Genomic DNA, 57,671 nt, shown 5'->3' with positions numbered 1-57,671 from the left:
AGCTCCTGGCTGGTCTGCACGCTGCTCCACGGGCACTCACGGCGGATCCGGTCCATCACCTGGACCAGGTCGAGCAGCCGGGCGCCCGGCAGGTCGTAGGAACCGGGCAGCAGCTCCAGGTCGGGCATGCTCACCCGGCCCGAGCCGCCGAGCCGTGCCAGCTCGTCGGTGACGGCCGCGTCGCCCTCGCCGCCGGTGAGGTAGACCACGGTGCGGCCGCCCGCGGTGAGGTCGACCAGGTCACGGCCGGTGGGCGCGGCGTGCTCCACTGCGACGCCGGCCTCGTGCAGGTAGGGCAGCTGCGGGTGCCCGGGGTCGGGGCAGACGACCCGGTCGGCACCGCGCAGCAGCTCCCACGCGGGCCAGGACAGCAGGCCGGGGGCGACGCGGTGGGTGGTGGTCAGCAGTACCAGGCGGCCCGGGCGGGCGGAGTCATCCAAGTGGTCCACCCGACGAAACTACCTCGCCCGGGTGGCGCCTAGGCACCGGCCTTGGTGGCGCTCACCTCGGTCAGCCACGGGTCCTTGTTGGTGTCGAGGGTGAGCTTCTGCGCGTTCCACTTGCCGTAGCGCGGGTTCACGTCGATGTCGAGACGGTCGGCGGTGCGGCGCAGGACCGTGAGCAGGGCGGCCTGGCCGTCCGGGGTCTGCACGTCCGCGCCGTAGTGGGCGGCGACCTTCTGCATGAGCAGGTCGGTGCGGATGCTCTCGTCGATGTCGGCGGGGATCATCGCGTACGTCTGGAGGACCTGCGCCTCGAGCTGCTGCTTGCCGCCGGACTGCATCTCGGCGGCGCGGCGGGCCTGCTGCACCTCGCGCGGGGTGACGGAGACACCGGCGTCCTTGGCGGCGCGCTCGATGACCCGGGCCTGGACGAGGCTGTGCACGGTGTTGCGCTGGAGGTCGCTGCTGGCCTCGATGAGCTGGTCGGCCTGCGGCGACTTCTCCTGGGCGGCGCGCACCGCCGCGACCCTCGCCTGCACCGTGGTCACGGTGATCTGCCGACCGCCGACGACGGCCGCGGCACCGGCGTGCGGTGTTCCGCAGGAGGTCAGGAGTGGCGCGGCGAAGAGCACGGCGGCGGTGGCGAGGGCGGAGAGCGCAGTCCTGCGGCGGAGCATTTTGCCTCCCGGCAAGGGATCGGGCGACGGTGCACGATCTGGCAGATGCAGTGATCGAGGATATTGAGCGGGGACCCGCAATATCCAGCACTCTGCACAAACGATGCCGGGGCCGGTCAGGTGTCGCAGGCGACTCCGTCGCCGTCCCGGTCCAGATCGCGCGAGTAGCCGGGGTCGCCCTTGTGGAGCGGGGCGGCGCCCGCCTTCCGGGCGGCGGCGCAGTTCGGGTACGAGGTGGCGCCGGAGCCGGGCTTGTCGTCGCCGCCCTTGCCGCCGCCCTTGCCGTCGCCCTGGTCGTCCTTGCCGGAGGGCGCCGCGCCGGGCACGTCCGGCCTGCCGGAGCCGGGCAGCCGCTCGTCCGGGCAGGTGCGCAGGACCTCGGTCATGGCGTCCTTCTCGGCCGCGGTGACCCACAGGCCGTACTTCTTCTTCACCGCCACCTGGCGGGCGACGTAAGGGCAGCGGAACGCCTTGTTGGGCGGCAGCCAGGTCGCGGCGTCACCGTCGCCCTTGCCGCGGTTGGCGGGGCCGTCGACGGCGAGGAGGTTGAGCGGGTCGTTGGCGACCTGTATCCGCTTGTCGCGGTCCCAGTACTTGGCGCCCTTCTGCCACGCGTCGCTGAGCGCCACGACATGGTCGATGTCGATGGTGCTGCGGCCGCGGGTGAAGCTGATCCCCTTGCCGGTGTACGGGTCGTCGAGCTTGCCGGAGGTGACGATGCAGTCGCCGCCGTCGTCGGACCGGAAGGACTCGCCGGTCAGGTCGCGCTGCAGTATGTCGTCGCGCGTGTCGCAGCCGTTGTGGTCGGTGTCCACCCAGGAACTGCCGAACTGGTCGCGTGCGTAACCGGTCTTGGGCGCGCGGCCCTTGACCGTGAGGTCGCCGACCGCCTTGAGCGCCGAGCCCGCCGGCGCCGCCGCGTCGCTGCCCTGTCCTCCGAGGCCCTCGCCCGTGCAGCCCGCGACGCCGAGGAGCACCGCGAGCAGCGCCGCTGCCGTTCCTGTCCGTGAACCCGCCCTGGTAGTGACCACCTTGGCACTGTAGGGGGTGGGGGCGGCGACCGGCAGGGGGCCTTCCGGTCGCGCGCGTGCGCCGGGCCGCCGCCCCCGCCCGTCAGCCGGTGACGGCGACCGGGGCGTCCCAGTCGTCGCGGTCCACGGTGAGGGTCCAACCGCCGCGGGTCTCCTTGCTGTTGACCATGTACTGGTGGCCGCGGCGGTGCCCGGTCCACAGGGCTGTGGAGAACGGCCAGTCGGCGGTGGTCGTCTTGTTCTGGTCCCACAGCGCGTACCAGAGCGCGTCGGGCAGGTCGGTACGGTCCTTGGCCTGGGCGACGGCGGCGGCGCTGCTGCTCTTGAAGCCGTAGAAGCCGGCCCAGTAGTTCTTGGCGTGGACGGCCTTGTCCCAGGCACGGATGTACGTGAGGACCGCGGTGGTGCACGCGGTGTTGGTGGTGTCGTACGACTCCATGTCCAGGTACAGCGTGCTGCCGGCCTTCATCCCGAGCGCCGACGCCTTGGCCACCGCGTCCGCGCCGTCCGTGGCGCCGAGCGAGGCGGCCGTACCGGCGGTCAGCTTCTCCGGGTTGCGGCTCGTCTGGCACGGCGGCTGCGCGCCGACGTAGAGCGGGATCAGTTTCCAGCCGGACGCGCTCACGGTCTTCACCCACGACGCGGTCAGGTTCGGCTGGGCGCAACCGCGGTTCTTGCCGCCCACGTAGACGGCGGCCGCGCCGTAGAAGTTCGTGGCCTTCCACGCCTTCATCGCCGACGCCGACGGCGCGGTGCAGGTGTCGAACGCCCGGCCGGTGTACACCTTCGGCGCGGGACGGGACACGGTGGTCGCCATCGAGGCCTCGGCCGCGATCCCGGCACCCGCCAGCACGGCGACCCCCGCGACCGCCCAGGCGATGTAGCGACGCTTCTTCGACATCCGGTGACCGGACATCCCCACCCCATTCATTGACGTGCGCGGCACCACATGTGCCGCCGAAGCCGTTGAGAGCCCCCGCGGGCCGCGCGCTGCGACCGCCGTGACGCGGGTGCGCGGGCCTCCGCGTGCGGGGCGCCTGGCACCCTATCCGCCCGCTCATCCAAGATCGGGCAAGTGTGCGCCACGTCCGTCACAAGAATCCCCCAAGCGACGGCGCCGGGCGGCCCGCTCGCTCCCATGCGACGAACGTGTTGGTGCGGGCGTGCACGAACTCCTTGACGGGGTCGCCGAAGTAGCTCCACGGGACGCTGCCGACGCAGCCGCCGATCGCCGTGAACTGCTCGACCGCCTCCGCGTGGCGCTTCGTCCGGAACAGCGCGTCGGCCAAGAGGTGCCGGGCGGTCGGCAGCCGGTGGTGACCCGCGGGGACCTGGGCCACCGCGTCGAGGGTGGCGTCCACGGCGGCGGCCACGAACGGCTCGCGGTAGACCGCGGACTCCGGTTCCTGGTGGTCGTGCTCGAAGATCGCGTACAGCCGCAGGGCGGGCAGCAGACTGCCCCGGGGCGCCGAGGCGGCCGCCCGCTCCGCGAAGCCGAACATCAGCTCCTTCGAACCGCGCCACTTCGCGCACCAGTACTGCAGGGCGGCGACGTGGGCGCCGAAGTGGTGCGGATCGCGCAGGACGATCTGCGTCCACAGCAACCGGAAGTCCTCGTGCGACCAGCCCTGGCCATAGGCGATGGCGATCTGGGCGACCCACGGAGTCGGGTCCTCCGGCGCCGCCAGCCGCGCCGCCTCGCGGCAGGCCGTCAGTGCCTCCGCCAGGAACCGGTGGAAGCCCTGGAACTGCTCGCTGGTCGTGTACGCGGCCCGCTTCGCCCCGCGCGCCCTGCCGGCCAGGGCGACCAGGCGGTCGGCGTGCACGAGCGCGGCGTCCGGGTCGCCCGGGCGCTCGGCGCGCCAGGCGCGCAGCCACGCGTCGTCCTCCGCGGCCGCCTCCACGATGTGCCCCAGCCGGTACCAGCGCAGGTCCCAGTCGCGCCCCGCGTCCGCAAGGTACGCGGCGGCCCGGCGCCAGTCCCCCGCCCGTGCGGCCGCCACCACGGCGTCCGCCTCCGGATCGGGCCCGGCCCGCCCCGTGTCCAGCTTCGACGCGGGCACCAGCCCGTACTTCGCCGGATCGATGGTCAAAGGCGCCTTGGCCTTCGCCTCCGCCCGCTTGGCACGTGCCTTCATCGCGTTGCGGGGAACGGTGACGGCGGCGTAGACGAGTGCGCCGGCACCGGCCGTCGCCACAAAGGGATTCATGAGTACTCCGTGAACACTTCGAAGGGGGCGGGGGCCTCGATCATGGCGTCCGGCGTCCCGGATCCCGGCCGCGGCCGGCGTCGCGGGACGGCCGTCAGCTGCCGAGCTTGTCGATGTCGACGACGTCCTTGGCGGCGGGCGCCTTGATGTCGACCGGCTTGTCGAAGTCGGTGAAGTGCAGGGTGCCGGGCTCCTTGCCGCCCTTGGTCACGACCTTGAGCATGTAGGGCTTGCCCTGGGTGGCGATGTAGGCGGTGATCGTCTCGGCACCGTCCTTGCCGGTGATCGGCAGGGCGGGGGTGCCGTCGACGGTGGCGGGCTCGCCCTTGGTGCCGCCGTCGTCGCCGCTCTCCTCCTTGTCGAGTTGGGCGAGGAACTCCTTCAGGTCGCACGCCTGCAGGAACTCCTTGGAGTCGGGACCGGAGGCGTTCGTCTTCATCCACCGCTTGCCGATGACGTCCTGGGCGGCCTTGCCGTCGGCCCCCTGGGACGACCAGAAGCCGTCGTCGCCCTTCATGTAGAGGGAGGGGCCGGACTTCACCATGCGGACGTTGCCGCCCTCCATGGTGAGGTTGCCCTGGCAGTCGCCGGTGTCGCTCATGGTCATGTGGTACTTCATCGGCTCTCCGTCGGTGATGCCGTCGAGGTCGACGGTCATCGTGGAGGCCGACTTCATGGCGGCCAGGGACTTGGTCCCGATCGCGGAGGCGGGCTGGTCGGCCAGGGCGGTCGACGCGGGCTCGGCCTTGCCGGTGCCGAGGGGGCCGCAGGCGGCGAGGGTGAGGGCGGCGGCGGAGCAGCCGACCGCGGTGAGGGCAGCGCGGAGCGTGGTCATGTGGGTCTCCCCTGAGTGAGTCGCGCGGGCGTGCTCGGCCCGTCTTCTTCCGGTCGCCGCGGCCGCCGGTGGTGAAGGAGGCGGCCTTGGCCGTGAGGGACGGAGCGCCCCTGCCCGCTCCGGACAGCGGAGTGCGCGGTGACGGAGCTCCGTGAACCGATGGGTCAATCACAGCATGTCCTGTGAACCGAGTCAACACGAATTCTCGGTTCACATGGATTCACGATGTGAAGGGGCGCAACGCGCGTTCACCGGTATGCTCGGGCCACAGCAGAGGCCCATGTGGGAGGGGAGCGAGCCAGGTGCCGGAGAACGCAGCAGAAGTGACCGCCGCCGGTATCGCGCGGCTGGCCGGTGTGGGACGCGCGGCCGTGAGCAACTGGCGCCGCCGGCACGCCGACTTCCCCAAGCCGGTGGGCGGCACCGACACCAGCCCGGCCTTCGCCCTCGCCGAGGTCGAACAGTGGCTGCGCGGCCAGGGCAAACTGGCCGAGGTCCCGCTGCGTGAACGCGTCTGGCAACGCGCCGAGGCCCACCCCGCGGGCACCGCGACCGCCCTGCGGCAGGCCGGTGCCGTCCTGCTGCTCGTCCGTGAACACCCCGGCGAACGGGGGCACGCGGACGCGGACGCGCTCACCCGCGCGGCGGGTGAACTGCTGGAGCGCCGCTTCGGCGGCCGCTTCCCGCTCGGCACCCCCGTGGACCCGGTCCTGCTGCGCGGCGCCGCCGACCTCGCCGGCGAACTGGGCCCGCGCCAGGCCTACGAGTTCCTGCTCGGCCGCCACCTGGACGCCAACCCGCGGCAGTACACGCTGACCCCGGCCGCCCCCGCCGAGCTGATGGCGGCGCTCGCCGGGCCCGCCCGCAGCGTGCTGGACCCGGCCTGCGGCACCGGCACCCTGCTGCGCGCCGTGGAGGCACCCCACGCGCTGCACGGGCAGGAGGCCGATCCCGACCTCGCCGCCCTCGCCGCGCTCCGGCTGGCCCTGCACGCCGACACCGCCGCCGAGGTACGGGTGGCCGCCGGGGACAGCCTCCGCGAGGACGCCTTCCCGGACCTGGCCGCCGACGCCGTGCTGTGCCACCCACCCTTCAACGAGCGCAACTGGGGCCACGAGGACCTGGCCTACGACCCCCGCTGGGAGTACGGCTTCCCGGCCCGCACCGAGTCCGAACTCGCCTGGGTGCAGCACTGCCTGGCCCGGGTCCGCGACGGCGGCACCGTGGTGGTGCTGATGCCGCCGGCCGCCGCGTCCCGCCGCTCCGGCCGCCGGGTCCGCGCCGACCTGCTGCGGCGCGGCACCCTGCGCGCCGTGATCGCGCTGCCGGCCGGCGCCGCGCCCCCGTACGGCATCCCGCTGCATCTGTGGGTGCTGCGCAGGCCGGAGGGCGGCGCTCCGCCGTCGCCGCACCTGCTGCTGGTCGACGCCGCGCAGGCACAGGGCGGCGCCGGGGCGGGCGGCGAGAAGCTGCCCTGGCAGTCGGTGCGCGCCACCGTGCTGGACGCGTGGACCGCCTTCGACCGGCACGGCGCGGCCGGCCCGGACGCCGACCGGCCCGGTGTCAGCCGCGTCCTGCCCGTCATCGACCTGCTCGACGACGACGTGGACCTGGCCCCCGCGCGTCATCTCCCGCCCCCGGCGGCCGGCGGCGGCCCCTCCGAACTCACCGACGTGCGGGACCGGCTGGCCGACACCCTGCGCCGCACCTGCGAACTCGCCCCCGGGCCCGCCCGGTCCGCCCCGCCCGCCCGGTGGCCGCTGACCACCGTCGGCGAACTGGCCCGGGCCGGCGCCCTGGTGCTGCGTGCGGGCGGCCAGGGCAGCGCCCGCCCCGGCGGGGGCCCGGCCGTGCTCACCGAGCACGACGTCCTGGCCGGCACCGGGCCCACCGGCGCCCTGCCCGAGGGCCCGCAGGAGGACGAGCCGGTGCTCGTCGAGGAGGGCGACGTGGTCGTCCCGGTGCTGGGCCGCGGCGCGGCCGCGCGGGTCGTCGACGCCGCCACCGCGGGGGCCGCGCTCGGCCGCAACCTGCACCTGCTGCGTCCCGATCCCGCCTCGCTGGACCCGTGGTTCCTCGCCGGCTTCCTGCGCGGTACCGCCAACAACCGCCAGGCCAGCAGTTACGCGTCCACCGCCACCCGGCTCGACGTGCGCCGGCTGCAGATCCCCCGGCTGCCGCCGGCCGACCAACGGCGCTACGGGGAGCGGTTCCGGACGCTCGCCGTCTTCGAGGAGACGCTGCGCCTGGCCGGGCAGTTGGGCGAGCAACTGGTGCAGGGTCTGTACGACGGCTTGACGGACGGCACCGTGCGGCCCGAATAGTTACGGGATCGGGTGAACGCCTGTCGGCCCCTGCCGATACGCTCGCGATGCCACCCGCAGCTGTCCCGTACGCATGTCCAGGAGTCCAGGAGCAGTGATGAACGGCCCCGGCCCGGTCCCGCCGCCCCCGTCCGCGCAGTCCGGGGGCTCCGCAGTGGCGCTGCGTGCCATCTTCCTCGTGCTGACGGCGCTCAGCTGCGGTTTCCTGTCCTGCCTGCCGTTGCTGCACCTCGCGGTGCAGCGCCGCAGGGCGCTGGACTGGGTGCTGTTCTGGGCGGGTACGGCGGTGACCATCGCGGCGTTCGCCACCATCGGCACGCTGCCGGAGTCGAGCCGCTGGACGGACGCGGCGCTGATCACCGTCATATGCATGGTCCCGCTGGTCGGCGTCCACTACCTCGTGGCCGACATGGCCCTGCACCGCAAGCAGGCGCCGACCGGGTACCCGCCGTACGCGGCGACGGTCCCCTACCCCCCGCAGCAGTCCCAGCAGCCGGGGCCCGCCTACAACCCCTACGGCGCCGTCCCGACGCCCCCGCCGGCCCTCCCCCGGCCCGCGTCCCCGTCGCAACCGCCGGCCGCCCCGCCGCACCCCCCGCGCCTCAACCAGGTGCGCGCCGAGCTGGACGAACTCAGTGACCTGCTGCGCAAGCAGGAGGAGCAGTAGTGAACGGACGGATCGTCGCCGGCCGTTACGAGCTGGCCACGGTCCTCGGCCAGGGCGGCATGGGCCAGGTGTGGACCGCGTACGACCGCCGGCTGGACCGGCGGGTGGCGGTGAAGCTGCTCCGCCCCGACAAGGTCGCGGGCGCGGCGGACGCCGAGGAGCTGCGCCGCCGGTTCCTGCGCGAATGCAGGGTCACCGCCCAGGTCGACCACCCCGGTCTGGTCACCGTCCACGACGCCGGCAGCGACACCGACGAGCTCTACTTCGTCATGCAGTACGTGGAGGGCGCCGACCTCGCCGACCACCTCGCCGAGCACGACCCGTACCCCTGGCCGTGGGCGGTCGCGGTCGCCGCGCAGTTGTGCGCGGTGCTCTCCGCCGTGCACGCGGTGCCGATCGTCCACCGCGACCTCAAGCCGCGCAATGTGATGGTGCGCCCGGACGGCTCGGTCGTCGTCCTGGACCTGGGCGTGGCCTCCGTGCTGGACACCGACACGACGCGCCTCACCCACACCGGCACGCCCATCGGCACCCCCGCCTACATGGCCCCGGAACAGGCCATGAGCGGCGCGGTGGGACCGCGGACGGACCTGTACGCGCTCGGGGTGCTGCTGCACGAACTCCTCAGCGGCACCGTGCCCTTCGCCGGATCCACCGCTCTCGGCGTGCTCCACCGCCATCTGTACGAGCAGCCGGTCCCGCTGCGCCAGGTGCGCCCGGAGGTACCCGAGCCGCTGGAGGCGCTGGTGCTGCGGCTGCTGGCCAAGGACCCCCAGCACCGGCCGGCGGACGCGCAGGAGACCTACCGTCAGCTGGCACCGCTGCTGCCGGTGCCCGGCACCGTCCACCACGCCCCCGGCCCGATGGACCCCACCCGCCCCTTCCTGCGCCCGCACGCCCCCTGGCCGGACCGGCCGGCCGCACCGCCGCAGCCGTCCGCGGTGCCGCCCGCGCCCACCGCGGCACCGGCCGCGGGGGCGCGCGGCATCGCCGAGGCGGTGGACGAGGTCAAACGGCTGCTGGACGCGGGCCGCATCACCCAGGCCGTCGACATCCTGGGCGGTGTGCTGCCCGCCGCGGCCGAGAAGCACGGCGAGCACTCCCCCGTCGTGCGCATGCTGCGCAAGCAGTACGCGGCCACGCTGATGGAGGACGGCCAGTACCGTCGCGCGCTGCCGGAGCTGCGCCGCCTGGCGGACGAACTCGCCGCGGAATCGGGGCCCTCGGGGCGGCAGTCGCTGCAGTACCGCTACGAGGCCGCGCAGTGCCTGGAACAGCTCGGCGAGGCCGCGGCGGCCCTGGCCGAGTACCGCGCGCTGCTGCCGTCCTTCGAGCAGTACCGCGCGACCGACCCGGAACTGCCGCTGGAGGTGCGGCGGCGCATCGGCCACCTGCTGCTGTCGGCGGGCGACCGGATCGGGGCGCACGACGTGCTGTCACGGCTGCTGTACGACTCCGACCGCGTGCACGGCCCGCACCACCCGCTCTCGGTGGAACTGCGGCGGACCCTGGCGTGGCTCGGTCAGATGGGCCGCTAGTCCGGGGACTGGGCCCGGGCCCGGGAAGCCGTCACGAAGGACCCTTGCCGGGACCCTGGGCTTCCCCGCCCGCAGCGGGCGGGGAAGCCCGGGGGATCACCGACGTGCGCCGCTTCGCGCCGCGCGGTTCGCGAGCTTGATGCGCAGTGCCTCACGCCGGGCCATGCGGTAGACGGCGCGGCCCTCGGGACCGAGCAGTCCGGCCACCCGGGCGATCTCGCTCCACGCCCACGACCGGGTGCCGCCGACGCAGGCGAGGGCGGCCAGCAGACTCAGCGCCGCGGCCTTCTCGCCCCGGCGGGCGCGGATCTCCGCCATGCCGATCACGACGTCCGCCGGCTGGCGGCGACGGAGGATCTCCGCGCCGACCCGCAGCGCGTCCTCGTCGCGGCCGGCCTTGAAGTGCTCCACGAAGTCCTCGGTCAGGAAGCGGACCTGCTGCACGAGCGCCGCGGCGAACGGGCTCTCCTCCTCCGTACCGTCCTCGGAGTCCCCGGCTTCCTCGGCGACGGTGCCCACGCCCGCCGTGCCCACGGTCGATCCGCCCATCTGCAGACCGAGCGCGGTCGTCATGCGGGTGGTGAAGGCCGGGATGTCGAAGAGTTCCTCGACCTCCTGGTACCCCGCCTCGGACACCTCGTCCGACAGCACCTCGCGCAGGGCCTCGAGTGCCGCCTCGGGCGTGTACTCGGCGAACGAGCGGTAGCCGGGGACGCCCTGCAGGACCTCCCTGGACCCGACCCGGTCGAAGGTGGCCACGCGGAGCCTGTGCTGCACGGCCTCCACGACCGACAGCGGCATCGGGTCGTCGACGCTCGACAGGAAGAAGACGTCGGACGCGGCCAGTTCCTCGCGGACGCGGTCCCGGGAGAGGGCTCCCATCCACTCCACGCGATCCGACAGCAGCGACTTCTCGCCCACCCGCGGGGTCTTCCAGCCGATCCAGGAGAAGCGCCACGGCAGTCCGAGGCTGTGCGCCTTCTCCGCCACGCGCGAGAACAGGTCGACGCCCTTGCGGTCCTGGACCGTTCCGACCATGACGATGCGGGGGCTGGCGCTCGGCGTGCGGCTGGCGATCTTGCGGTGGCTGTCCCGGGGCACCGTGTTGTACACGACGATCGGGTCCACGACGCCCAGCTGCCGGAACATGTCGGCCTGGGCCTTGGACACGCACAGGACCTTGAGCTTGGGCAGGATGTTCAGCATTTCCTGGTGGCGCTCCGGGACGCGGTTGGCCTCCCAGTTGAAGACGTATTCCGTCTCGTGCGCGTAGAGCGCGACATTGCGGCCGGAGTCGATCAGGGCCTGCACGGTCGCGTTGCCGATCGGGGAACGCCAGAAGAGGGCGAGGCTGTTCACCATGATGACCTCGGCTCCGCCCAGGGCGGCGGCCAGGTCGTCGGGGCGCGTGAAGGCGGCGATGTCGAAGTAGCGCACATCGACCGGGCTCTCGGCCAGGAGCGACTGGGTGTACGTGAGGACCGGCACCGCGACGCCGGTGACGTACGAGAAGCCCGCACCCAGCACGGCCAGCGACTTCGGGCGGTCGGCCCGCTTCTGGACGGCGAGGAACGCCCGCTCGGCGAGCGTCAGTTGCGCCGCTCCGCCGGACTCGCCGCGCGACGCCTCCTCGGCACCGGATGCCACGGTGGACACGGGCGCGGGGAGCTCCGCGTTCTCCACCACGCGCAGGATCTGCTCGGCGACGTCCTCACTGAAGGTGAGGTAGTGCTCGATGGGCTCCCCGTGCGTGTTCGCCAGGAACTTCCCGGTGCTCTTGAGCCGGCTGACGACGTCGGTGAGCTCACCGGCGGAGCCCACGCTGCGCAGGAGCGGGTGGTGAATGGTCGGGAAGACGATGTTGAGCGGGAGCGGGTTCACCAGGACAAGGGGCACTCCCGCCCGGAGCGTCTGCAGGTAGGTGGTGGAGAAGTAGGTGACCGCCAGGTCGTAGGACTGCAGCGCCGCCGCGTCCAGGAGGGCTTCCGCGCTCTGCACCGTGACGTCGGGCAGCGTCTCGAGCCACTTGAGGTGCTGCGGCAGCGAGGAGGGGTGCGGCTTGACGTCGACGTCGCCGTAGGCCGTCAGGGCCTCGCAGATCTCCTTCAGGTGCAGGCGGTGCTCCCGCACGGAGAGCTTGCGCTGGTCGCCCAGCGGCTGGTCGAGCACGATGAAGCGGAGACGGGAATCGTCCGACGTCGGAGGCCGGTGGATGCCGGAACGCGCGGCCTGCAGCAGGGCGGCGTCGTCGCTGTGCCCCAGCGCGCCGGTGATGTGGACCTGCGTCGAGACCTGGGACGAGCGGAAGTTGATGTGGTTGTACGTCGCCGGACCCCACACGCAGATGGCGGCCGGGGCGGACGAGCCGTAGTACCAGTTCTGGTCGCGCTGACCGGCCCGCTGCTCCTTGTAGTGGAAGTCCAGGTGTCCGTCCTGGACCAGGACCACGGGGAGCCGGGGGTTGAGCGCCTGGGTGACCCGCTTGCCGCGCTGCGACTGGTCGTTGAAGAGAACGACCCGGTCGACTCCCTTTTCCTCCACGAAAGCGACGACCCGGAGGCTCAATTCCTCGTAGAACGCGCCGTCGTCGAGGGCCTCGCCCTCGTTGAAGAGATTCCGGGCGGGTATGCCGCCGAGACGGACCGCGGCCTCGTCCCGGATCCAGCGGGCTACGTTCCCCTCAAGATCAGCGGTGATCACGGAGAAGGTGTGTTCTCCGGCTCCCTCCGCTTGCATGATCTTGCCGGCCAGGTCGACCCCGTTCCGGTTCTCGACAAATATCGCTATATGCATTTTATTCCCTTGGCGCGACAGAACCGGGTTGCGGGCCCGGCCATCACGCGCCCCTCCGGCCGACAGGCGGACAAATCGAACAGCCAAGTGCCTCGACGCACCGACTGAATAATGAAGGATCCCATAGCGACGCGTCGAGTGGATGGCACCAGAGTTCACCCGTTCCTGGCGCCGACTTCCCCTGGCGTTCACTTGCGCACGGCGAACCCCGCGAGGAGAAGGCCGCAATCCGCGAACCCCTCGTTAACCTTGCGGCAACCCTTTCGCCATGATTCACGAAGCGGCAGGCGACTATACTGACAGGTCTTGCCACCCGCCCCGAGGCAGCCGGCCGGTCGACCGTGCACACCAGCGGTATGCGCGGGCACGCGCGGGCTTAAAGGAAACCTTCGAGATGACCCAGATATTCTTCGCGGCGACGCAGTACGCCGCCGCGACCATAACCGCCGCCGTGAAGGCCGGTCTTTTCGGTCCCCGGGAGGGGCGGCGGCGGGTGCTGGTGATCAGCAACACCTCGGCGATTCCCGAACTGACCACCCCGCTGGACCGAATGCCCGGGTTCGAGAAACTGCGGCCCGAGTTCGACGCGGTGCACTCGTGGAACGAGATGATCGCCCCGCACCACCCGGCCGGCTGGTCCCCTCTCCCCGAGGAGATCCCCGTGTGGCAGCGGGCGTTGCGGCTGGCCTGGGACCTGGGCGACGGGCCGGTGGAGATCGCCTGCGAGTCCATCCAGGCCAACCCGTCCCGGGCGATCGCGGACATCTTCGCCGACAGCCCGATCCATGTGTACGCCGACGGCCTGATGAGCTACGGCCCCACGCGCAACCGGATGCCCGCCGACCTGCACGGCCGCTTCCAGCGCCTCCTCCACCTCGACCTCGTCCCCGGACTGCGGCCCATGCTGCTGTCCGAGTACGGCGTGGACCCGGTCGTCATCCCCGGCGACACCTTCCAGGAGGTCCTCGAGGACATCGGCGGGCACGGGGTGTCCCTGCTGGAGGAGCTCCTCCCGGCGGACGACCGGCCGACGGCGGTGCTGCTCGGCCAGTACCTCTCCGCCCTGGAGCTGATCACGGTGGCGGAGGAGGACGAGCTGCACGTGCGGATGCTGCGCGGCGCCGTGGCCGCCGGCCACCGGTACCTGCTGTTCAAGCCGCACCCCAGCGCGCCCGCCCAGTTCACGCAGTCCCTCGAGCAGGCGGCGGCGGAACTCGGGGTGAGGCTCACGATCCTCGACACCCCCCTGCTGGCCGAGACCGTCTACCAGCATGTCCGTCCGGAACTGGTCGTCGGCTGCTTCTCCACCGCGCTCATGACCGCCTCCGCCTTCTACGGCATCCCGGTCGCCCGGGTGGGCACCGGGGAACTGCTCGAGCGCCTGGCCCCCTACGAGAACAGCAACCGGGTGCCGCTGACGGTCATCGACGCCGTCCTGCCGGACCTGGAGGGGGACGCGGCCGCCGTCGGCACGCCGCTCGATCCGGACCCGGAGCAGGTCGCGAACGACCTGGCTCCCCTGGTGAGGGCCGTGGGCTACTGCATGCAGCCGAAGGCGTACGCCGCCCTCAAGGAAGAAGCGGCGGCCTGGCTCACCGCCCATCTCGCCGAGCACCCGCAGTACTTCAGCCAGAAGCGGCTGACGCGGCTCGACCTGCCCGGTGGGAACCCCTCCCGGGCGGCGACGCTGCGCCGCAACCCCACGGTCCGGCGCCTGGTGCGCGGCCTCCGGACAGCCCGGCGCTGATCGGCCGGGCCGCCGGCCGGCCGGCCGGGCCGGTCAGCCCAGCCAGCGGGACAGGTGCATCCGCGTCCACAGCATGCTGACGGCGAAGGAGAGCACGGCCGTTCCCCCCACCAGGAGGGTCATCAGGCCCAGGGCGCCGAGCCAGCCGGCGTCCGGCGTGACCAGGTGACGCGCCAGGATCTTCAGGAAGATCAGGTGCACCAGATAGGCGCCGAAGGCCGCGGTGCCGAGCTTGGAGAGCAGCGGCCGGAAGCGCTTGGGGACGGTGAGCCGGTTGAACGCCATGAGCAGCGTCCCGGCCAGGATCGGCATCATGAAGCCGTCGTACGGCGCCGGGTTGCGCACGAAGTGCTCGTACAGGACCACGGCGGCCCACGCGCACAGGCTCGCCCCCAGCCACAGCATGCGCCGGCCGCGCCCCGTGGTGGCGGAGGCGGGCAGTGCGAGCAGGAAGGCGCCGACGGCCGCGTAGGCGATCTGGTAGGGCAGGGGCACCCACGTGAACTCGGGAATGTCGATGTTCAGCACGCCCGCCGCGTCGTCCAGGAAGGCCGGCGTCAGGGCGAGGGTGAGGAACACGACCGCCAGACCCCAGGGCCGCTTCCCGTCCTTGACCAGGGACGTCATGGACAGCACGAGGATCACCGGGACGTAGGCGTACAGGTACCACAGGTGCAGGGTGGGGGCGACCGAGCCGAACAGCGACTCGTACGCCAGCCGCTTCGTCGAGTGGGGGTTGGTGTCCTGCACCCAGCCCCACAGCAGGTAGACGGCCGTCCACACGCCCATGGGCACCAGAATGCGGATCAGCCGGGTCCGCACCTGCGCCTCGCTGCGCGGCGGCGCCCCGGACAGCACCACCCACCCGGCCATGGCGAAGAACAACGGCACGGCGCAGCGGCTGAGCGCGTGGCCCACGAGCGCGACCCAGTAGACGGGAGCGCCTCCCGACGGATGGCGGCCGACGACGTTCAGGAACTGGCCCGCCGCATGGCAGACGATGACGCCGATCGAGCACAGGACGCGCAACAGATCGATGTCGTACCGGTGCTCACGTACCGGCTTGGCCGGGGGCGCCGCGGCGGAGGCGGTCTCTGTCGCGGTGAGGGGCCCGGTCGCGGTGGCGGGGGCGGTGATGGTCGGCTGCACGGAGATCGTGCTCACTCCCTGTCGGGCTTACCGGGTCCGGACGACGTCCGGCCCGGGCTCCGGATCACGTGTGTTCGGGGGCACGGCTCTCTCCCCGCGCGGGAGGGCGTCCCGGTTCCCGTGTACCCCGAATCGCCGACCGGACCGCCGATCGTTGGGGGGCAGGGCATGCCGCGTACACCGGCCGGGCCACTGCCCGGCGCTAGGTACCATAACCATCCTTCGTGGGGCAGGGAATGCCTGTGTGGCGGATGTGAGACAGGACACGCGCCCGGCGCGGAACCCGGACGGGGAGAACCCCGTCCGCCGCCCTCAGCTGCCGATCACCGCGGTCAGCAACTCCGCCGTCCACTCCAGCAGTTCGCGCCCGACGACCGGCTTGCCGCCGATCCGCGCCGTGCTCGGGCGCGGGACGAGGATCTGCTTGGTGCCGGCCTTGACGACCGTGCGCGGGTAGAGCCGGTTCAGCCGCAGTTCCTGGGACTCGCGCAGTTCGACCGGCGAGAAGCGGACGTTGGCGCCCTGCAGGGTGATGTCGGAGACGCCGACCTTGCGGGCCAGCAGTCGCAGCCCGGCCACCAGCAGCAGGTTCTCCACCGGCTCGGGGAGCTTGCCGTACCGGTCGGTGAGCTCCTCGCGGACGGCCTTGATGTCGTCCTCGGAGTTGACGGAGGCGATCGAGCGGTACGCCTGCAGGCGCAGCCGCTCGCCGGGCGCGTAGTCGTGCGGGACGTGCGCGTCGACCGGCAGCTCGATCTTGACCTCCAGCGGGGCCTCCTCGGCCTCGCCGCTGCCCTCCTCCAGCGCGGCCCGGTAGTCGGCCACGGCCTCGCCGACCATGCGGATGTACAGGTCGAAGCCGACACCGGCGATGTGGCCGGACTGCTCGCCGCCGAGCAGGTTGCCCGCGCCGCGGATCTCCAGGTCCTTCATGGCGACGTACATGCCGGCGCCCATCTCGGTGTGCTGCGCGATCGTGGCCAGCCGCTCGTGCGCGGTCTCGGTGAGCGGCTTCTCCGGCGGGTACAGGAAGTACGCGTAACCGCGCTCGCGGCTGCGGCCGACCCGGCCGCGCAGCTGATGCAGCTGGGACAGGCCGAAGGTGTCGCCGCGCTCCACGATCAGGGTGTTGGCGTTCGAGATGTCGATGCCGGACTCCACGATCGTCGTGGAGACCAGGACGTCGAACTTCTTCTCCCAGAAGTCGACGACGACCTGCTCCAGCTGCGACTCGCCCATCTGCCCGTGCGCGGTGGCGACCCGCGCCTCGGGGACCAGGTCGCGCAGCCGCGCCGCGGCCTTGTCGATGCTCTCCACCCGGTTGTGGATGTAGAAGGCCTGCCCCTCGCGCAGCAGCTCGCGCCGGATCGCGGCGGCGATCTGCCGGTCCTCGTACGGCCCGACGAAGGTCAGCACCGGGTGCCGCTCCTCCGGCGGGGTGGTGATCGTCGACATCTCGCGGATGCCGGTGACCGCCATCTCCAGGGTGCGCGGGATGGGGGTGGCGGACATGGTCAGCACGTCGACGTTGGCCCGCAGCTTCTTCAGCTGCTCCTTGTGCTCGACGCCGAACCGCTGCTCCTCGTCCACGATCACCAGGCCGAGGTCCTTGAACTTCGTCTCGGAGGAGAACAGGCGGTGGGTGCCGATGACCACGTCCACCGAGCCCTCGCGCAGCCCCTCCAGCACCGCCTTGGCCTCGCTGTCGCTCTGGAACCGGGACAGCGCCTTCACCACGACGGGGAACTGCGAGTAGCGCTCGGAGAAGGTCCCGAAGTGCTGCTGCACCAGCAGCGTGGTGGGCACCAGGACGGCGACCTGCTTGCCGTCCTGCACCGCCTTGAAGGCCGCCCGCACCGCGATCTCGGTCTTGCCGTAGCCGACGTCGCCGCAGATCAGCCGGTCCATCGGGACCGACTTCTCCATGTCCTCCTTGACCTCGGCGATCGTCGTGAGCTGGTCGGGGGTCTCCGCGTACGGGAACGCGTCCTCCAGCTCCCGCTGCCAGGGGGTGTCCGGCGCGAAGGTGTGGCCGGGGGCCGCCATGCGGGCCGAGTAGAGCCGGATCAGGTCCGCGGCGATCTCCTTGACCGCCTTCTTGGCGCGCGCCTTGGTCTTGGTCCAGTCCGCGCCGCCCAGCCGGTGCAGGGAGGGCGCCTCGCCACCGACGTACTTGGTGATCTGCTCCAGCTGGTCGGTCGGGACGAACAGCCGGTCGCCGGGCTGGCCCTTCTTGGCGGGCGCGTACTCCACGACCAGGTACTCACGGGTGGCGCCCTGGACCGTGCGCTGCACCATCTCCACGTAGCGGCCGACGCCGTGCTGCTCGTGCACGATGAAGTCGCCCGCCTGGAGCGTCAACGGGTCGATCGTCTTGCGGCGCCGGGACGGCATGCGGCCCATGTCCTTGGTGGACGAGCGCTGGCCCGACAGATCGGTCTCGGTGAGGACGGCGATCCTCAGCGCCGGGTCCACGAAGCCGCTCTCGATCGAGCCGCACGCCACGTGGACCACGGCGGGCTCCACCGGCCCGGACAGCTCCGTGTCGAGCCGGGCGGCGATGCCCTCGTTGCCGAGCACCTCCACGATGCGGGCCGCCGGGCCATGGCCCTCGGTCACGTAGACCGTGCGCCAGCCCTCGGCGAGCCAGCCCTTGGTGTCGGCCAGCGCGCGGGCGGTGTCCCCGCGGTAGACCTCGGGGGCGTGCATGCCGAGCTTCAGGGTGTCGGCCTCGCCGTCCGCGGCGTCCTCGTCGGCCCCGAACGGGCTGACCGACCACCACGGCGTGCCGAGCTCCCGGGCCCGGTCGCGGACGTCGGCGATGCCCCACAGCGAGGCCGCGCCCAGGTCGATCGGCGCCTCCCCGCCGCTCGCGGACGCGGCCCACGAGGCCTCCAGGAACTCCCGGCTGGTGGCCACCAGGTCCGCGGCGCGGGCGCGCACCCGCTCGGGGTCGCAGACCACCGCCATCGCCCCGCCGGGCAGCACGTCCAGCAGCAGTTCCATGTCGTCCACCAGGACGGGCGCCAGGGACTCCATGCCCTCCACGGCGATGCCCTGGGCGATCTTGTCCAGCAGCTCGCGCAGCTGCGGGTGCTCCTCCGCCAGCGCGGCCGCCCTGGCCCGCACCTGCTCGGTGAGCAGCAGCTCCCGGCACGGCGGCGCCCACAGGCCGTGCTCGGCGACCTCCAGCGAGCGCTGGTCCGCCACCTTGAAGTAGCGGATCTCCTCGACGTCGTCGCCCCAGAACTCGATCCGGAGCGGGTGCTCCTCGGTCGGCGGGAAGACGTCCAGGATGCCGCCGCGCACCGCGAACTCGCCGCGCTTCTCCACCAGCTCCACGCGGGCGTACGCGGCGGCCGCGAGGCCGTCCACGATCGCGTTCAGATCGGCGGTCTGGCCGGTGCGCAGCGCCACCGGGACGAGGTCGCCCAAGCCCTTGACCTGCGGCTGCAGCACCGAACGGATCGGGGCGACCACCACCCGTACGGGGCCGGCGGTCGGGTCGTCCGCGCTGGGGTGCGCCAGACGGCGCAGCACGGCCAGGCGGCGGCCGACGGTGTCCGAGCGCGGGGACAGCCGCTCGTGCGGCAGCGTCTCCCACGCCGGGTACTCCACGACGGAGTCGGCCGGCAGCAGCGACCGCAGGGCCGCCGTCAGGTCCTCGGCCTCGCGGCCGGTGGCGGTCACCGCCAGCACGGTGCGGCCCGTGCGGGTCGCGAGCGCGGCCAGCGCCAGCGGGCGGGCCGCCGGCGGCCCCACGAGGTCGACGTGCGGGCGGTTGCCGTCGGTGGCGGCACGTACGGCCTCCGCGAGCGCGGGGTCGCTCACGACGACGTCCAGCAGACCGTTCAGGCTCATGAGGCTTTCCGTCCCAAGGCAGGCAGGCAACGCGAACAGCCCGACACGTGGAACGAGCCGGGGTGTCCCAAGCGTACGACGCTCCGCTGACACCCGGTGCCGCGTCTTGTGTGCGTTGATTTTTTTCCCCGCCCGCCCTCCCGGGTGCCCTGTGAAGTCAGTGACCCCGGCGCGCGTGGTGGGTGGGCCGGGTTCGGGGCCTCCGGGCCGGCCATTCTGGACAGCACATTTAGGTGCCTCCGGTGCTCTCCACTGATCACCCCGGGTCATGCACCCAAATATGCTCCACAGTCCAGAACGCCCACCCTCCGACCCCGCCCCCTCCGTTTCGTCATGCGCCTGATCCCCGGAGAGGGGTAGAGACGGCACCGTGCACGGGCCACCCGTCGGCGCAGCGCCGTCCAAGTGCCCAGCCGTCACCGCCAACAACCCCCCACCGGGGATCAGGCGCTTGGAACTACGGAGGGGGCGGGGGAGTTGGGGGCACCCCCGGCCGGAGGCTGGGGGAGGGTGGATGTTCTGGACGGTGCGGCATATTTGTGCGCACTGTCCGGGTCGGGATGGGATGAGCAGGTGCTGGAAAGGCGCGTAAATATGCCAGTCCAGGACGTGCAGCCCCGGAGGCCCCGACCCCGGCACCCAACGAAACGGGCGCCGGGGCGCATGACTTCACGGGGCACTCGGGCGGGTGGGCGGGGAAAAACCCGCCCGCTCGCTACTCCGTAGCGATCGCGTTGAGGACGTTCATGCGGCCCGCGCGGAACGCCGGGACGAGGGCCGCGACGAGGCCGACGAAGGCGGAGCCGATGAAGACGGTGATGATCGTCGGCCAGGGGATCTCGAGGATGCCGAGGCCCTGGAGGGCGAGCAGCTTCTGCGCCGTGGCGCCCCAGCCCATGCCCAGGCCGAGGCCGAGGATCGCGCCGAAGAGGGCGATGACGATGGACTCCAGGCGGATCATGCGGCGCAGCTGGCGGCGGGACATACCGATCGCCCGCATGAGGCCGATCTCCCGGGTGCGTTCGACGACGGAGAGGGCGAGCGTGTTCACGACGCCCAGGATCGCGACGATGATCGCCAGCGCGAGCAGGCCGTAGATCAGGTTGAGCAGCTGGCCGATCTGGTCCTTGAGCAGTTGCTTGTAGTCGGCCTGGTTGCGGACCTGGACCTGCGGGAAGTCGTGCAGGGCCTTCTTGAGTCCGGCGTACGCGGCGTCCTGCTGCCCGTCCTTGGCCGCGGCGAACATGATGTCGTTGATCGGCATCCGGTCGGCGGGGACGTAGTGGGCCGCGGTCGTGATGTTGGTGTACATCGCGCCGCCGTCGAAGGCGGTGTCCTTGGACGTGATCGCGGTGACCTTGAGCTTCGCGGTGTCGCCCGCCGAGAAGCGGACGGTGAGGGTGTCGCCGAGGGTGACGTGGTGCTTGTCGGCGAAGCTCTCGCCGACCGACATCGCGTCGGCCCCGTAGGCGGCGGAGAGTTCGCCGGCGACGGTCTTGACCTGGAGGTCCTGGGCGTAGGTGGGGTCGGCGGCGGAGATGCTGGTCTCGGAGACCGCGCCGTCGGGGGTGGTGATCCGGGCGTCGAGGGACTTGTAGTCGGTGACGTGGGCGAGGTCGGGCGCGGCCTTGATGGCCTTCTCGATCTGCGGGGTGATGGGCTGGCCGCTGTCGGAGGCGATGATGAAGTCCGCGCCGACCGACTTGTCGAGCTGGTCGCTGGCCGAGGCCACCATGGAGGAGCCGACCACGGACAGGCCCGCGACGAGGGCGAGGCCGATCATGAGGGCGGCGGCGGTGGCACCGGTGCGGCGCGGGTTGCGGAGCGCGTTGCGTTCGGCGAGGCGGCCGACCGGGCCGAAGATCCGCAGGACGCCCGCGCTGATGACCCGGACGACGAAGCCGGCGAGCAGCGGGCCGACGACCACGAAGCCGACCAGCGTCAGCAGCACGCCGAGGCCCAGGAAGGCCGAGCCGTCGGCGGCCTTGGTGGCCCGTGCGGCGACCAGGAGGGCGGCGGCACCCCCCAGGGTGAGGACCACACCGATCACGGCGCGCACCCGGCCGGCCCGGCCGTCGGCCGGGATGCCGGCGTCACGGAGGGCGGCCATCGGGGAGACCTTGCCGGCCCGGCGGGCGGGCAGGTAGGCGGCGAGGACGGTCACCACGACGCCGAGGACCAGACCGGCGACGGGAGTGGTGGCCTTGACGGTCAGCGAGGAGGTGTCGAGGTTCATGCCCAGGTTGCCCATGAGCTTCATCAGCAGCACGGCGAGCCCGACGCCGCCGCCGATGCCGAGGACGGAGCCGACGACGCCGAGGAGCAGCGCCTCGATGAGCACGGAGCGGTTGACCTGGCGGCGGCTGGCGCCGATGGCCCGCATGAGGCCGATCTCGCGGGTGCGCTGGGCGACCAGCATCGAGAAGGTGTTGACGATCAGGAAGACGCCGACGAGCACGGCGATCCCGGCGAAGCCGAGCATCGCGTACTTGATGACGTCGAGGAAGCCGCCGATGTCCTTCTTGTTCTCGGCGGTCCACTCGGCCTGGGTCTGGATCTTGTAGCCGCCGGCGGCGCCGAGTTCCGCGGCGACGTTCTTCTTCAGCTGGTCGTCGCTGACGCCGGGCGCGGCGGTCAGGCCGATGCTGCTGAAGACGTCCTTGGCGCCGAGGAGCTTGGCCTGGGTGGTGGCGGTGTCGAAGTAGAAGACGGCCGCACCGGGGTTGGTGACCTTGAAGGTGACGATGCCGGTGATCCGGGCGCGGAACTCGCCGGGGATGGCGATGACGCGGATCTCGTCGCCGATCTTCAGGTGGTGCTTGTCCGCGGTGTCGGCGTCGACCATGACCTCGGTGGGGCCGCGCGGGGCGTGGCCGGAGGTGAGGTCGACCGAACGCTCCTCGGTGGAGTCCCAGTTGGTGCCGATGGTGGGGGCGCCGGAGGTGGGGCTGAGGCTGTCGTTGTTCTTGTCGGTGACGGTCAGGGTCTGGCTGTTGGCCTCGCCCGTCGCGTCCTTGACGCCGTTGACGCCCTTGAGCTGCCGGACCACGGAGGCCGGGACGGTGGAGGCCTTCGTCGTCATCTGCATGTCGTCGTTGCCGGGCGCGCCCTTGGGCGTGACGGTGACGTCGGACGCGGTGGCCGCGAAGAGCTTGTCGAAGGTGGAGGTCATCGTGTCGGTGAAGACGAGCGTGCCGCAGACGAAGCCCACCGACAGCAGGACGGCGATGGCGGAGAGCGCCATGCGGCCCTTGTGCGAGACAAAGTTGCGCAGGGAGGTCTTGACGACGGTCACGAGGTCCTCCCGCGGGCGTCGAAGTCCTTCATGCGCTCGAGGACGGAGTCGGCGGTCGGGTTCCGCATCTCGTCGACGATCCGGCCGTCGGCGAGGTACAGGACGCGGTCGGCGTAGGAGGCGGCGACCGGGTCGTGGGTCACCATGACGATGGTCTGGCCGAGTTCGTCGACCGAGCGGCGCAGGAAGCCGAGGATCTCGGCGCCGGCGCGGGAGTCGAGGTTTCCGGTGGGCTCGTCGCCGAAGATGATCTCGGGGCGGGCGGCGAGCGCGCGGGCCACGGCGACACGCTGCTGCTGGCCGCCGGAGAGCTGCCCGGGCCGGTGCTTGAGGCGGTCGGCCAGGCCCACGGTCTCCACGACGCGCCGCAGCCACTGCGGGTCGGCCTTGCGGCCGGCGATGTCCATGGGCAGCGTGATGTTCTCGACGGCGTTCAGGGTCGGCAGCAGGTTGAACGCCTGGAAGATGAAGCCGATCTTGTCCCGGCGCAGTTGGGTGAGCTTCTTGTCCTTGAGCTTGGTGATCTCGATGTCGCCGACGAGGATCTGACCCTCGGTGACGGTGTCGAGACCGGCGAGGCAGTGCATCAGGGTCGACTTGCCGGAGCCGGACGGCCCCATGATCGCGGTGAAGCGACCGCGCTCGATGTCGACGTCCACCGCGTCGAGGGCCACGACCCGGGTCTCGCCGGAACCGTACGCCTTGGTCACACCGCGGGCACTGGCGGCAACGGCCGTACGTTCTCCGCTGCCCCCGGACTTGGGAATCGATACTGCCGTTGTCACTGGTATCTCCTGCTTCGTCGTGAATGTCGTGGCTCGTGCGGACGTGCACCATCGCCTCTACAGACTGGCTGCGGGACGGGGGCCTGGACGATGGTGCGGGTCTCCGTATCGACCCGGGGGTTAGCCCCACCAGAAGGCTAGGGAGCCGGGGAGGGGTGGTTCGTCCTCCGCCGGTACGAACCGGGGGTAGGAGAAAACTCGGTGCGCCCCCTAGGGGGACTGCGACTTTCGGGTGACCCGGCTCGGGGTCGATGCTGCACCCTCCCCCCGCGGGAGGCTCAAGCGCGGGTGTCCGGCCTGCGAGAACCCCCTGTGCGGCGGCGGTACGGGCATGAAAAAGTGTGTCGTACACAGATTCAGGGGGTTTTCCCGTGCAGGGCACCGACCAGACCACGACAGCGGCGGCCGCGGCCGCCCCGCCGATCCGCCGCGGCCCGGTGGTGGCCGCGCTGATGCTGGCGATGGCGCTGGCGGCGATGGACTCCACGATCATCTCCACCGCCGTCCCGCAGATCGTCGGCGACCTCGGCGGCTTCTCGGTCTTCTCCTGGCTGTTCTCCGGCTACCTGCTCGCGGTCACGGTGACCCTGCCGGTGTACGGCAAGCTCGCCGACACCTTCGGCCGCAAGCCGGTGCTGCTCGTCGGGATCGCGATCTTCCTGCTGGGGTCCCTGCTGTGCGCGGGTGCCTGGAACATGGCCGGCCTGATCGCCTTCCGCATCGTGCAGGGGCTCGGCGGCGGCGCCATCCAGGGCACGGTGCAGACGGTGGCCGCCGATCTGTACGGGCTGAAGGAGCGCGGCCGCATCCAGGCGGCGATCTCCACGGTGTGGGCGGTCTCCGCCGTCGTCGGCCCGCTGTGCGGCGGGGTGCTGTCGGGTTACGCCAGCTGGCGCTGGATCTTCCTGATCAACCTGCCCATCGGGGCGATCGCGCTCCTCCTCATCTCCCGCCACCTGCGCGAGTCGGTCGCCCGCCGCACCCGGCACCGCGTCGACTGGCCCGGCGCGCTCGGCCTGTTCCTCTCCGGCGGGCTGCTGATCAGCGGCCTCGTCCAGGGCGGCCCGCTGCGGCCGTGGCTGCTCGGCGGCAGCGTCGTCCTCGGTGTCACGACCTTCTGGATCGAGCGCCGCGCGGCCGAGCCGATCATCCCCGGCTGGGTGTGGCGGCGGCGCGCGATCGTCTCGGTCAACCTCGCGCTCGGCATGCTCGGCGTGCTGATGGTGGCGCCGACGGTCTTCCTGCCGACGTACGCGCAGACCGTGCTCGGTCTCGGGCCGATACAGGCGGGTTTCGTGCTGTCGGTGATGACGATCAGCTGGCCGCTCTCGGCCGCCCTGAGCAACCGCGTCTACCTGCGCATCGGGTTCCGCAACACCGCCGCGCTCGGCATGGCCGCGGCCGTCGTCGTGCTCGTCGCGCTGGTGATGCTCCCGTACGCCGGCCCCGCCTGGCAGCCCACGCTCGTCATGCTGCTGCTGGGCGCCGCGCTCGGCCTCTTCCAGCTGCCGCTCATCGTCGGCGTGCAGTCCACGGTGCCCTGGCGCGAGCGGGCCACCGCGACCTCGTCCATCCTCTTCTGCCGCCAGGTGGGGCAGAGCGTCGGGGCCGCGGTCTTCGGCGCCGTCGCCAACGCGACCCTCGCCTCGCGCCTGCACGGCTCCGGCACGGACCTCGACGCGGTCACCGGTGCCGCGCACCTGAGCGAGCCGGTCCGCCGGGCGGTCGCCGCCGCGGTCAACCACGTCTACGCGGGTGCGGCGCTGGCCGCCGCCCTGGCGCTGCTCGCCGTGCTCCTGGTGGCCCCGCGCCGCTTCCCGGTCCTGGAGGAGGACCCGCAGCCGCGGTGACCCGGCCGGCGCGTTCCGGGACTACGGTTCCCGGTGCCCGCCGTCCCCGGTGTCCCCGCCGTCCCCGGCGGCCGGGGAGTCGTCGGTGTCCGTGGCGCCGTGGGCGTGCTCGGCCGTGGCCGGGGGCGGCACTTCGGCGGTGGCGGGGCCGTCGTCCGGGGCGGGGACCTCGCCGCCGGTGAGGGCGGCCAGACTGCTGCGGACATGGGCGAGGTGTTCGCGGATCTCGTCGCGGCGGACCTCGTGCTGGCGCAGTTCGCGCTCGGCGGCCAGCCGGATGCGCTCCTCGCGGACGCGGGCCTGGGCGAGCAGTTCTGCCGCGGCCGCCTCGGCGTCCTGGTCCCGGCGGCGCGCGGCCTCCTCGGTGGCCGCCAGGGCGCGGCGGGCCTCCTCCACCATGTTCTCCGCGTAGTGGGTGAGTTCGGCCAAGCGCGCGTCGAGGCCGGCCTCGCGCTCGGCGAGTTCGTGCTCCTGGGCGTCGCGGCGCTCGCGCCGCTCCTTCTCCTGTGCGGCGAAGGCGCGTTCGGTGTCCTGGCGCAGCGCGTCGAGGCGCCGCGTGGCGTCGTCGCGCAGGTGGGCGGCCTCGCGACGGGCCACGCCGACGAGTTCGGACGCGGTGGAGCGGGCCTCGTCGAGGGTGCCCGAGGCCTGGACGTCGGCACCGGTGCGGCGGGCGTGCGCGGCGGCACGGGACTCGTCCAGCAGGGTGCGCCGGGCGGCCTCGGCGGCGTCGTGCGCGGACCGGGCCTCCTCCTCGGCGCGGTCGCGCACCGCGGCGGCCTCTTCCTCCACCAGGCGCAGCAGTTCCTGTGCGCCGCCGCCGAGCGACTCGAAGGTGGGCGGGGCGAGGCCGGCGACGACGTCCCGCAGGGCGGCGCACTCGGCGTCCATCTCGTTGGCGAGGACGGTGAGCCGCGCGGCACGCTCCCAGGCGGCGTCGCGGTCCTCGGACAGCTCCTCGAGGAAGCGGTCCACCTGGTCGGTGCGGTATCCGCGGCCGCGGACCATCGCGAAGCCGTAGGGGTATGCCGTACTCATACCCCCATACTCATGGGTTTGCCCTATTTGCACATCATGCGACACTCCGGCCGCGTACGACCGGAGTGGCGCGGCGGCTACAGCATCCCGTCCCACATCTGTTCGATCAGCACGGACCACCAGTGCTCGGGCGACGCGACGGCCGCCGGGTCGAGCGCGGCGATCTGCGCCTGGAAGTCCGCCGTCCAGCGGCCCGCCTGGTCCGGCGTCAGCCCCAGCCGCCAGCGCCACATCTTGCCCAGCAGCGCCAGGCAGCGGACGAACTCCGGCAGGCTGGAGTTGACGAACTGCGGCACCGCCGTCCCGCCGCCCGGCCCCGCCTCCAGCGGGACCGCGACGATGTGCGCCGTGCCGTACTGCACGCACAGCTGGCGGCCGAAGTCGTTGCCCATGACCAGGTACGAACCGGCGTCCGGCGCGGGCTGCACGCCGCGCTCGGCGGCCAGCTCGGCCAGGGTCGGCACCGGGCGGCCCGGCTGGGCCTGCGCCCAGAAGAACGGGCCGAAGTCCACCGGCAGCCCGGACCACGTCAGCGTCTGCGCCACGATGTCCGGCACGCCCTGACGGGCGACCGCGCGCTGGTCGAAGCGGAAGACGCCCTGCGGCCCGAAGGACTGGGCGAGCTCGTGCCCGATCGCGTCCAGCGGGATCGCGGGGACCCGCTGGATCTGGTGCGGCTCGGGCATCGGCACGCGGTGCGGACGGGCGGGCGCCGGGGCGCTCGCCACCTGGTGCAGCTCGCCGAGGTGCGTCAGCAGGTGCTCCACGCCCGCGCGGCGGCCGGCCCGGTCCTTGCCGTACGGGGCGGTGCTGCTGATCCGTACCTGGGGCCAGGTCTCCCGGATCATCCGGGCGCAGTAACCGCCGGGCAGGTCGCACGACTCCAGCTCGGTGTGCAGCTCCAGCACCGCCTGCGGCGGCACGCCGAGGGCGCGCAGCTCGTGCAGGATCTGCCACTCCGGGTGCGGGGTGCCCGGCGCGGAGCGGCGGATGAGCTGCTGCTCGGACCCGTCCTGCGCGCGGTACCGGAGTACGGCCATGTAGCCCGGGCCGATCGTGGGCACACCGGCGGGCGGCTGCGGCTGGGCGGGGGGCTGCGGGTAGCCGTACCCGGCCTGCGGCTGGGCCACGGGCGCCGGTGCGGGCGGGGGTGGCGGCGGGGGGCCGTCGGGGCGGGACAGCATCGTCGCGGCGTGGTGCACGTCCGGCGCCTGGGGCCCCGGCGGCGGGGGCGGCGGCTGGTTCGCGGGCAGCGCCTGCACCAGCTGGGTCGGCACATAGCCCGCGCCCGGGGTCCCGGGCACGCCGGGGCCGGGCGGAGGCGGGGGCGGCGGAGGCGGTCCGGCCTTGGAGGTCTCGGCACCGGCCAGGTCAGCCGCGCCCGGGCGCTGCGCCCCGGCACCCGGCACTCCGGGCGGGGGCGGCGGCGCGGGGGCGTCGGGACGCGACAGCATCGTCGCGGCACGGTGCACGCCGGGGGCCGCGGGCGCCGTGGGCGGAGGAGGGGGCGGCGGTCCGGCCGCGGCGCCCGGGTAGCCGTAACCGCCGGGCGGCAGCGGGGTGCCGGTCTCCGGCACGCCGGGCAGCCGCTCGGTGCTCGCCTCGGCACTGTTCCTGGGCGGGGGCGTGTGCGCGTCGTCGGAGTCGGTGATCGGCGGCGCGTAGACCGTCGCGGGCGGGGGCACGGCACGGCCCGCGTCGCCGTTGTTGGTGTCCCGCCACGCCGAGGGCGGCGGCGTCGGCGACCGGTCGTACGGCAGTGGCATCACCGGCGTCGGCGTCGGGACGAACGGGGGCGGCGGCCCGTCGAAGGGCGAGGGCGCGGGGGGCGGGGCCGGGGTGGGTGTCCCCGAGTCGGTGGCCGCCACCGTCAGGGCGTCGGACGGCGCCACGGCGTCGGCCTCCGGCCGGCGGTCCGGGATGCCGAGCCGGTCGGCCGCGTCCTGCAGCCACTGGGGCGGGCTGAGCAGGAAGGAGGTCGCCTCCAGGTCGAGCCGCTTCGGCGGCGCCGGAACGGCGTCGGCGACCGCGTCGGCGGCACCCCCGTACGCCTCCTCCCAGTGGCGGATGATCTCGCCGACCGGCAGCGCCGGCCACAGCGTGGCCTCCCCGCTGTCCTTGGCGATGACGACGCGGGTCTCGCCCTCGTCGCCGGTGGGCCCCCCGTCGCGGGGCTCGGACCACACCACGAAGCCCTGGCCGAACTCCCGCACCTGCACCTCGCGGACGAGGTACGCCGGGACGCCGGCGTTGATCCACCGCTCGGCGCGCTCCTGCGCCTCCGCGAACGTGACCATCTGCAGCCTCACCCCTCCACCGGGACGGCGCGGGCGAAGCCGCCGTCCACCATCAGGTTCGCGACCGTGTCCAGCTCCGGCGGGTCGCCGGCGAGCGCGGCGAGGAAGGCGTCGAAGTCCTCGCCGCAGGGCAGCAGCAGCGCGGCCACCCGCTCCTCGGTGGAGGCGAAGGCACCGTCGGCGTCCCGCACGTCGTCGTAGGCGCACAGCCACATCGAACCGGGGTCCGCGCCGCGTGCCTTGACCGCGAGCACCCCGCCCTGGACGTAGGAGATCGCGAGGTAGTCCTTGGTGAGGTGGTCGCGCAGGCACTTGTTGACGTAGACGAGGTCGTTGACCGCCGACTCGTCGCGCACCGTGAAGAAGGGCTGGTCGACCAGGAGTCCCAGCAGGGGCAGCAGGGCGACACCGCGCGGGGCGCAGCCGCCGGCGGCCTTGAGGAAGCTGCGGTAGGCACCGGGGAGCCGGTAGCCGAGCTCCTCCTCGACGTCGCGCACCTGCTGCTCGGTGACGGCCGCGGCACCGTGCCGGCCCGTGCCCACCGCGAAGTGCGCGGGCCGGGTGTCCTGCAGCGGTCGGGTACCGCGCTTGTCGTGGTCCGCGGAGGCGGTCGTGGCGAGGCCGCCGTGGTGCCGCAGCAGCGACTTGACCTCGGCGGGGATCAGTTCCAGGCGGCGCGAGCCGGCGACGTGGTGCCACGTCCAGCCGTGCGGGGTGGCGACCGGCGGCAGGCTGCCCCACAGTTCGTGTCCGGCGGCGTGCTGGGCGGCGTTGGCGGACACGTAGTCGGTGAGCCGCAGTTCGTCGATGCCGAAGCCGTCCGGCGGTTCGGCGATCTCGGCGGCGGCACGGGCGTAGGGCGTGAAGTCCGGGAAACCGTGGTCGTCCACGCGGACGCCCTGCGGGTGGCGGGCGCGGCGCACCGGGTCGGGGAAGTGCACGATCTGACCGGCGTAGGCCGCGTTCGGTGGCGCGGCCCGGTGCCCGAGCCGACCTGTCGTCATTGCGGATGCCCCCATGCTGGATCTGGTGTTGGGCACAGCCTAGGGGGTGGGGCGACAGGTGCTTCGGCTGGTTCCGGTCACTGCTTCGCGGCAACACGGCGGAGTTTGACGTCCTGTGTGCGCACGACCGCGGCGGGCGGTCCGCCGGTGCCGCCGGACAGCCGGACGGTGACATAGGTGGCGGTGCTGCCGCCGGTGCGGACGACGGTGACGGTGGCGGCGCCGTCCGAGGGCGCGGCGGTGTCGGCCAGGACGTACGCGACCGCGTCGTCCCCCGCCGCGGGCGCCTCGGCGGGACGGACGGCGAAGACGGTGGCGCGGCCGTCGCCGTCGGTCGCCTCGAACGTGCGGCAGTTCCGCAGCGCCGCGGCGAGACCGTCCATGATCTTCTCCGCGTCGCCCGGCACGTGCGCGGACAGCAGCAGCATGTCGAGTTCGCCGCTGCCCCCGGCCGCCTCCTTCGACGTGAACGTCGTGGAGGCGTACGCGGTGCGCCGATGGGCGGGCCGGGCGCTGACGGGGTCGGACAGCGGGCGGCAGTCGGCGCGGCCCGCGGTGAGCGCCTGCTCCGGACGCATCGCACCGGTGCCCCCGGAACCGGTCACCACATAACCGGGCACATCGGCGCTCGTGACGAGGGCGGCCCTCAACTGGGCGATACTCAGCGGTTCTTGATCGTCCGAAGCCCCAGGAGCCCCCGAATCGACGGCCTTTCCGCCCTTCGCGTCCGGCCCGGCGCTACTATCCGTACAACCAGTGGCCAACACCAGGACGACGAGAGCGGTGGCACATCGGACTGCGATACCCATCTCCCCACAGTGCCGTGACATCCGGCACAAAGTAAACCTCTCACCTCACAACCGACTTCCGTAACGCGCGATCAATTGGCAGTCTTGCGCAGATAAGGGGGACGTCCTCCTCGGAGGACGGATCGGAGGGCCGTAGGAACATGCTGACGAGAGGTGCCGCGGACCCGCGGCTGACCTGGGGAAGTGAGGAAGCGCCACCGCCGCCCGTGCTGCGCCACCGCCGCGACGGCATCCTGCCGGCGGTCGCCGCCGCGCTGTCGGTCAAGGACGAGGTGCTCACCTGCACCGGGAGCAAGGGCGAACAGCCGCCCGAACTGCACCCCCTGGTCCAGGACGCACTCGACACCCTGCCCGTCGCACAGCGTGAGCGCTTCACCGGACGGTGCCCGGAGCCCGTACTGCTGTCCCGCTGGCTCACCGAGGCCGACGCGGGGCGCAGCAAGCGCGCCGCGCGCAAGCCGCTCACCCCCGCCGAGGCCCGCAAGGCGCTCAAGGGAGCGAAGTTGACGGCCCGTCACATACGTGAGGACGGCGACCCCGAGCACGGCAGCTACGCGCCGCCGTGCCGCTCCTGCCTGCCGCTGCTCGCGCACTTCGGCGTGCGGCCCTTCGACCCGGGGGCCGAGACCGAGTGAGCGCGAGCGACGCCCTCAACGCCCGGACCACCTCGACGCGCTTCCCCGTCGGCGTCGACGCCGCGCTGCGCTCCGCGGGCTGGCAGCCCGGCCAGTGGGACATCCGCCAGGCCGAGGTCTGGGCCGACACCCTGCGCGCCTACGTCTCCCCCGGCGGCCACCGGCACAGCGTCTTCCCTGCCGCCGTCGAGGCCTGGGCCGAGTTCGGCGGCCTGACCGTCCCCGCGGTCTCCGCCCCCGGCCGCCCCCAGGTCGCGCCGAGCGGCGTCCTCATCGACCCCCTCCAGGGCCTGCACCTCGCCCGCACCTGGGGCGATCTCGGCTCCGCGCTCGACACGGAGGTGGCGCCGCTCGGGGTGGAGTCCTCCGGACAGGGGCATCTCGGCGTCGATGCGCTCGGGCGGGTCTACTGCGTGGACCACACCGGGGACTATTACGTGGGCCCGACGATTGACGCTGCGCTGTGCACCCTGACGGCGGGCGTGCGCCCCCACCGCCTCACGACGTGACCCTCCGCGGGCGGTTCCCCGTTCTTTTCCCCTCCCGCCCTCCCGGGTGCCCTGTGAAGTCAGTGACCCCGGCGCGCGTGGTGGGTGGGCCGGGTTCGGGGCCTCCGGGCCGGCCATTCTGGACAGCACATTTAGGTGCCTCGGGCACCCTGGATCGGTCACTCCGGGTCGTGCACCCAAATATGCTCCACAGTCCAGAACGCCCACCCCTACGACCCCGCCCCCTCCGTCTCGTATCGCGCCTGATCCCCGGAGAGGGGTAGAGACGGCACCGTGCTCGGGCCATTCGTTGGCGCGGCGCTGTCCAGGTGCCCAGCCGTCACCGCCAACAACACCCCTCCGGGGATCAGGCGCTTGGAACTACGGAGGGGGCGGGGTCGTAGGGGTGGATGTTCTGGACGGTGCGGCATATTTGTGCGCACCATCCGGGCGGGGATGGGATGAGCAGGTGCTGGAAAGGCGCGTAAATATGCCAGTCCAGGACGTGCAGCCCCGGAGGCCCCGAACCCGGCCCACCCACCACGCGCGCCGGGGTCACTGACTTCACAGGGCACCCGGGAGGGCGGGCGGGGGAAAAACCTGGCCTCACGGCTACGCGGGCAGAAGGGCGGAGACGCGGAAGCCGCCTTCCGTGGTGGTGCCGGCGGCGAAGCCGCCTCCGAGCGCGGTGACACGTTCGCGCATGCCGATGAGCCCGTTCCCCCCACTGGGCAGCGCGATGGCCGGCGCCCCGTCGGAGGGCCCGTTCTGGACGAGGACGGCTATCTCCGCCTCGCGGTACGCCAGCCGGATGCGCGCACGGGCGCCCGGGGCGTGCTTGTGGACGTTGGTGAGGGCTTCCTGCACGACGCGGTAGACCGTGGTCTCCACGCGCGCCGCCAGGGACCGCTCCGTGCCCTCGACCGTGAAGTCGACGTGCATGCCCGCCGCCCGCGACTCCTCGACGAGCTCGAGCAACTCCGCGAGGCAGGGTCCGGAGTCGTCGGGGACGTCCGCGGGCGCGGGCGCCGGGGCGGGTTCCGCTACCGGCGCGGTCACCGCCGGCACCGCCGGCCCGGGGGTGCGCAGGACGCCGAGCATCTCGCGCAGTTCGTTGAGGGCCTGGCGTCCCATGTCGCCCAGCAGCTGCGCGCTCGCGGAGGCCTTCTCGGGGTCCTTGACGGCGATCGCCTGGAGCGCGGCCGCGTGGACGACCATGAGGCTCACCCGGTGCGCGACCACGTCGTGCATCTCGCGGGCGATACGGGTGCGCTCCTCCATACGGGCCCGCTCCGCGCGCTCGGAGGCCTTCTCCGCCAGCAGGGACAGCTCCCGCTCCAGGCCGTCCGCCCGCTCGCGCAGCGACTCCACCAGCCGCCGCCGGGCGCCGGCGTAGAGCCCGAGCAGTACCGGCGGCGCGGTCACGCCGATCGCCGCGAGCACGGAGGTGAGGGCGACCGCCGCGAGCGGCGCGTGGTAGGTGCCGGAGCTGAGGTCGCCGTGCATCTGCAGGAAGGTGACGATCAGCGTGCCGAGCATGGTCATGCCGGACAGGACCGCGATGATGCGCCGGGGCACGTCGGAGGCGGCCAGGGTGTAGAGGCCGACGACGCTGAGCAGGATGCCCATCTGGGCGGGCGTGATCGCGATGGACACGAGGACCACCGCCACCGGCCACCGCCTGCGCAGCACCAGCAGGGAGCCGACCAGCAGGCCGAAGACGCCGGCGACGACCGCGGACACCCCGGTCTTCTCCGCGAAGGCCACGCCCTCGACGAGGCACTCCAGCGCCGAGACGGCGGCCAGCACCACGTCGAGCACCATGCTGCGCCGCCGGGCCCACCACCACGGCCCGGCGGCCCCCCGGCTCCGTCCTCCAGCTCCGTCCGGTACGTACTCCCCCGTCGTACTCATACGGCCCAGCCTAGACGCGGCGCTGTCCGCCTGGCGGTCAGCCCCGGTCGCGGGCGGGCGGCCCTTCTATCCTGGTGGCGTCGGACAGCGCGGTCCGCCCCTCCCGTCCCCCTCACGACCGGACGACCCGCCGTGCGGGGCCCACGCGTTTCTTGCCGCGATCCATACCACTGCACTAGGAGCCGCACCTGTGAGCAGCGCCGACAACACCACCGAGAGCGCACCCCTGCGCGCGGACATCCGCCGCCTGGGAGACCTCCTCGGCGGGACGCTCGTACGGCAGGAAGGCCAGGAACTCCTCGACCTCGTGGAGAAGGTGCGGGCGCTGACCCGCAGTGACGGCGAGGCCGCCGCCACCCTTCTCGGCGACACAGATCTGCAGACCGCCGCCAAGCTGGTGCGCGCCTTCTCCACCTACTTCCACCTCGCCAATGTCACCGAGCAGGTGCACCGCGGCCGTGAGCTGCAGGCCCGCCGGGCCACCGACGGGGGCCTGCTGGCCCGTACGGCGGACCTCCTGAAGGACGCCGACCCCGAGCACCTGCGCCAGTCCGTGCGCAACCTCAACGTGCGGCCGGTCTTCACGGCCCACCCGACCGAGGCGGCCCGCCGCAGCGTGCTGAACAAGCTGCGCCGCATCGCCGCCCTGCTGGACAAGCCGCAGGACACCGACCGCCGCCGCACCGACGTGCGACTGGCGGAGAACATCGACCTGCTGTGGCAGACCGACGAGCTGCGCGTGGTGCGTCCCGAGCCGGCGGACGAGGCGCGCAACGCCATCTACTACCTGGACGAGCTGCACGCCCGCGCCGTGGGCGACGTCCTGGAGGACCTGGCCGCCGAGCTGGAGCGGGTGGGCGTGCCGCTGCCGCCGGAGACCCGCCCGCTGACCTTCGGCACCTGGATCGGCGGCGACCGGGACGGCAACCCGAACGTCACGCCGCAGGTCACCTGGGACGTGCTGATCCTGCAGCACGAGCACGGCATCACCGACGCCCTGGAGATGGTCGACGACCTGCGGGCGATGCTGTCGAACTCCATCCGCAACTCCGGGGCCAGCCCGGAACTGCTCGCCGACCTGGAGCAGGACCTCGGCCGGCTCCCGGGGATCAGCCCGCGCTACAAGCGGCTGAACGCGGAGGAGCCGTACCGGCTCAAGGCCACCTGCATCCGGCAGAAGCTGCTCAACACGCGTGAGCGGCTGGCCACCGGCACCCCGCACGTCCCCGGCAGGGACTACCTGGGCACCTCCGGGCTCCTGGCCGACCTGCGCCTGATCCAGGACTCGCTGCGCGCCAACCGCGGCGAGCTGATCGCCGACGGCCGCCTGGACCGCACGATCCGCACGCTGTCGGCGTTCGGTCTGCAGCTGGCCACGATGGACGTCCGGGAGCACGCGGACGCCCACCACCACGCCCTCGGCCAGCTCTTCGACCGTCTCGGCGAGGAGTCCTGGCGGTACGCGGACATGCCGCGCGAGTACCGGCGCAAGCTGCTCGCCAAGGAACTGCGCTCGCGCCGCCCGCTGGCGCCCACCCCGGCGCCGCTGGACGCGGCCGGGGCGAAGACGCTGGGTGTCTTCCACACCATCGCCGAGGCCTTCGAGCGCTTCGGGCCGGAGGTCGTGGAGTCGTACATCATCTCGATGTGCCTCGGCTCCGACGACGTCTTCGCGGCGGCCGTGCTGGCGCGCGAGGCCGGGCTGATCGACCTGCACGGGGACGTCGCCAGGATCGGCATCGTGCCGCTGCTGGAGACCACCGACGAGCTGAAGGTCGCGGACAGGCTGCTCGACGAGATGCTCTCCGACCCCTCCTACCGCAAGCTCGTGTCGCTGCGCGGGGACGTGCAGGAGGTCATGCTCGGCTACAGCGACAGCTCCAAGTTCGGCGGCATCACCACCTCGCAGTGGGAGATCCACCGCGCGCAGCGGCGGCTGCGCGACGTGGCGCACCGGCACGGGGTGCGGCTGCGGCTGTTCCACGGCCGCGGCGGCACGGTGGGCCGGGGCGGGGGCCCCACCCACGACGCGATCCTGGCGCAGCCCTGGGGCACGCTTGAGGGCGAGATCAAGGTGACCGAGCAGGGCGAGGTCATCTCCGACAAGTACCTGATCCCGTCGCTGGCCCGGGAGAACCTGGAGCTGACGATGGCGGCCACGCTGCAGGCCTCGGCCCTGCACACCGCGCCGCGCCAGTCCGACGAGGCGCTGGCCCGCTGGGACGCCGCCATGGACGTGGTCTCCGACGCCGCGCACGCCGCCTACCGGCGGCTGGTGGAGGACCCGGACCTGCCGGCGTACTTCTTCGCCTCCACGCCGGTCGACCAGCTCGCCGAGCTGCACCTGGGGTCCCGGCCCTCCCGCCGCCCGGACAGCGGCGCGGGCCTGGACGGGCTGCGGGCCATCCCGTGGGTGTTCGGCTGGACGCAGTCGCGGCAGATCGTGCCCGGCTGGTTCGGCGTCGGCTCGGGGCTGAAGGCCGCGCGCGAGGCGGGCCGGGAGGGGGACATCGCCGAGGCCTACGAGCGGTGGCACTTCTTCCGCAACTTCCTGTCCAACGTCGAGATGACGCTGGCCAAGACGGACCTGCGGATCGCCCGGCACTACGTGGACACCCTGGTGCCAGACGAGCTGAAGCACGTCTTCGACACCATCCGGGCGGAGCACGAGCTGACGGTCGCCGAGGTGCTGCGGATCACCGGTGAGGCGGAGCTGCTGGACGCGCAGCCGGCGCTGCGGCAGACCTTCCACATCCGCGACGCCTACCTGGACCCGATCTCCTACCTCCAGGTAGCCCTGCTGCACCGGCAGCGGGAGGCCGCCGCCCGCGGCGAGGAGCCGGACCCGCTGCTCGCCCGCGCGCTGCTGCTGACCGTCAACGGCGTGGCGGCCGGCCTGCGCAACACCGGCTGATCGCTCCCGTACGCACGACGAAGGCGCCGCACCCCACCCGGGTGCGGCGCCTTCGTCGTACCGGGTCCGCGGCTCAGTTCTTGCGGTGGCCGATCAGCCGGGGTCTGGGCTCCAGGCCCGACAGCCCGTTCCAGGAGAGGTTGACCAGGTGCGCGGCGACATCGGCCTTCTTCGGCTTCTGGGCGTCCAGCCACCACTGGCCGGTGAGGGCGACCATGCCGACCAGCGCCTGCGCGTACATCGGGGCGAGCTTGGGGTCGAAGCCGCGCTGCTTGAACTCCAGGCCCAGGATGTCCTCCACCTGGGTGGCGATGTCGCTGATCAGCGAGGCGAAGGTGCCCGTCGACTGCGCGACCGGGGAGTCCCGCACGAGGATCCGGAAGCCGTCGGTGAACTGCTCGATGTAGTCCAGGAGGGCGAACGCGGCCTGTTCCAGCAGCTCGCGCGGGTGGCCGCCGGTGAGCGCCCCGGTGACCATGTCCAGCAGCTGGCGCATCTCGCGGTCCACGACGACGGCGTAGAGGCCCTCCTTGCCGCCGAAGTGCTCGTACACCACGGGCTTGGAGACGCCCGCCTTGTGCGCGATCTCCTCGACGGACGTGCCCTCGAAGCCGCGTTCCGCGAAGAGCGTGCGCCCCACGTCGAGGAGCTGCTCGCGGCGCTCCTTGCCCGTCATGCGCACCCGGCGGGTACGCCGGGACGACGTACCCTCGCTCCCTCTGCTGCTACTGCTGCCGTCGCTCACCCGTCAATCATGCCGCTTCGCTGACGCTTTCCTTACGGCGGGCCGCGATACGGTCAGAGGTCGGCCAGCGCACGTCCGTGGCCCAGCCCAGCATCTCGAACCAGCGGATGATCCGGGCACTGGAGTCGATCTGGCCGCGCAGCACACCGTGCCGGGCGCTGGTCGGATCGGCGTGGTGGAGGTTGTGCCAGGACTCGCCGCAGGACAGGACGGCCAGCCACCAGACGTTGCCGGACTTGTCGCGGGAGCGGAAGGGGCGCTTGCCGACCGCGTGGCAGATCGAGTTGATCGACCACGTGACGTGGTGCAGCAGCGCGACGCGCACCAGGGAGCCCCAGAAGAAGGCGGTGGCGGCGCCGGTCCAGGACATGGTGACCAGACCGCCGACGAGCGGCGGCAGCGCCAGCGAGACCGTCGTCCAGAGCCAGAAGTCGCGGCTGACCCGCCGGATCGCCGGGTCCTTGACCAGGTCCGGGGCGTACTTCTGCTGCGGGGTCTGCTCCTCGTCGAAGAGCCAGCCCATGTGCGCCCACCACAGGCCCTTCAGCAGGGCCGGCAGGGTCTCCCCGTAGCGCCAGGGGCTGTGCGGGTCGCCCTCGGCGTCGGAGTACCGGTGGTGCCTGCGGTGGTCGGCGACCCAGCGCACGACCGGCCCCTCGACGGCCATGGAGCCGGCGATCGCCAGGGCGATCTTGAGCGGCCGGTTGGCCTTGAACGAGCCGTGGGTGAAGTGGCGGTGGAAGCCGATGGTGATGCCGTGGCAGCCCAGGAAGTACATCCCGACCATCAGGCCGAGGTCGAGCCAGCTCAGGCCCCGGCCCCACGCGAACGGGATCGCCGCGACGAGCGCGAGGAAGGGGATCGCGATGAAGAGTCCGAGGGTGATCTGTTCAAGTGACTGCTTCCGGTCCGCGCCGAGGGTGGCGCGCGGAAGCGACGTGCCGTCGCCGGGCCCGGGTTCCGGGGACTCGGTGATCACGTCGGTCTGTGTGGTCATGGGGGTCCCTCACGATGTCGGGGAGCTACGCAACCGTAACCTACGGTGCCGTAATTCCGGCAACTCCAAGTGACGGCCGAACCGAGCGCGCGTGTCGGCCGGAATACGGCTCTTGGCACATGTACCCACGATCGGGGAGGGAGAAGTGCCGATCTTTGTCGTCGCATTGGGGGGCCTCGGTGCGGCATAGTGGGGGAGGCCGAACGGGCACCGCCGACAGGGGTGTCCGGTACGACGGCTTCTGCCATCCGCTGTGGTGTAACGGCAGCACTGAGGGTTTTGGTCCCTTAAGTCCGGGTTCGAATCCTGGCAGCGGAGCACCTCCCCGGAGTCGCGCACGCCCGCGTCGCCCTTCCGTGCGTCTCGCCCTTTACGCCCCGGTATCCTGCGGGTGAATGTCACCCCACGCCGAGGAGCCCCTTCCGTGAGCGCCCACCGCCCGGCTGCCGTCATCGTCCTTGCCGCGGGTGAGGGCACCCGCATGAAGTCGGCAACCCCCAAAGTCCTGCACGCGATCAGTGGCCGTTCCCTGGTGGGGCACGTCGTCGCCGCCGCGCGCGCCCTGGACCCCGAGCACCTGCTCGTCGTCGTCGGCCACGCCCGCGACCGGGTGACCGCGCACCTCGGCGAGATCGACCCGTCGATCCGCACCGCGGTCCAGCACGAGCAGAACGGCACCGGCCACGCGGTCCGCGTCGGACTCGCGGAACTCCCCGAGCTCAGCGGCACGGTGGTGATCGCCGCCGGCGACACCCCGCTGCTCACCCCCGACACGCTGCGCGCCCTGATCGCCGCGCACGCCGCCGACGCCAACGCGGTGACCGTGCTCACCGCCGAGGTCCCCGACCCGACGGGCTACGGCCGCATCGTGCGCGGCGAGGACGGCTCGGTGCTGGCGATCGTGGAGCAGAAGGACGCCACCGTCGAGCAGCGCGCCATCTGCGAGATCAACTCCGGGGTGTTCGCGTTCGACGCGGCGCTGCTGGCGGACGCGCTGGCCAAGGTGACCACCGACAACGCCCAGGGCGAGGAGTACCTGACCGACACCCTGGGCATCCTGCGCGAGGCCGGTCACCGCGTCGGCGCCTCCGTGGCCGCCGACCACCGCGAGATCGCCGGGATCAACAACCGCGTTCAGCTCGCCGAGGCGCGCCGCCTGCTCAACGACCGCCTGCTGGAACGGGCGATGCTCGAAGGCGCGACGATCATGGACCCGGCCTCCACGTGGGTGGACGTCACGGTGGAGTTCGAGCCCGACACGGTCGTCCTGCCGAACACCCAGCTGTACGGCACCACCCGGCTCGCCGCCGGCGCCGAGGTGGGCCCCAACTGCACCCTGACCGACACCCTGGTCGGCCCCGGCGCCCGTGTGGTCAACGCGGTCTGCGACGGCGCCGAGATCGGCGAGGCGGCCAGCGTGGGCCCGTACGCCTACCTGCGCCCGGGCACCCGGCTCGGCCTGAAGTCCAAGGCCGGCACGTACGTCGAGATGAAGAACGCCACGGTCGGCGAGGGCACCAAGGTCCCGCACCTGTCGTACGTCGGCGACGCGACCATCGGCGAGTACAGCAACATCGGCGCGGCCAGCGTCTTCGTCAACTACGACGGACAGCACAAGCACCACACCACCATCGGCTCCCACTGCCGCACCGGCTCGGACAACATGTTCGTGGCCCCCGTCACAGTCGGGGACGGCGCCTACACCGCCGCGGGATCGGTCATCACCAAGGACGTGCCCGCCGGTTCGCTCGCCGTCGCGCGCGGCCAGCAGCGCAACATCGAGGGCTGGGTGGCCCGGAAGCGCCCGGGAAGCGCCGCGGCGCACGCCGCCGAACGCGCCCAGCAGGACGAGCAGGACGCCTAGCCGGACCCGGGGGCGGACAGGACGAGGCCATTCTCACGTGCGCGGGTGCTCCCAGCAGCGCGTACCGTGTGAGGTGCAGACAATTCCGCCGGCTAGCCGACCGTGGGCGAAGCTGCGTTGAACACCAAGGAGACGGTGCAGTGACCGGGATCAAGACGACCGGTGAGAAGAAGCTGATGCTCTTCTCCGGCCGCGCACACCCCGAGCTCGCGGAGGAGGTGGCACGCGAGCTGGGCGTTTCCCTTGTGCCGACCAAGGCCTTCGACTTCGCGAACGGTGAGATCTACGTCCGTTTCGAGGAGTCGGCACGCGGCTCGGACGCCTTCGTCATCCAGAGCCACACCGCCCCCATCAACAAGTGGATCATGGAGCAGCTGATCATGATCGACGCGCTGAAGCGGGCATCCGCCAAGCGCATCACCGTGGTCGTGCCCTTCTACGGCTACGCCCGGCAGGACAAGAAGCACCGCGGCCGCGAGCCCATCTCGGCGCGGCTCATCGCCGATGTGCTCAAGACCGCGGGTGCCGACCGCATCCTCACGGTCGACCTGCACACCGACCAGATCCAGGGCTTCTTCGACGGACCGGTGGACCACCTGTTCGCGCTGCCGCTGCTGGCCGACTACGTGGGCGCCAAGGTCGACCGCTCCAAGCTCACCGTGGTCTCCCCCGACGCCGGCCGCGTCCGGGTGGCCGACCGCTGGTGCGACCGGCTCGGCGCGCCGCTGGCGATCGTCCACAAGCGGCGCGACCCGGACGTCGCCAACCAGGTCACCGTGCACGAGGTCGTCGGTGACGTGCGCGGCCGCATCTGCGTCCTGGTGGACGACATGATCGACACCGGTGGCACCATCTGCGCCGCGGCGGACGCCCTGTTCGCCAACGGCGCGGAGGACGTCATCGTGACCGCCACCCACGGCGTGCTCTCCGGGCCGGCCGCGGACCGGCTGAAGAACTCCAAGGTGAGCGAGTTCGTCTTCACGGACACGCTGCCCACGCCGGGCGAGCTGGAGCTGGACAAGATCACCGTGCTGTCGATCGCGCCGACCCTCGCCAACGCGGTCCGCGAGGTCTTCGAGGACGGTTCCGTGACGAGCCTCTTCGAGGACTCGCACTGATCACACGCTGATCGATTTCCGGGGCGGCCTCCCCGCCGGGTAGACTCACCGAGTTGCTCGGCGAGGGAGGCCGTCCCGTTTCGGCGGCGGACTCCGTTATCGGCGCGCTCCTCGCAAGTGGAACGGCCCGTCGTGGGCTGGGCGACCAGACCGAAGTCCCGTCGTCACTACGAGGAGTGTGATTCCCATGTCCGAGGTGAAGATCGCCGCCCAGCTGCGCACCGAGTTCGGCAAGGGCGCTGCCCGCCGCATCCGCCGCGCGAACCAGGTCCCCGGTGTCATCTACGGCCACGGCCAGGACCCCAAGCACGTCTCCATGCCGGGTCACGAGCTGCTGCTCGCCCTGCGCACCCCGAACGTCCTGATCAGCCTGGACATCGAGGGTGACGGCAAGGAGCTCGTCATCCCCAAGGCCGTGACGCGCGACCCGCTGAAGGGCTTCCTGGAGCACGTCGACCTGCTCTCGGTCAAGCGCGGCGAGAAGGTCACCGTCGAGATCGTGGTCAGCACCGAGGGCGAGCTCGCCCCCGGCGGCAACCTCCTGGAGCACGTGCTCAACGCGCTGCCGGTCGAGGCCGAGGCCACCCACATCCCCGACGGCGTCACCGTCTCCGTCGAGGGCCTGGAGGCCGGTACCTCCATCCTCGCCAAGGACATCCCGCTCCCCAAGGGCACCACCCTGGCCGTCGACGAGGACACCGTCGTCCTGCAGGTCGTCGCCGCCCAGGCCGAGGCCCCCGCCGAGGGTGAGGGCGAGGAGGCCGAGGGCGCCGAGGGCGCCGAGGCCGCCGCCGAGTAATCAGCGGCACGCAGCACGCTTTTCACGACCGCCGTCCCGCTCCCACCGGAGCGGGACGGCGGTCCTGTTGAATGGACGCCATGAGCATGAGCGCAGCGGAAAGCGCCCCCGAGGGGCCCTGGCTGGTGGCCGGACTGGGCAACCCCGGACCTGAGTACGCCGGCAACCGGCACAACATCGGCTTCATGGTGGCCGATCTGCTCGCCGACCGGATCGGCGGGCGCTTCAAGACCCACAAGAGCCGCTCACAGGTGGTGGAGGGGCGCGTCAGCGGCCACCGGGTGGTGCTGGCCAAGCCGATGACGTTCATGAACCTCTCGGGCGGACCGGTGACCGCGCTGCGCGACTTCTACAAGGTGCCGCTCGGCAACATCATCTCCGTCCACGACGAACTGGACATCGACTACGCGACGCTGCGGCTCAAGAAGGGCGGCGGCGACAACGGGCACAACGGCCTGAAGTCGATCACCAAGTCGCTCGGCCCGGACTACCTGCGGGTGCGCTGCGGCATCGGGCGCCCGCCGGGCCGGATGCAGGTGGCCGACTTCGTGCTCAAGGACTTCTCCGGCACGGAGCGCAAGGAGCTGGACTGGTTCGTGGACCGGGCGGCCGACGCCGTGGAGGCACTGATCTGCGAGGGCCTGGAGCGGGCGCAGGGCACGTACAACAGCTGACCGACCTGCGAGGTTGACCGAGTGGCAGGCGATGGCCAAGGATCGCCCGCATGGCCAAACGGAGTCTTGCCCGCCGCACCGCCGAGAGCACCTGGGGTCTGGTGCTGGTCGCCCGGATCGTGGTGCTGAGCGCCCTCGTCCTGGTGATCCTGGCGGCCGGGGTGTGGACCTCGTGGAAGACCGCCCAGCACGCGATGCTCACCAAGGGGCGCGAGCGGGGCACCATGACGGTCTCCGCCTGCGCCGCCGACACCTGCACGGGACCCTTCGTGCCGACCGGCCTCGGTTCCATTCGGGCGAAGGTGACGATCGACAAGGCGGTCACGCACCGTGTCGGCGAGCGGATCCCCGTCGCCGTCGAGCCCGGCACCGAAACGGTGGTCCGGGTCGGCACGGCGGGCGTGCTGCACACCTGGATCCCGTTCGGGGGCGCGCTGTTGCTGGCGGCGCTCGTGCTGGCGGGCGGGCTGCGGTGGACCCGCACCGCCTGGGTGGCGGGGATCGCCGGGGCGGCGCTGCTGGGGGCGGCGTTCCTCACGCTGTAGGCCCGCCGCCCCCGGCACCCCGGTCCGCTCAGGCGCCCTCGGGCTCCAGGAACTCCAGGCGGTTGCCGAACGGGTCCTCGGAGTAGAAGCGCTGGTGGCCCGGCAGGTCGTGGTCCCAGACGACCGTCGCGCCCCGGGACTCCAGCGTCTCGGCGTAGGCGCGGATGCCGCGCACCCGCAGGCCCGGATGGGCCTTGCGCGCGGGGCGGAAGTCCTCCTCCACCCCGATGTGGATCTGGGCGGCGCCGGAGGTGAACCAGCATCCGCCACGGGCGGCCAGCACCGGCGGCTTGGCCACCTCGGTCATGCCGAGGACGCCGGCGTAGTAGGCGCGCAGCCGTTCCTCGGAACCGGGCGGCGCCGCGAGCTGGACGTGGTCGAGCGCGGCTATCACGGGGTCAACGGGCCTTTCGTGCGATGGCGAAGATCCGCCGGAACGGGAAGACGGTGCCGTGCGGGCCCGCGGGGTAGGCCTTGCGCAGCAGGTCGCGGTACTGACCGAGGAACTCCGTGACGGCGGCGGGGTCGTCGGCCAGTTCGGTGAGCACCGGACGCAGCGCGGTGCCCTTGGTCCACTCCAGGACCGGGTCCTCGCCCTGGAGCAACTGGACGTAGGTGGTCTCCCAGACGTCGACGTCCACGTCGATGTCCGGGATGTCGATGAGGCGTTCCAGGTAGGCGGCGGGCTCCAGGATGTGCACGTAGCGGCGGCCGTGGCCGTCGCCGAGCCGGTGGCGCCAGGCCGGGGAGTCGCAGAGCTCGCCCAGCAGCGCGTGGCTGGGGGAGGTGAAGTTGCCCGGCACCTGGAAGGCGAGCACACCGCCGGGCACCAGGTGCCCGGTCCACTCGGGGAAGCGCTCGGCGTGGCCCTCGACCCATTGCAGGGCGGCATTGGACACGATCAGGTCGTAGTCCTCCTCCGGCACCCAGTGCGCGGCGTCGGCGGCCCTGAAGTCCAGGCCGCCGCCCCCAGGGGTGGGGCCCGCGTGGGCCTGCGCGGCCTCCAGCATCTCGGCGGAGCTGTCGAAGCCGGTGATGCGTGCGGTGGGCCAGCGGTCCGCGAGCAGGGCCGTGACGTTGCCGGGGCCGCAGCCGATGTCGGCGATGCGCGGGGACGGGCCGGGGAGCTCCGGTATCCGGGCCAGAAGGTCGTGGAAGGGACGGGTCCTGTGGGTGGAGTGCCGGAGGTACTGCTGCGGGTCCCACGATGCTGCGGGCATGTCTCGAACTCCCTGGCGAAAGTTGGATCTCTTCCTGCGGCCGACCTTGCCCACAAGGTTGCGCACCTAATCTCTTGATGTCAAGAGACTTCATGTCGACAGAACCACTACACTGATCCCCATGGAGGACGAGGTCGACCGGCTGGTCGCGGCGTGGCGCAGGGAGCGCCCCGACCTCGACGTCGAACCGCTCGAGGTACTCAGCCGGGTCAGCCGACTGGCGCGGCACCTGGACCGGGCGCGTCGCCTGGCGTTCGCCGAGCACGGCCTGGAGCCATGGGAGTTCGACGTCCTCACGTCGCTGCGCCGCGCGGGCGCGCCCTACCAGCTCTCCCCGGGACAACTGCTCACCCAGACGCTCGTGACGTCCGGGACGATGACCAACCGCATCGACCGGCTCACCAAGAAGGGTCTGGTGGAACGGCTCCCCGACCCCTCGGACCGGCGCGGAGTCCTCGTACGGCTCACCCCGGAGGGCCGGGACCGCGCCGACCAGGCCCTGGCGGGGCTGCTCGCGCAGGAACGGGCCATCCTCGGCGAACTCTCCGGCCGCCAGCGCGGGGAACTCGCCGATCTTCTGCGCCAGTTGACGGCGCCGTTCGACAACATCCCGAGCTGAGGCCGATTACCCGGCGTAATCGCCCAGGGAAGATCACAAACGGCCACGCTCTGCCACCGGTTGCGCACCCAAAGTGGCAGATCTAGCGTGATCTACGTGAATGCCGCATAAAGGCCCGGATGGCCACCTTTGCGGCTGCCGGCGCACCCGAGCACCGGCGCCATTTTTTGAAAGGCGCCGAGCCGCGCCGGCTTCCAATCCCTGGACCCTGTCGGGTCCCGCTCCACCTTGGAGATGCAGATGACTCTGCACACCCGCGCAAGCAAGATAGCCGCGACAGCGGTGACCGGCGCCTTGGCCGGCACCCTTGCCATTGGCACGATGGGCACCGCGTTCGCCGACGAGATCGCTGCACCCGGCGCGCCGAAGGCCGCACCGGCTCCCTCGGGGAACACGGAAAGCGTGGGCGCCGGCGAGGACCTCCCGGACCTGTCCGGCGAGATCGCGTCCGCAGCGGCGGCCGGCCCCAACAGCGCCCTCTACCAGGGCCGTGTCGTCGCCCGTATCGGTCTGCGCGTCCGCAGCGGCCCGGGCACGCAGTACAGCTCGGTGGGCGTGCTCCCGTACAACGCTCTGGTCTCGATCGTCTGCAAGACCAATGGCCAGGACATCGGTGGTAACCCGCGTTGGTACCGCCTGGCCCAGAACCTCTACGCATGGTCGGCGGGGCGTTACATCGCCAACGTCGGCGCTTCGCCGCGCGTCTGCAACGCCAGCGAGCTCAGTGGTGGTGGTGGCGGCGGTATCGGCGGTGGCGGCATCGGCGGCATCGGCGGCATTGGTGGCGGCGGCATCGGCGGTATCGGCGGTATCGGCGGTGGCGGCATCGGCGGCATCGGCGGCATCGGCGGCATCGGCGGAGGCGGCGGAGGCTGCTACGGCGGTGGCGGTGGCGGCGGTGGCCGCGACGACGGCCGTGGCGGCGGTGGCGGTCGCGGCGGCGACGGCGGCGGAGGCCGTGGCGGCGACGGCGGCGGAGGCCGTGGCGGCGGCGGTGGCGGCGGCCGTGGCTTCAGCTTCGGCGACGACGGCCGTAACGGTGACGGCGGAGGCCGTGGCGGCGAAGGCGGCGGTCGCGGTGGCGGCGGCGGTGGCCGCGGCGGCGAAGGCGGTGGCCGCGGCGGCAACTACGGTGGTGGTGGCGGCGGCAACTACGGCGGCGGTGGCGGCTACGGCGGCGGTGGCGGCGGAGGCTGCTACGGCGGCGGTGGCGGCGGAGGCCGCGACGACGGCCGTGGTGGTGGCGGCGGCAACTACGGTGGTGGCGGCGGCGGTCGCGGTGGTGACGGCGGCAACTACGGTGGTGGCGGCGGAGGCCGTGGCGGCGAAGGCGGCGGCGGTCGCGGTCGCTAGGACATCGCGATGATCCGGCGGCCCGTCCTCCCGGTTCCGGGGAGGGCGGGCCGCCGTCGTGTCACGCCGGGGCCGCCGAGCCCACCCGGCCGCCGTCGCCCTCCACCGGGGGCACCCCGGCCCGCCGGGCCAGCGCCACGGCGGCCAGCGTCGAGTGCACGCCCAACTTGCCCAGCACGTTCTGCATATGGGTGCGGACGGTGTGCGGGGACAGGTAGAGCCGTTCGGCCACCGCCTTGCGGCCCAGTCCCGCCACCATGCAGCGCAGGACCTCCTGTTCGCGCGGGGTGAGCGACTCCACCAGCTGTTCGCTCTCGGTGCGGTGGCGGCGGGCGGCGGTCAACTCCCGCAGCACACCCGTGAGCAGGGCCGGCGGGAGATGGGTCTCGTCCCGCAGTACCCCGCGCATGACCGCCAGCAGCCGGGACAGCGAGCAGTCCTTGGCCACCCAGCCCGACGCACCGGCCTGCAGCGCGCGGGCGGCGCGGCGGGCGTCGTCACGCTCGGCGAGCACCACCGTGCGGGTGGCGGGGTATTCGTTCCTGACGCGTTCCACCAGGGCGATGCCGTCGACACCGGGCGGCGTGCCGCCGGGGGCGGCAGGGCCGGTGGAAGGGACGGCGGCGGAGCCGGTGGTGTCCACGGCGTTCAGCGTGCGCACGCCCACCACGCCCGCGGCCGACCCGAGGTCGGCGTCCACCAGCAGTACGTCGTAGCGGCGGCCGTCCGCCGTCGCGCGTTCCAGACAGCGCTGGGCGGCCACGCCGCTGCCGGCTGCCGACACGTCGACATCGGGTTCCGCGGCCAGGGCCGCGGCGAGCGACTCGGCGAAGATGCGATGGTCGTCCACGACGAGAACACGGATTCGTCCCACGGGCCCCACTCCCGGCATTAGGCGGTTTTCCCCCCAACGGACGAGGTTGAGGTGCACTGAGGCCCGGCACCTGGATCGGACGTCGCATGCCGCCGGGCTAGCCGTCGTCCTCCGCCAGGTGCCGAACCCTTGTGTCTCGCCCCCTGATGCCACCGGCCCCCACCGGCGCTGTTCAAGAGCCTAGGGGCAGGAGCAGACAAAGGCGCCGGAATGGAAAAACTGGGCGGGCCCAGTTGCCGGCCCGGGTCCGCGGGTGTGACCCCCGGTGCACGGCGTGGCCCGTGCGCCGGGGGTCGCTGAGCTACGCGAGCCGCCGCGCGCCCGCCGAGGGCACCGCGGTGAAGACGCGGGGTTCGCGGTACCCCGCGTCGGCGAAGGCGGCCACCACCGAGTCGGCGACCTTCTCCGCGGCCGGCTCCTCGACCAGCACAATGGCCGAGCCGCCGAATCCGCCGCCCGTCATGCGGGCGCCGAGCGCCCCGGCCTCGTTGCCCGCGGAGACCACGAGGTCGAGTTCGGGGCAGGAGACCCGGAAGTCGTCGCGGAGCGAGGCGTGCCCCTCGGTCAGTACCGGTCCGATGGCGCGGGCGTCGCCCGCCTCCAGCAGTCCGACGACCCGCTCCACGCGCCGGTCCTCGGTCACCACGTGCCGTACCAGCGGGCGCAGTTCGGGCTCGCCGGTCAGCTGCTCCAGGGCCGCGTCGAGACCGTCGTAGGGGATGTCGCGCAGCGCGTCGACGCCCAGCACGTCCGCCGCCCGCTCGCAGCCGGTCCGGCGCTTGCCGTACTCGCCCTCGCTGTGGGCGTGGGTGACCCGGGTGTCGACGACGAGCAGCCGCAGGCCCTGCGCGGCCATGTCGAACGGGATCTGACGCTGCGACAGGTCACGGGTGTCCAGCCACAGCGCGTGGCCCTCGGTGCAGCACGCCGAGGCGGTCTGGTCCATGATCCCGGTGGGGGCGCCCACGTAGACGTTCTCGGCGCGCTGGCACAGCCGGGCCAGCCGCCAGGGCTCCAGGCCCAGCCCGTACAGCTCGTTGAGCGCGACGGCCGTCACCACCTCGAGAGCCGCCGAGGACGACAGGCCCGCACCGGTCGGGACGGTGCTCTCGAAGTGGATGTCGGCGCCGGTGATCGCGTGGCCGGCGTCGCGCAGCGCCCACACCACACCGGCGGGGTAGTCGGCCCAGCCCGCGCCGCCCCCGGCCTCCAGTTCGTCCACGTGGAGTTCGACCACGCCGCCGTCGACGTCCGGTGAGGCGCTGTGCAGCCGCAGCCGTCCGTCGGCACGGCGGGCGACCGCCGCGACGGTGGTGTGCGGCAGCGCGAAGGGCATCACGAAGCCGTCGTTGTAGTCGGTGTGCTCGCCGATGAGGTTGACCCGCCCGGGGGCGGCCCACACGCCCTCGGGCCCGGTGCCGTACGTCGTTCGGAAGGCGTCCGCTGTCACTGTCGCTCTACTCCCGGTTCTGCAGGGCCTGCGTGAAGGTCCAGGCGTCGCGGACGATCTCCGCGAGGTCGGTGCGCGAGGGCCGCCAGCCCAGCCGCTCCTTGGCGCGCTCGGCGGAGGCGACCAGGACCGCGGGGTCGCCGGCCCGGCGCGGGGCGACGACCTCGGGGACGGGGTGGCCGGTGACCTGCCGTACGGTCTCGACGACCTCGCGCACCGAGAAGCCGTTGCCGTTGCCCAGGTTGCAGATCAGGTGCTCGCCCGGGGTGGCGGCGTCGACGGCGAGCAGGTGCGCCTCGGCGAGGTCCGCGACGTGGATGTAGTCGCGGATGCAGGTGCCGTCCGGGGTCGGGTAGTCGTCACCGAAGACCGAGATCGCCTCGCGGCGGCCCTGGGCGACCTGGAGGACCAGCGGGATCAGGTGCGACTCGGGGTCGTGCCGCTCACCGAACTCCCCGTAGGCGCCTGCCACGTTGAAGTAGCGCAGGGACACCGCGGCCAGACCGTGCGCGACGGCCTCGCTGGTGATCATGTGGTCGACGGCGAGCTTGGACGCGCCGTACGGGTTGGTCGGCAGCGTCGGCTCGTCCTCGGTGATCGGGACGGACTTCGGCTCGCCGTAGGTGGCCGCCGTAGAGGAGAAGACCAGCCGGCGCACCCCCGTCTCGCGCATGGCGCCCAGCAGTTCCAGGGTGCCCGCGACGTTGTTGCGCCAGTACTTCTCCGGGTTGACCACGGACTCGCCGACCTGGGAGCTGGCCGCGAAGTGCAGCACGGCGTCGTACGAGGAGTCGAGCACCTTGCCGGCGTCCTGGACGCGGCCCTCGACGAACGTGGCGCCGTCGGGCACGCCCGCCCGGAAGCCGGTGGACAGGTCGTCCAGCACGGTGACCCGGTGCCCTGCCTCCAGCAGGTGGGCCGCCACGACGCTGCCCACGTAACCGGCGCCGCCGGTCACCAGGACCTTCTTGCCGCCGGTCCCGGGGGCACCGGCGCTGGGGGTGTTGCTCATGAGGTCTCAGCCTTTCTCGGGTCCGTCTCGGAGCAACCGTAGTGGGGACGGACGAGGGCGTGTCGCGCGCATGCCGTGGACGCCCTCATGGGGTGGCGACCTCGCGCAGCCGGGCCGCGGCGGCCTCCGGCGGCACGTCGTTGATGAAGACGCTCATGCCGGACTCCGAACCCGCCAGGAACTTCAGCTTCCCCTTGGTGCGGCGGATCGTGAACAGCTCCAGGTGCAGCGCGAACTCCCGGCGCAGCGGGCTGCTGAAGGGCGCCTGGTGCCAGCCCGAGATGTAGGGGGTCGGCGGCTCTCCCCCGGCCTCCGGCCCGGTGGGGGTCCCCCCGGCGAAGCCGGGGGGAGTGCCCCCCTCGTCGAAGATCCGGTCGAAGCGGCGCAGCAGTTCCAGGTAGACCGCCGGGAACTCGGCGCGCGCCTCCTCGTCCAGACCGAGCAGGTCGGGGACCCGGCGGCGCGGGTAGAGGTGCACCTCGTACGGCCAGTGGGCGGCGTAGGGGACGAAGGCGGTCCAGTGCTCACCTTCGAGGACGATCCGCGAACCGTCCTCGCGCTCGCGCTCCACGACGTCGTCGAAGAGGTTGCGCCCGCCGGTGGCCTCGCTGTGCCGCTCCAGCGACCGCAGCATCAACTCGGTCCGCGGGGTGGCGAAGGGGTAGCCGTAGATCTGGCCGTGCGGGTGGCCGAGGGTGACGCCGATCTCCTCGCCGCGGTTCTCGAAGCAGTAGACCTGCTCGACCCCCGGGAGCCGGGACAGCTCGCGGGTGCGATCGGTCCAGGCGTCGAGCACCAGCCGCGCCCGCTCGGGGCTCAGACCCGCGAAGGACGTGTCGTGGTGGTCGGTGAAGACGACCACCTCGCAACGGCCATGTTCTCCGGAGAGTGAGGGAAAGCGGTTCTCGAAGACGGCGACCTCGTAGTGGTCGTCGGGGATCTCGGTGAGGTGACCGTCACGCGTGGGACACAGCGGGCATTCGTCCGCAGGCGGGTGGTACGTACGGGCCTGGCGGTGCGAGGCGATGGCGACGGAGTCGCCCAGCAGGACGTCGTGACGGATCTCGGAGACCGAGGACATCGGGTCCAGCGGGCGCCGGTCGACGGCGTCGTGCACCGCGTCGTCCCGGGTGTCGTAGTAGATCAGCTCGCGCCCGTCGGCGAGCCGGGTCGATGTCTTCTTCACCCTGCGGGCTCCTTACACACACCCCAACCAACAGAACCGAACACAATGAACCACAACGAAACAGCAACGTCAACGAATGCGGCGCTGCGGGGAGTGATCACACCATGAACCAGTTGGCAGAAGGACTACGGCTGCCGACCAACGCCCTCGACTACTCGATCCTCGCGATCTACTTCGCCGTCGTCCTGGGCATCGGCTTCGCGGCCCGCCGTTCCGTGAGGACGAGCCTGGACTTCTTCCTGTCGGGGCGCTCGCTGCCGGCCTGGGTCACCGGCCTGGCGTTCATCGCCGCCAACCTGGGCGCCACCGAGATCCTCGGCATGGCGGCCAACGGCGCGCAGTACGGCGTGTACACCGTGCACTGGTACTGGATCGGCGCCATCCCGGCCATGGTCTTCCTCGGCCTGGTGATGATGCCCTTCTACTACGGCTCCAAGGTCCGCTCCGTGCCGGAGTTCCTGCTGCACCGCTTCGGGCCGTCCTCGCACCTGCTCAGCTCGATCATCTTCGCGGTCTCGGCGCTGCTCATCGCGGGCGTCAACCTCTACGCGATGGCGATCGTGCTGGAGGCGCTGATCGGCTGGCCGCAGTGGGTGGCCATCGTCGTCGCCGGGCTCTTCGTGCTCTTCTACATCACCCTCGGCGGGCTGTCCTCGGCGATCTACAACGAGGTGCTGCAGTTCTTCGTCATCCTCGCCGCGCTCATCCCGCTCACCATCGTCGGCCTCAAGCGGGTCGGCGGCTGGTCGGGCCTGCGGGACTCGCTGACCGACACGCACTCCCCGGCGTTCGTCTCCGCCTGGCAGGACACCGGGATCGGCTCGCAGAATCCGCTCGGCGCCAACTGGCTGACCATCGTGCTCGGTCTCGGCTTCGTGCTGAGCTTCGGCTACTGGACGACCAACTTCGCCGAGGTGCAGCGCGCCCTGTCGGCCAGGAACCTCTCGGCGGCCCAGCGCACCCCGCTGATCGCCGCGTACCCCAAGATCTTCATCCCGCTGATCGTCGTGCTGCCCGGGCTGATCGCGCTCGTCATGGAGCCGGACATCGGCAAGACCGAGAGCGGGCTGCAGTACAACGACGCGATCCCGGTGCTCATGCGCGACCTGCTGCCCAACGGTGTCCTCGGCATCGCCGTCACCGGCCTGCTGGCCGCCTTCATGGCCGGCATGGCGGCCAATGTCTCGTCCTTCAACACCGTCTTCACGTACGACATCTGGGGCCGCTACGTGCGGCGGGACCGGCCGGACTCGTACTACGTCACCACCGGTCGCGTCGTGACGGCGATCGGCGTGCTGATCGGCATGGGCACGGCCTTCATCGCCTCGTCCTTCAGCAACATCATGAACTACCTGCAGACGCTGTTCTCGTTCTTCAACGTGCCGCTGTTCTGCGTCTTCATCCTCGGCATGTTCTGGAAGCGCTCGACCGCGGCGGCCGGCTTCTGGGGCCTGCTCAGCGGCACCGTGGCCGCGATGATCAACTACTTCTGGTTCTACAAGGGCGGCCTCATCTCCATCCCCAGCGACCAGGGCGCCAACTTCGTCTCCGCCATCGCCGCGTTCGTCGTGGGCGGTGTCGTGATGGTGGTGGTCTCGTGGTTCACCCGGCCCAAGCCCACCGAGTCGCTGGCCGGCCTGGTCTACGGGACCACCTCGCCCGGCATGGCCGAGCCGCCCGCCAAGGGCGACGACGCCTGGTACCGCAGGCCCGCCCTGCTGGGCTGGGGCGCGGTCGTCCTCGCCGCCCTGTGTTACATCCCCTTCTCGCTGTGAGGTGACCTGTCGTGACCAGTCACGGGAACGAGTCCGAATTCCACGACGACATGGGGAGCCTGGAGCGCAAGTCGGCCACCGCCGCGAGGCTGTTCGACGTACGCCGCGTCATCGGCGGTCTGTTCGTCGTCTACGGGGTGCTCGTCACCATCGCCGGGATCACCGCCTCCGACGCCGACATCGCCAAGGCCCAGGGCATCAACATCAACCTCTGGGCCGGCATCGGCATGCTGCTGCTGGGGCTGGCCTTCCTGCTGTGGATGAGGCTCAGCCCGCCCCCTCCCCCGCCGTCCCCGGAGGAGACGCCTGCTGAGGAATCACGACCCCGCCCGGAGGGCGGTGCGTGACGCGGTCCAGCAGTCCGGTGCGGGCGGCCAGCGCGGCCGCCTCCAGCCGCGACCCGACCCCGAGCTTCATCAGCACCCGCTGCACATGCGTACGGGCGGTACTCGGCGCGATCGCCATGCCCGCGGCGATCAGCCGGGTGTCCTCCCCCTCCGCGACCCGCATCAGCACCTCGACCTCGCGCGGGGTGAGCATCTGAAGCAGCCGTGTGCCCTCGTCGTCCGGCTCCACCACGGGGTTGAGCAGATCCGCGAAAGCCCCCTGGAGCAGCGCGGGGGCCACGGCGACCTCGCCCGCCCGGGCCTTGGCCATCGCCCGTTCGACGCCCTCGATCCGCTCGTCGTGCCGGACGTAGCCGGAGGCGCCGGCGGCGAACGCGGCGGCTATCCCGCGCGGGTTGGGCACCGGTCCCAGGACCAGCACCGCCACCCCCGGCCGCTCGCGCTTGATCCGCGCGACGGCGTCGAAGGCGCCCGGCTCGGCCGGGGCGGCGGTGCCGATCAGGCACACCTCGGGTGCCCGGCTCAGGACCAGATCGGCCGCGCCCGAGGCGGGCGCGGCCGCGGCGAGCACCCGGTGCCCGCGCAGTGTCAGTGCCGAGGCGAGCGCCTCGGCCAGCAGACGATGGTCGTCGACGACGACGAGCCGTACGCCCATGGGCGTCCCCCTCATCCCCCCATGGACCGGTGCGGGCCTGCCCACCGAGTCCAAGCCGGTCCCCCCTCACATGCCGTAGCGCGGCCACGGCCCGGCGTCCCGCGCGTGCACCCACAGTGGCCCACAGCGGGCCCGGGTCATGCCCGGGAAGGTACACGCTTGTTCGACGTGGCGCGCCCCCTACCGGCCAGAAGCCTCCAGCAATTCCGAAATGACCGGCGTTCCTGGCTGCTTCTCACCCGAAACCGCTCGTTCCGTACCGTACATACTCGGGAATCGATCGATCAGCCGAAGGCCGCGATCGCCTTGCCGGTGAGGCTGGTGTTGGCCGAGATGCTGGCGGGGTTGACGAAGAAGTGGTCCTTGTAGAGCCAGTAGTAGGAGCTGCCGTCCAGGAACTGGTTCTCCAGTTCCTTGCCGCCGGCGGGGAGTTCCATGAAGTCCGTCGTCTTCCGCGTACCGGGGTCGAGGGAGATCAGCCGGCCCGGCTTGTCGTAGGTGTTGCGCTGGTAGGCGATCACCTTGCCGTCCTTCATGCCGACGACCTTCAACTCGCGCTCCTCGCCGGGCTCCGCCAGCCACTCGGGCTTGCCGGTCCTCAGGTCGAGCGCCGCGATCTCGTTGGTCTGCGTGTACGAGTCGCCGGTGCCGGCGTGGCTCTTGGTGGGCAGGTAGATCGTGGTGCCGTCGATCGCGAAGTCGGAGCAGTGCGCCTCGCCGTTGGGCGGGCAGGACACCGCGTACGTGCCCTGGTAGCCGCCGGCGCCCAGGGAGATGCGGCTCTTCATCCTGCCGTCCTCCAGGTACGCCAGATCGGTCATCAGACCGCTCGCACCGGCCGACAGCCCGACCACGACCGGGTCGGTGGACAGGACGTTCTGCACGTCGCTGCCGGTGGGGACCTGCCAGGACCACTGCTTGCGGCCGCTCTCGCTCAGCCCCTGCACGTAGTAGTCGCCGTTGTAGCCGCCGCACTGGACGACGGCGACCAGTTTCGTACCGCCCTTGTAGCCCTTGTCGTTGCAGTCGGAACCGGCCTTCGGGGTCCACAGGACCTCGCCGCTGCCGATCCGGTAGCCGACCGAGCCGCCGAGCCAGGCCAGGGCGGCGGTGTCACCGGTGACGGCGACCTGCGTGTAGTCGTGCGAGGTCTGGCCGTTCTGGTCCGGCAGCTGCTTGTCCCACAGCTTCACGCCCTTGGCGATGTCGATCGCCATCACCTGGCCGCAGTCCGTGCCGTACGTGACGACCACGCGGTCCCCGGACGCCTCGCGCGAGGCCGGGCAGGACTCGCCGGACAGCGGGACCGACCAGTTCTCCTTGCCGCTGTCGATGTCGTAGGAGCGCACCGCGTCGGGCGTCGTCTTCACCACCGCGTTGCCGGTGAACCAGGCGTCGGGGATCGCCGCCAGGATCTCCGACTTGGGCGGGCGCGCCCCGTCCTTGTCCCACAGCGCCTTCGCCTGGATCGCGCCGCCGTCACGGCCGTCCTGGCCGCCGCCGCCGCGGCTGTCGGACGGCGTACCGGGCTTGCCCGGGCCGCCGCCGGCGTTGAGCGCCACGAACACACCGCCGCCGACGACGAGGACCCCCGCGATCGCGGCCGCCACGACGGCGACCAGCTTGCCGTTGCCCTTCCGGGGCGGCGGCGGGGGCGGGAACTGCGGGTAGCCGTACGGCGGTACGGGCTGGGTCGGCGCCTGCGCGTACGGGTTGGGGCCGTACGGACCGGGGGCCGGGGGCGGCGGCGGGACCGGCGCGGCGTACGGATTCGGCTGCGGGGGCGGGGGCGGGGGCGGGTAACCGTACTGAGGCGGCTGCGGCCCGAAACCGGGCTGGTGGCCGGGCGGGGGCGGCGGCTGCGACATCAGCGGACACCTTTCGGGCACAGACGTGCGAGGGGCGGACGGTGACCCTCTTTGTACCACCGGTGACACACCGTTCCGAGCCCGCGCCCGGCGACCGTTACGGCACTGCTACACCCGTTCCCGCGTCACGCCTCGTCCGCCAACTCCAGCCAGCGCATCTCCAGTTCCTCGCGCTCCGCGCCCAGCGAACGCAGCTCCATGTCGAGTTCGGCGACCTTCTCGAAGTCGGTCGCGTTGTCGGCGATGGCGGTGTGCAGCTTGGACTCCCGCTCGCTGACCTTGTCCAACTGCCGCTCGATGCGCTGCAGTTCCTTCTTGGCAGCACGACTGTCGCCGCCGCCCTTGGGCTTGGCGGGGGCGGGCGCGGGGGCCGCGGCCTCCACGACGGCGCGGCGCCGCTCCAGGTACTCGTCGATGCCGCGCGGCAGCATGCGCAGCGTCGCGTCGCCGAGCAGGGCGAAGGTGCGGTCGGTGGTCCGCTCCAGGAAGTACCGGTCGTGGGAGATGACGACCATCGAGCCCGGCCAGCCGTCGAGCAGGTCCTCCAGCTGGGTCAGCGTCTCGATGTCCAGGTCGTTGGTGGGCTCGTCGAGGAAGAGCACGTTCGGCTCGTCCATCAGCAGCCGCAGCAACTGGAGTCTGCGGCGCTCACCGCCGGACAGGTCGCCGACCGGCGTCCACTGCTTCTCGTTGGTGAAGCCGAACTTCTCGCACAGCTGACCCGCCGTCAGTTCCCGGCCCTTGCCGAGGTCCACCCGGCCGCGCACGGACTCCACGGCCTGCAGCACGCGGATCGCGGGGTCGAGTTCGGCGACCTCCTGCGACAGATAGGCCAGGCGCACGGTCCTGCCGACCGCGACCTTGCCGGCCGCGGGCTGCTTCTCGCCGTCGCTCGTGGCCGCGTCGGCCAGCGCCCGCAGCAGCGAGGTCTTGCCCGCGCCGTTGACGCCGACCAGGCCCACCCGGTCGCCGGGGCCGAGCTGCCAGGTCAGGTGCTTCAGCAGCACCTTGGGACCGGCCTGCACGGTCACGTTCTCCAGGTCGAAGACGGTCTTGCCGAGCCGGGTCGTGGCGAACTTCATCAGCTCGGCGTTGTCGCGCGGCGGCGGCACGTCGGCGATCAGCTCGTTGGCCGCCTCGATGCGGAAGCGCGGCTTGCTGGTGCGCGCCGGGGCGCCGCGGCGCAGCCACGCCAGCTCCTTGCGCATCAGGTTCTGCCGCTTGACCTCCTCGGTCGCGGCGATCCGCTCGCGCTCGGCGCGGGCGAAGACGTAGTCGCTGTAGCCGCCCTCGTAGTCGTGGACGTCACCGCGCTGCACGTCCCACATCCGCGTGCAGACCTGGTCCAGGAACCAGCGGTCATGGGTGACGCACACCAGCGCCGAGCGGCGCGCCCGCAGGTGGCCCGCGAGCCACGAGATGCCCTCGACGTCGAGGTGGTTGGTGGGCTCGTCGAGCACGACCAGGTCCTGCTCGGCGATCAGCAGCTTCGCCAGCGCGATACGGCGCCGCTCGCCGCCGGACAGCGGGCCGATCACCGTCTCCAGGCCCTGCGGGAAGCCCGGCAGGTCCAGCCCGCCGAACAGGCCGGTCAGCACGTCCCGGATCTTCGCGTCCCCGGCCCAGTCGTGGTCGGGCCGGTCCCCGATCACCTCGTGGCGGACGGTCGCCGCCGGGTCCAGGCTGTCGTGCTGGGTCAGCACGCCCAGCCGCAGCCCGGAGGTGTGCGTCACGCGCCCGCTGTCCGGGCCCTCCAGCTTGGCCAGCATCCGGATCAGCGTCGTCTTGCCGTCCCCGTTGCGGCCGACGACCCCGATGCGGTCGCCCTCCGATACGCCGAGCGAGATCCCGTCCAGCAGGGTACGGGTGCCGTACACCTTGCTGACGGACTCGACGTTGACCAGATTGACGGCCATGGGACTCCTGTCGATACGGAAGAACGACCTCCCAGAGTAGTGCGGTACTTCCCCCGCCCGATCCCGCCCACCGGTCCGGGGCGTCCGCCGTCGGCCCGCCGGCCGATCGGACCTTCTACGAAGGTACGTAGCCGCAGGTCTGTACGGTCTTCCCATGGATACGTATCCGCTCGTCGAAGCCCGCAACCAGCTCGGGCAGCTCGTCGGCCGAGTCCGTCATGGGCACGAACACATCCTCATCAGCGAGTACGGCAAACCCGCCGCCGCCCTGATCCCGTAAGCGAACCGGAGGAGCTCCAGCGTCTGCGTGATGCGGCGGACGCGACGGAGGCAGCGGAGGCGGCGGCCCG

Annotated in this window: 45 protein-coding genes, 1 tRNA gene and 1 pseudogene (1 of these 47 only partly in view); 19 read left to right on the top strand and 28 right to left on the bottom strand. The window is 72.1% G+C overall.

The window, feature by feature from the left end; genetic code table 11:
- The 7 genes and pseudogenes from ACFYXS_RS37295 to ACFYXS_RS37265 form a co-directional block, all read right to left on the bottom strand.
- A protein-coding gene (locus ACFYXS_RS37295; RefSeq protein WP_389256226.1) for a nucleoside triphosphate pyrophosphohydrolase crosses the window boundary here: on the bottom strand, window positions 1-449 show its start. 532 nt of this gene lie to the left of the window's left edge; only the first 449 of its 981 coding nucleotides appear in the window; the start codon lies at window positions 447-449; its stop codon lies off the left edge, out of view.
- A 29-nt stretch (window positions 450-478) separates the two neighbouring features.
- A complete protein-coding gene (locus ACFYXS_RS37290; RefSeq protein WP_389256225.1) occupies window positions 479-1,120 on the bottom strand; it encodes a SurA N-terminal domain-containing protein in 642 nt (213 codons plus the stop codon).
- Window positions 1,121-1,236: 116 nt separating this feature from the next.
- Window positions 1,237-1,446: an excalibur calcium-binding domain-containing protein gene (locus ACFYXS_RS37285; protein WP_389256243.1), complete on the bottom strand. Its 210-nt coding sequence runs from the start codon at window positions 1,444-1,446 to the stop codon at window positions 1,237-1,239.
- A gap of 3 nt (window positions 1,447-1,449) precedes the next feature.
- Window positions 1,450-2,151, bottom strand: a pseudogene (locus ACFYXS_RS37280) (HNH endonuclease family protein); the annotation flags it as partial.
- Window positions 2,152-2,233: 82 nt separating this feature from the next.
- A complete protein-coding gene (locus ACFYXS_RS37275) occupies window positions 2,234-3,067 on the bottom strand; it encodes a glycoside hydrolase domain-containing protein (protein WP_389256224.1) in 834 nt (277 codons plus the stop codon).
- A 175-nt stretch (window positions 3,068-3,242) separates the two neighbouring features.
- The gene (locus ACFYXS_RS37270; RefSeq protein WP_389256223.1) at window positions 3,243-4,361 is read right to left on the bottom strand and encodes a hypothetical protein; all 1,119 of its coding nucleotides are present in this window, start codon (window positions 4,359-4,361) and stop codon (window positions 3,243-3,245) included.
- A gap of 94 nt (window positions 4,362-4,455) precedes the next feature.
- Window positions 4,456-5,196 carry a hypothetical protein gene (locus tag ACFYXS_RS37265; RefSeq protein WP_389256222.1) on the bottom strand — a complete coding sequence of 247 codons (741 nt, stop codon included), beginning with the start codon at window positions 5,194-5,196 and terminating at the stop codon, window positions 4,456-4,458.
- A 302-nt stretch (window positions 5,197-5,498) separates the two neighbouring features.
- Between ACFYXS_RS37265 and ACFYXS_RS37260 the strand changes: the two genes are divergently transcribed.
- The 3 genes from ACFYXS_RS37260 to ACFYXS_RS37250 all read left to right on the top strand — a co-directional run bounded on the left by ACFYXS_RS37260 (window position 5,499) and on the right by ACFYXS_RS37250 (window position 9,725).
- The gene (locus tag ACFYXS_RS37260; RefSeq protein ID WP_389256221.1) at window positions 5,499-7,520 is read left to right on the top strand and encodes an N-6 DNA methylase; all 2,022 of its coding nucleotides are present in this window, start codon (window positions 5,499-5,501) and stop codon (window positions 7,518-7,520) included.
- Between the two features lie 97 nt (window positions 7,521-7,617).
- Entirely contained in the window at window positions 7,618-8,187 is a 570-nt protein-coding gene (locus ACFYXS_RS37255) for a hypothetical protein (RefSeq protein WP_389256220.1), read from the top strand.
- Window positions 8,187-9,725, top strand: a complete 1,539-nt coding sequence (locus tag ACFYXS_RS37250; protein WP_389256219.1) for a serine/threonine-protein kinase — start codon at window positions 8,187-8,189, stop codon at window positions 9,723-9,725. The genes ACFYXS_RS37255 and ACFYXS_RS37250 overlap by 1 nt, the downstream gene beginning before the upstream one ends.
- A 96-nt stretch (window positions 9,726-9,821) precedes the next feature.
- Here ACFYXS_RS37250 and ACFYXS_RS37245 read toward each other — a convergent pair whose 3' ends face one another.
- Window positions 9,822-12,518: a glycosyltransferase family 4 protein gene (locus ACFYXS_RS37245; RefSeq protein WP_389256218.1), complete on the bottom strand. Its 2,697-nt coding sequence runs from the start codon at window positions 12,516-12,518 to the stop codon at window positions 9,822-9,824.
- 394 nt (window positions 12,519-12,912) lie between these two features.
- Between ACFYXS_RS37245 and ACFYXS_RS37240 the strand changes: the two genes are divergently transcribed.
- Window positions 12,913-14,265: a polysialyltransferase family glycosyltransferase gene (locus ACFYXS_RS37240; protein WP_389256217.1), complete on the top strand. Its 1,353-nt coding sequence runs from the start codon at window positions 12,913-12,915 to the stop codon at window positions 14,263-14,265.
- A gap of 33 nt (window positions 14,266-14,298) precedes the next feature.
- Here ACFYXS_RS37240 and ACFYXS_RS37235 read toward each other — a convergent pair whose 3' ends face one another.
- From ACFYXS_RS37235 to ACFYXS_RS37220, 4 genes are all read right to left on the bottom strand, one after another.
- A complete protein-coding gene (locus tag ACFYXS_RS37235; protein ID WP_389256216.1) occupies window positions 14,299-15,429 on the bottom strand; it encodes an acyltransferase in 1,131 nt (376 codons plus the stop codon).
- A 297-nt stretch (window positions 15,430-15,726) separates the two neighbouring features.
- A complete protein-coding gene (gene mfd / locus ACFYXS_RS37230; RefSeq protein WP_389256215.1) occupies window positions 15,727-19,275 on the bottom strand; it encodes a transcription-repair coupling factor in 3,549 nt (1,182 codons plus the stop codon).
- Between the two features lie 715 nt (window positions 19,276-19,990).
- Window positions 19,991-22,570 (bottom strand): ABC transporter permease, encoded by a 2,580-nt coding sequence (locus ACFYXS_RS37225; RefSeq protein ID WP_389256214.1) that lies wholly within the window; start codon window positions 22,568-22,570, stop codon window positions 19,991-19,993.
- Entirely contained in the window at window positions 22,567-23,355 is a 789-nt protein-coding gene (locus ACFYXS_RS37220; protein WP_389256213.1) for an ABC transporter ATP-binding protein, read from the bottom strand. The genes ACFYXS_RS37225 and ACFYXS_RS37220 overlap by 4 nt, the downstream gene beginning before the upstream one ends.
- Window positions 23,356-23,726: 371 nt before the next feature.
- Here ACFYXS_RS37220 and ACFYXS_RS37215 point away from each other — a divergent pair, with 371 nt between their 5' ends.
- On the top strand, window positions 23,727-25,205 hold the full coding sequence (locus ACFYXS_RS37215) for an MFS transporter (RefSeq protein ID WP_389256212.1): 1,479 nt from the start codon (window positions 23,727-23,729) through the stop codon (window positions 25,203-25,205).
- A gap of 21 nt (window positions 25,206-25,226) precedes the next feature.
- Here the strand turns inward: ACFYXS_RS37215 and ACFYXS_RS37210 are convergent, their stop codons facing one another.
- The 4 genes from ACFYXS_RS37210 to ACFYXS_RS37195 form a co-directional block, all read right to left on the bottom strand.
- Window positions 25,227-26,243, bottom strand: a complete 1,017-nt coding sequence (locus ACFYXS_RS37210) for a DivIVA domain-containing protein (protein ID WP_389256211.1) — start codon at window positions 26,241-26,243, stop codon at window positions 25,227-25,229.
- A gap of 77 nt (window positions 26,244-26,320) precedes the next feature.
- Complete coding sequence (locus ACFYXS_RS37205; protein ID WP_389256210.1) at window positions 26,321-28,540, bottom strand: SUKH-4 family immunity protein; 2,220 nt, start codon at window positions 28,538-28,540, stop codon at window positions 26,321-26,323.
- Window positions 28,541-28,548: 8 nt separating this feature from the next.
- Window positions 28,549-29,544 (bottom strand): HNH endonuclease, encoded by a 996-nt coding sequence (locus ACFYXS_RS37200; RefSeq protein ID WP_389256209.1) that lies wholly within the window; start codon window positions 29,542-29,544, stop codon window positions 28,549-28,551.
- Between the two features lie 77 nt (window positions 29,545-29,621).
- Window positions 29,622-30,194, bottom strand: a complete 573-nt coding sequence (locus tag ACFYXS_RS37195) for a hypothetical protein (protein ID WP_389256208.1) — start codon at window positions 30,192-30,194, stop codon at window positions 29,622-29,624.
- A 299-nt stretch (window positions 30,195-30,493) separates the two neighbouring features.
- On the opposite strand from ACFYXS_RS37195, the gene ACFYXS_RS37190 reads away from it, so the two are divergent.
- Both ACFYXS_RS37190 and ACFYXS_RS37185 read left to right on the top strand, forming a co-directional pair.
- On the top strand, window positions 30,494-30,988 hold the full coding sequence (locus ACFYXS_RS37190; RefSeq protein WP_389256207.1) for a YwqJ-related putative deaminase: 495 nt from the start codon (window positions 30,494-30,496) through the stop codon (window positions 30,986-30,988).
- Entirely contained in the window at window positions 30,985-31,497 is a 513-nt protein-coding gene (locus ACFYXS_RS37185) for an SUKH-3 domain-containing protein (RefSeq protein WP_389256206.1), read from the top strand. Before ACFYXS_RS37190 ends, ACFYXS_RS37185 begins: the two co-directional genes overlap by 4 nt.
- 591 nt (window positions 31,498-32,088) lie before the next feature.
- Here the strand turns inward: ACFYXS_RS37185 and ACFYXS_RS37180 are convergent.
- Complete coding sequence (locus ACFYXS_RS37180; RefSeq protein ID WP_389256205.1) at window positions 32,089-33,390, bottom strand: sensor histidine kinase; 1,302 nt, start codon at window positions 33,388-33,390, stop codon at window positions 32,089-32,091.
- A 190-nt stretch (window positions 33,391-33,580) separates the two neighbouring features.
- On the opposite strand from ACFYXS_RS37180, the gene ppc reads away from it, so the two are divergent.
- Window positions 33,581-36,304 (top strand): phosphoenolpyruvate carboxylase, encoded by a 2,724-nt coding sequence (gene ppc / locus ACFYXS_RS37175; RefSeq protein ID WP_389256204.1) that lies wholly within the window; start codon window positions 33,581-33,583, stop codon window positions 36,302-36,304.
- Between the two features lie 73 nt (window positions 36,305-36,377).
- Here the strand turns inward: ppc and ACFYXS_RS37170 are convergent, their stop codons facing one another.
- Entirely contained in the window at window positions 36,378-36,980 is a 603-nt protein-coding gene (locus ACFYXS_RS37170; protein ID WP_389256242.1) for a TetR family transcriptional regulator, read from the bottom strand.
- Window positions 36,981-37,056: 76 nt separating this feature from the next.
- The gene (locus tag ACFYXS_RS37165) at window positions 37,057-38,046 is read right to left on the bottom strand and encodes an acyl-CoA desaturase (RefSeq protein ID WP_389256203.1); all 990 of its coding nucleotides are present in this window, start codon (window positions 38,044-38,046) and stop codon (window positions 37,057-37,059) included.
- Between the two features lie 247 nt (window positions 38,047-38,293).
- On the opposite strand from ACFYXS_RS37165, the gene ACFYXS_RS37160 reads away from it, so the two are divergent.
- From ACFYXS_RS37160 to ACFYXS_RS37135, 6 genes are all read left to right on the top strand, one after another.
- A tRNA-Gln gene (locus ACFYXS_RS37160) sits at window positions 38,294-38,364 on the top strand.
- A gap of 106 nt (window positions 38,365-38,470) precedes the next feature.
- The gene (gene glmU / locus ACFYXS_RS37155) at window positions 38,471-39,910 is read left to right on the top strand and encodes a bifunctional UDP-N-acetylglucosamine diphosphorylase/glucosamine-1-phosphate N-acetyltransferase GlmU (RefSeq protein ID WP_389256202.1); all 1,440 of its coding nucleotides are present in this window, start codon (window positions 38,471-38,473) and stop codon (window positions 39,908-39,910) included.
- A 140-nt stretch (window positions 39,911-40,050) separates the two neighbouring features.
- Window positions 40,051-41,028 (top strand): ribose-phosphate diphosphokinase, encoded by a 978-nt coding sequence (locus ACFYXS_RS37150; protein ID WP_384290108.1) that lies wholly within the window; start codon window positions 40,051-40,053, stop codon window positions 41,026-41,028.
- A 187-nt stretch (window positions 41,029-41,215) separates the two neighbouring features.
- Window positions 41,216-41,827, top strand: a complete 612-nt coding sequence (locus ACFYXS_RS37145) for a 50S ribosomal protein L25/general stress protein Ctc (RefSeq protein ID WP_389256201.1) — start codon at window positions 41,216-41,218, stop codon at window positions 41,825-41,827.
- An 86-nt stretch (window positions 41,828-41,913) separates the two neighbouring features.
- Complete coding sequence (pth, locus tag ACFYXS_RS37140) at window positions 41,914-42,501, top strand: aminoacyl-tRNA hydrolase (RefSeq protein ID WP_389256200.1); 588 nt, start codon at window positions 41,914-41,916, stop codon at window positions 42,499-42,501.
- A 50-nt stretch (window positions 42,502-42,551) separates the two neighbouring features.
- Window positions 42,552-43,046, top strand: coding sequence for a hypothetical protein (locus ACFYXS_RS37135; RefSeq protein WP_389256199.1), 495 nt, complete (start codon window positions 42,552-42,554; stop codon window positions 43,044-43,046).
- 28 nt (window positions 43,047-43,074) lie between these two features.
- On the opposite strand, the gene ACFYXS_RS37130 is transcribed toward ACFYXS_RS37135, so the two are convergent.
- Complete coding sequence (locus tag ACFYXS_RS37130) at window positions 43,075-43,440, bottom strand: VOC family protein (RefSeq protein ID WP_389256198.1); 366 nt, start codon at window positions 43,438-43,440, stop codon at window positions 43,075-43,077.
- 4 nt (window positions 43,441-43,444) lie between these two features.
- The gene (locus tag ACFYXS_RS37125) at window positions 43,445-44,266 is read right to left on the bottom strand and encodes a trans-aconitate 2-methyltransferase (protein ID WP_389256197.1); all 822 of its coding nucleotides are present in this window, start codon (window positions 44,264-44,266) and stop codon (window positions 43,445-43,447) included.
- A 121-nt stretch (window positions 44,267-44,387) separates the two neighbouring features.
- On the opposite strand from ACFYXS_RS37125, the gene ACFYXS_RS37120 reads away from it, so the two are divergent.
- Together ACFYXS_RS37120 and ACFYXS_RS37115 are read left to right on the top strand one after the other, a co-directional pair.
- Window positions 44,388-44,885 (top strand): MarR family transcriptional regulator, encoded by a 498-nt coding sequence (locus tag ACFYXS_RS37120; RefSeq protein WP_319661713.1) that lies wholly within the window; start codon window positions 44,388-44,390, stop codon window positions 44,883-44,885.
- A gap of 240 nt (window positions 44,886-45,125) precedes the next feature.
- The gene (locus ACFYXS_RS37115) at window positions 45,126-46,238 is read left to right on the top strand and encodes an SH3 domain-containing protein (RefSeq protein ID WP_389256196.1); all 1,113 of its coding nucleotides are present in this window, start codon (window positions 45,126-45,128) and stop codon (window positions 46,236-46,238) included.
- 61 nt (window positions 46,239-46,299) lie between these two features.
- On the opposite strand, the gene ACFYXS_RS37110 is transcribed toward ACFYXS_RS37115, so the two are convergent.
- The 4 genes from ACFYXS_RS37110 to galT all read right to left on the bottom strand — a co-directional run bounded on the left by ACFYXS_RS37110 (window position 46,300) and on the right by galT (window position 50,760).
- Window positions 46,300-47,112 (bottom strand): LuxR C-terminal-related transcriptional regulator, encoded by an 813-nt coding sequence (locus ACFYXS_RS37110; protein ID WP_389256195.1) that lies wholly within the window; start codon window positions 47,110-47,112, stop codon window positions 46,300-46,302.
- A gap of 301 nt (window positions 47,113-47,413) precedes the next feature.
- Window positions 47,414-48,562, bottom strand: coding sequence for a galactokinase (gene galK, locus ACFYXS_RS37105; RefSeq protein WP_389256194.1), 1,149 nt, complete (start codon window positions 48,560-48,562; stop codon window positions 47,414-47,416).
- Between the two features lie 7 nt (window positions 48,563-48,569).
- Window positions 48,570-49,574, bottom strand: coding sequence for a UDP-glucose 4-epimerase GalE (gene galE / locus ACFYXS_RS37100; protein WP_389256193.1), 1,005 nt, complete (start codon window positions 49,572-49,574; stop codon window positions 48,570-48,572).
- 85 nt (window positions 49,575-49,659) lie between these two features.
- Complete coding sequence (gene galT, locus ACFYXS_RS37095) at window positions 49,660-50,760, bottom strand: galactose-1-phosphate uridylyltransferase (protein ID WP_389256192.1); 1,101 nt, start codon at window positions 50,758-50,760, stop codon at window positions 49,660-49,662.
- Between the two features lie 104 nt (window positions 50,761-50,864).
- Here galT and ACFYXS_RS37090 point away from each other — a divergent pair, with 104 nt between their 5' ends.
- Together ACFYXS_RS37090 and ACFYXS_RS37085 are read left to right on the top strand one after the other, a co-directional pair.
- Window positions 50,865-52,535, top strand: a complete 1,671-nt coding sequence (locus ACFYXS_RS37090) for a sodium:solute symporter family protein (RefSeq protein ID WP_389256191.1) — start codon at window positions 50,865-50,867, stop codon at window positions 52,533-52,535.
- 50 nt (window positions 52,536-52,585) lie between these two features.
- Window positions 52,586-52,882 carry a hypothetical protein gene (locus tag ACFYXS_RS37085; protein WP_389256241.1) on the top strand — a complete coding sequence of 99 codons (297 nt, stop codon included), beginning with the start codon at window positions 52,586-52,588 and terminating at the stop codon, window positions 52,880-52,882.
- Here the strand turns inward: ACFYXS_RS37085 and ACFYXS_RS37080 are convergent.
- The 3 genes from ACFYXS_RS37080 to ACFYXS_RS37070 all read right to left on the bottom strand — a co-directional run bounded on the left by ACFYXS_RS37080 (window position 52,803) and on the right by ACFYXS_RS37070 (window position 57,321).
- Window positions 52,803-53,537 carry a response regulator transcription factor gene (locus ACFYXS_RS37080; RefSeq protein WP_389256190.1) on the bottom strand — a complete coding sequence of 245 codons (735 nt, stop codon included), beginning with the start codon at window positions 53,535-53,537 and terminating at the stop codon, window positions 52,803-52,805. The genes ACFYXS_RS37085 and ACFYXS_RS37080 overlap by 80 nt on opposite strands.
- Before the next feature lie 284 nt (window positions 53,538-53,821).
- Entirely contained in the window at window positions 53,822-55,405 is a 1,584-nt protein-coding gene (locus tag ACFYXS_RS37075; RefSeq protein WP_389256189.1) for a PQQ-binding-like beta-propeller repeat protein, read from the bottom strand.
- Between the two features lie 125 nt (window positions 55,406-55,530).
- Window positions 55,531-57,321, bottom strand: a complete 1,791-nt coding sequence (locus ACFYXS_RS37070) for an ABC-F family ATP-binding cassette domain-containing protein (RefSeq protein WP_389256188.1) — start codon at window positions 57,319-57,321, stop codon at window positions 55,531-55,533.
- Between the two features lie 154 nt (window positions 57,322-57,475).
- Between ACFYXS_RS37070 and ACFYXS_RS37065 the strand changes: the two genes are divergently transcribed.
- Entirely contained in the window at window positions 57,476-57,601 is a 126-nt protein-coding gene (locus ACFYXS_RS37065; protein WP_389256187.1) for a type II toxin-antitoxin system Phd/YefM family antitoxin, read from the top strand.
- The last annotated feature ends 70 nt before the right edge of the window (window positions 57,602-57,671 follow it).

The sequence above is a fragment of the Streptomyces sp. NPDC002574 genome, assembly GCF_042889545.1.
GTDB lineage: Bacteria > Actinomycetota > Actinomycetes > Streptomycetales > Streptomycetaceae > Actinacidiphila.
This window is presented reverse-complemented; position numbering and strand designations above follow the sequence as displayed.

Coding starts and splice junctions, on each gene's coding strand:
- ACFYXS_RS37210 (WP_389256211.1), bottom strand. CDS start 26,243: ATGAGTACGGCATACCCCTACGGCTTCGCGATGGTCCGCGGCCGCGGA.
- ACFYXS_RS37120 (WP_319661713.1), top strand. CDS start 44,388: ATGGAGGACGAGGTCGACCGGCTGGTCGCGGCGTGGCGCAGGGAGCGC.
- ACFYXS_RS37090 (WP_389256191.1), top strand. CDS start 50,865: ATGAACCAGTTGGCAGAAGGACTACGGCTGCCGACCAACGCCCTCGAC.
- ACFYXS_RS37170 (WP_389256242.1), bottom strand. CDS start 36,980: ATGACGGGCAAGGAGCGCCGCGAGCAGCTCCTCGACGTGGGGCGCACG.
- ACFYXS_RS37080 (WP_389256190.1), bottom strand. CDS start 53,537: ATGGGCGTACGGCTCGTCGTCGTCGACGACCATCGTCTGCTGGCCGAG.
- ACFYXS_RS37085 (WP_389256241.1), top strand. CDS start 52,586: ATGGGGAGCCTGGAGCGCAAGTCGGCCACCGCCGCGAGGCTGTTCGAC.
- ACFYXS_RS37275 (WP_389256224.1), bottom strand. CDS start 3,067: ATGTCCGGTCACCGGATGTCGAAGAAGCGTCGCTACATCGCCTGGGCG.
- mfd (WP_389256215.1), bottom strand. CDS start 19,275: ATGAGCCTGAACGGTCTGCTGGACGTCGTCGTGAGCGACCCCGCGCTC.
- ACFYXS_RS37070 (WP_389256188.1), bottom strand. CDS start 57,321: ATGGCCGTCAATCTGGTCAACGTCGAGTCCGTCAGCAAGGTGTACGGC.
- ACFYXS_RS37290 (WP_389256225.1), bottom strand. CDS start 1,120: ATGCTCCGCCGCAGGACTGCGCTCTCCGCCCTCGCCACCGCCGCCGTG.
- ACFYXS_RS37180 (WP_389256205.1), bottom strand. CDS start 33,390: ATGAGTACGACGGGGGAGTACGTACCGGACGGAGCTGGAGGACGGAGC.
- ACFYXS_RS37205 (WP_389256210.1), bottom strand. CDS start 28,540: ATGGTCACGTTCGCGGAGGCGCAGGAGCGCGCCGAGCGGTGGATCAAC.
- galE (WP_389256193.1), bottom strand. CDS start 49,574: ATGAGCAACACCCCCAGCGCCGGTGCCCCCGGGACCGGCGGCAAGAAG.
- ACFYXS_RS37270 (WP_389256223.1), bottom strand. CDS start 4,361: ATGAATCCCTTTGTGGCGACGGCCGGTGCCGGCGCACTCGTCTACGCC.
- ACFYXS_RS37075 (WP_389256189.1), bottom strand. CDS start 55,405: ATGTCGCAGCCGCCGCCCCCGCCCGGCCACCAGCCCGGTTTCGGGCCG.
- ACFYXS_RS37125 (WP_389256197.1), bottom strand. CDS start 44,266: ATGCCCGCAGCATCGTGGGACCCGCAGCAGTACCTCCGGCACTCCACC.
- ACFYXS_RS37065 (WP_389256187.1), top strand. CDS start 57,476: ATGGATACGTATCCGCTCGTCGAAGCCCGCAACCAGCTCGGGCAGCTC.
- ACFYXS_RS37200 (WP_389256209.1), bottom strand. CDS start 29,544: ATGACGACAGGTCGGCTCGGGCACCGGGCCGCGCCACCGAACGCGGCC.
- ACFYXS_RS37165 (WP_389256203.1), bottom strand. CDS start 38,046: ATGACCACACAGACCGACGTGATCACCGAGTCCCCGGAACCCGGGCCC.
- ACFYXS_RS37245 (WP_389256218.1), bottom strand. CDS start 12,518: ATGCATATAGCGATATTTGTCGAGAACCGGAACGGGGTCGACCTGGCC.
- ACFYXS_RS37265 (WP_389256222.1), bottom strand. CDS start 5,196: ATGACCACGCTCCGCGCTGCCCTCACCGCGGTCGGCTGCTCCGCCGCC.
- ACFYXS_RS37240 (WP_389256217.1), top strand. CDS start 12,913: ATGACCCAGATATTCTTCGCGGCGACGCAGTACGCCGCCGCGACCATA.
- ACFYXS_RS37255 (WP_389256220.1), top strand. CDS start 7,618: ATGAACGGCCCCGGCCCGGTCCCGCCGCCCCCGTCCGCGCAGTCCGGG.
- ACFYXS_RS37145 (WP_389256201.1), top strand. CDS start 41,216: ATGTCCGAGGTGAAGATCGCCGCCCAGCTGCGCACCGAGTTCGGCAAG.
- ACFYXS_RS37115 (WP_389256196.1), top strand. CDS start 45,126: ATGACTCTGCACACCCGCGCAAGCAAGATAGCCGCGACAGCGGTGACC.
- ACFYXS_RS37190 (WP_389256207.1), top strand. CDS start 30,494: ATGCTGACGAGAGGTGCCGCGGACCCGCGGCTGACCTGGGGAAGTGAG.
- ACFYXS_RS37135 (WP_389256199.1), top strand. CDS start 42,552: ATGGCCAAACGGAGTCTTGCCCGCCGCACCGCCGAGAGCACCTGGGGT.
- pth (WP_389256200.1), top strand. CDS start 41,914: ATGAGCGCAGCGGAAAGCGCCCCCGAGGGGCCCTGGCTGGTGGCCGGA.